General features: G+C 65.2%; 66 protein-coding genes and 3 pseudogenes (2 of these 69 cut by a window edge). 32 read left to right on the forward strand and 37 right to left on the reverse strand.

From position 1 onward, the window contains the following. Positions 1-417 carry the 5' portion of a L,D-transpeptidase gene (locus XI09_RS35025; RefSeq protein ID WP_271570942.1) on the reverse strand. Its footprint begins 237 nt before the window's first position, so only the first 417 of its 654 coding nucleotides appear in the window; it begins with the start codon at positions 415-417; the stop codon falls past the left edge of the window. Between the two features lie 272 nt (positions 418-689). Between XI09_RS35025 and XI09_RS35030 the strand changes: the two genes are divergently transcribed. Continuing rightward, on the forward strand, positions 690-1,706 hold the full coding sequence (locus XI09_RS35030) for a hypothetical protein (protein ID WP_271570943.1): 1,017 nt from the start codon (positions 690-692) through the stop codon (positions 1,704-1,706). A 425-nt stretch (positions 1,707-2,131) separates the two neighbouring features. Continuing rightward, complete coding sequence (locus XI09_RS35035) at positions 2,132-2,362, forward strand: DUF6894 family protein (protein ID WP_027542526.1); 231 nt, start codon at positions 2,132-2,134, stop codon at positions 2,360-2,362. 1 nt (position 2,363) lies between these two features. Here XI09_RS35035 and XI09_RS35040 read toward each other — a convergent pair whose 3' ends face one another. Continuing rightward, a complete protein-coding gene (locus tag XI09_RS35040) occupies positions 2,364-3,146 on the reverse strand; it encodes an SDR family NAD(P)-dependent oxidoreductase (RefSeq protein ID WP_271570944.1) in 783 nt (260 codons plus the stop codon). Between the two features lie 129 nt (positions 3,147-3,275). Here XI09_RS35040 and XI09_RS35045 point away from each other — a divergent pair, with 129 nt between their 5' ends. Beyond that, a complete protein-coding gene (locus XI09_RS35045; protein ID WP_271570945.1) occupies positions 3,276-3,665 on the forward strand; it encodes a hypothetical protein in 390 nt (129 codons plus the stop codon). Between the two features lie 111 nt (positions 3,666-3,776). After that, the gene (locus tag XI09_RS35050; RefSeq protein WP_271570946.1) at positions 3,777-4,022 is read left to right on the forward strand and encodes a hypothetical protein; all 246 of its coding nucleotides are present in this window, start codon (positions 3,777-3,779) and stop codon (positions 4,020-4,022) included. Positions 4,023-4,041: 19 nt separating this feature from the next. On the opposite strand, the gene XI09_RS35055 is transcribed toward XI09_RS35050, so the two are convergent. The 5 genes from XI09_RS35055 to XI09_RS35075 form a co-directional block, all read right to left on the reverse strand. Then, a complete protein-coding gene (locus tag XI09_RS35055; protein ID WP_271570947.1) occupies positions 4,042-4,227 on the reverse strand; it encodes a hypothetical protein in 186 nt (61 codons plus the stop codon). 177 nt (positions 4,228-4,404) lie between these two features. Further along, positions 4,405-4,686 carry a cell division topological specificity factor MinE gene (minE, locus tag XI09_RS35060; protein ID WP_025575378.1) on the reverse strand — a complete coding sequence of 94 codons (282 nt, stop codon included), beginning with the start codon at positions 4,684-4,686 and terminating at the stop codon, positions 4,405-4,407. Continuing rightward, positions 4,683-5,498 carry a septum site-determining protein MinD gene (gene minD, locus XI09_RS35065; protein ID WP_025575380.1) on the reverse strand — a complete coding sequence of 272 codons (816 nt, stop codon included), beginning with the start codon at positions 5,496-5,498 and terminating at the stop codon, positions 4,683-4,685. Before minD ends, minE begins: the two co-directional genes overlap by 4 nt. A 21-nt stretch (positions 5,499-5,519) precedes the next feature. Beyond that, positions 5,520-6,218 carry a septum site-determining protein MinC gene (gene minC, locus XI09_RS35070; protein ID WP_025575382.1) on the reverse strand — a complete coding sequence of 233 codons (699 nt, stop codon included), beginning with the start codon at positions 6,216-6,218 and terminating at the stop codon, positions 5,520-5,522. A 242-nt stretch (positions 6,219-6,460) separates the two neighbouring features. Next, a complete protein-coding gene (locus tag XI09_RS35075; protein WP_027542520.1) occupies positions 6,461-7,465 on the reverse strand; it encodes an ABC transporter substrate-binding protein in 1,005 nt (334 codons plus the stop codon). Between the two features lie 100 nt (positions 7,466-7,565). On the opposite strand from XI09_RS35075, the gene XI09_RS35080 reads away from it, so the two are divergent. The 6 genes from XI09_RS35080 (at position 7,566) to XI09_RS35105 (ending at position 12,760) form a co-directional block, all read left to right on the forward strand. Then, positions 7,566-8,213: a TetR/AcrR family transcriptional regulator gene (locus tag XI09_RS35080; RefSeq protein ID WP_027542519.1), complete on the forward strand. Its 648-nt coding sequence runs from the start codon at positions 7,566-7,568 to the stop codon at positions 8,211-8,213. A gap of 83 nt (positions 8,214-8,296) precedes the next feature. Continuing rightward, complete coding sequence (locus XI09_RS35085; RefSeq protein ID WP_271570948.1) at positions 8,297-9,067, forward strand: ABC transporter permease; 771 nt, start codon at positions 8,297-8,299, stop codon at positions 9,065-9,067. A 15-nt stretch (positions 9,068-9,082) separates the two neighbouring features. Next, positions 9,083-10,120, forward strand: a complete 1,038-nt coding sequence (locus tag XI09_RS35090; protein WP_271570949.1) for an NAD-dependent epimerase/dehydratase family protein — start codon at positions 9,083-9,085, stop codon at positions 10,118-10,120. After that, positions 10,107-10,928, forward strand: a complete 822-nt coding sequence (locus XI09_RS35095; RefSeq protein WP_271570950.1) for a GNAT family N-acetyltransferase — start codon at positions 10,107-10,109, stop codon at positions 10,926-10,928. Before XI09_RS35090 ends, XI09_RS35095 begins: the two co-directional genes overlap by 14 nt. Before the next feature lie 6 nt (positions 10,929-10,934). After that, complete coding sequence (locus XI09_RS35100; RefSeq protein WP_271570951.1) at positions 10,935-11,990, forward strand: dihydrodipicolinate synthase family protein; 1,056 nt, start codon at positions 10,935-10,937, stop codon at positions 11,988-11,990. After that, positions 11,978-12,760: an ABC transporter ATP-binding protein gene (locus tag XI09_RS35105; RefSeq protein WP_271570952.1), complete on the forward strand. Its 783-nt coding sequence runs from the start codon at positions 11,978-11,980 to the stop codon at positions 12,758-12,760. The genes XI09_RS35100 and XI09_RS35105 overlap by 13 nt, the downstream gene beginning before the upstream one ends. 124 nt (positions 12,761-12,884) lie before the next feature. Here XI09_RS35105 and XI09_RS35110 read toward each other — a convergent pair whose 3' ends face one another. The 3 genes from XI09_RS35110 to XI09_RS35120 all read right to left on the reverse strand — a co-directional run bounded on the left by XI09_RS35110 (position 12,885) and on the right by XI09_RS35120 (position 15,380). After that, positions 12,885-13,973 (reverse strand): TRAP transporter substrate-binding protein, encoded by a 1,089-nt coding sequence (locus XI09_RS35110; protein WP_271570953.1) that lies wholly within the window; start codon positions 13,971-13,973, stop codon positions 12,885-12,887. Positions 13,974-14,105: 132 nt separating this feature from the next. Next, the gene (locus XI09_RS35115; protein ID WP_025575395.1) at positions 14,106-14,363 is read right to left on the reverse strand and encodes a hypothetical protein; all 258 of its coding nucleotides are present in this window, start codon (positions 14,361-14,363) and stop codon (positions 14,106-14,108) included. A gap of 66 nt (positions 14,364-14,429) precedes the next feature. After that, positions 14,430-15,380, reverse strand: coding sequence for a DUF2778 domain-containing protein (locus tag XI09_RS35120; RefSeq protein ID WP_271571005.1), 951 nt, complete (start codon positions 15,378-15,380; stop codon positions 14,430-14,432). 191 nt (positions 15,381-15,571) lie between these two features. Here XI09_RS35120 and XI09_RS35125 point away from each other — a divergent pair, with 191 nt between their 5' ends. Next, positions 15,572-16,009, forward strand: coding sequence for a DUF1810 domain-containing protein (locus tag XI09_RS35125; protein WP_271570954.1), 438 nt, complete (start codon positions 15,572-15,574; stop codon positions 16,007-16,009). Positions 16,010-16,012: 3 nt separating this feature from the next. On the opposite strand, the gene XI09_RS35130 is transcribed toward XI09_RS35125, so the two are convergent. Then, positions 16,013-16,534 (reverse strand): enoyl-CoA hydratase-related protein, encoded by a 522-nt coding sequence (locus tag XI09_RS35130; protein WP_271570955.1) that lies wholly within the window; start codon positions 16,532-16,534, stop codon positions 16,013-16,015. Between the two features lie 6 nt (positions 16,535-16,540). Here XI09_RS35130 and XI09_RS35135 point away from each other — a divergent pair, with 6 nt between their 5' ends. Then, positions 16,541-16,708, forward strand: a complete 168-nt coding sequence (locus XI09_RS35135) for a hypothetical protein (RefSeq protein ID WP_271570956.1) — start codon at positions 16,541-16,543, stop codon at positions 16,706-16,708. Positions 16,709-16,830: 122 nt separating this feature from the next. After that, entirely contained in the window at positions 16,831-18,912 is a 2,082-nt protein-coding gene (locus tag XI09_RS35140) for a methyl-accepting chemotaxis protein (RefSeq protein WP_271570957.1), read from the forward strand. A gap of 13 nt (positions 18,913-18,925) precedes the next feature. On the opposite strand, the gene XI09_RS35145 is transcribed toward XI09_RS35140, so the two are convergent. Further along, a complete protein-coding gene (locus XI09_RS35145; RefSeq protein WP_271570958.1) occupies positions 18,926-19,516 on the reverse strand; it encodes an NADPH-dependent FMN reductase in 591 nt (196 codons plus the stop codon). A 48-nt stretch (positions 19,517-19,564) separates the two neighbouring features. Beyond that, positions 19,565-20,512, reverse strand: coding sequence for a helix-turn-helix domain-containing protein (locus tag XI09_RS35150; RefSeq protein ID WP_271570959.1), 948 nt, complete (start codon positions 20,510-20,512; stop codon positions 19,565-19,567). 303 nt (positions 20,513-20,815) lie between these two features. On the opposite strand from XI09_RS35150, the gene XI09_RS35155 reads away from it, so the two are divergent. From XI09_RS35155 to XI09_RS35165, 3 genes are read left to right on the forward strand one after another with little or no spacing between them, the layout of a single operon-like run. Next, complete coding sequence (locus tag XI09_RS35155) at positions 20,816-21,928, forward strand: DUF2336 domain-containing protein (protein ID WP_271570960.1); 1,113 nt, start codon at positions 20,816-20,818, stop codon at positions 21,926-21,928. Continuing rightward, positions 21,925-22,257, forward strand: a complete 333-nt coding sequence (locus XI09_RS35160) for a PilZ domain-containing protein (protein ID WP_271570961.1) — start codon at positions 21,925-21,927, stop codon at positions 22,255-22,257. The genes XI09_RS35155 and XI09_RS35160 overlap by 4 nt, the downstream gene beginning before the upstream one ends. 50 nt (positions 22,258-22,307) lie before the next feature. Further along, positions 22,308-23,429, forward strand: a complete 1,122-nt coding sequence (locus XI09_RS35165) for an HD-GYP domain-containing protein (protein ID WP_271570962.1) — start codon at positions 22,308-22,310, stop codon at positions 23,427-23,429. Positions 23,430-23,488: 59 nt separating this feature from the next. Here the strand turns inward: XI09_RS35165 and XI09_RS35170 are convergent, their stop codons facing one another. Beyond that, entirely contained in the window at positions 23,489-23,692 is a 204-nt protein-coding gene (locus XI09_RS35170; protein WP_271570963.1) for a hypothetical protein, read from the reverse strand. Positions 23,693-23,821: 129 nt separating this feature from the next. Next, positions 23,822-24,499: a nitroreductase gene (locus XI09_RS35175; protein ID WP_271570964.1), complete on the reverse strand. Its 678-nt coding sequence runs from the start codon at positions 24,497-24,499 to the stop codon at positions 23,822-23,824. 120 nt (positions 24,500-24,619) lie between these two features. Here XI09_RS35175 and XI09_RS35180 point away from each other — a divergent pair, with 120 nt between their 5' ends. From XI09_RS35180 to XI09_RS35190, 3 genes are all read left to right on the forward strand, one after another. Further along, complete coding sequence (locus XI09_RS35180) at positions 24,620-25,582, forward strand: alpha/beta hydrolase (RefSeq protein WP_271570965.1); 963 nt, start codon at positions 24,620-24,622, stop codon at positions 25,580-25,582. Between the two features lie 26 nt (positions 25,583-25,608). Then, on the forward strand, positions 25,609-26,484 hold the full coding sequence (locus XI09_RS35185) for a dienelactone hydrolase family protein (protein WP_271570966.1): 876 nt from the start codon (positions 25,609-25,611) through the stop codon (positions 26,482-26,484). 93 nt (positions 26,485-26,577) lie between these two features. Further along, positions 26,578-26,826 (forward strand): hypothetical protein, encoded by a 249-nt coding sequence (locus XI09_RS35190; RefSeq protein ID WP_271570967.1) that lies wholly within the window; start codon positions 26,578-26,580, stop codon positions 26,824-26,826. Between the two features lie 192 nt (positions 26,827-27,018). On the opposite strand, the pseudogene XI09_RS45845 reads toward XI09_RS35190, so the two are convergent. Beyond that, positions 27,019-27,135: pseudogene (locus XI09_RS45845) on the reverse strand (MBL fold metallo-hydrolase); the annotation flags it as partial. 92 nt (positions 27,136-27,227) lie between these two features. Between XI09_RS45845 and XI09_RS35195 the strand changes: the two are divergent. Continuing rightward, positions 27,228-28,201: pseudogene (locus XI09_RS35195) on the forward strand (glycerophosphodiester phosphodiesterase family protein). Here the strand turns inward: XI09_RS35195 and XI09_RS35200 are convergent. Then, on the reverse strand, positions 28,198-29,820 hold the full coding sequence (locus tag XI09_RS35200) for an ABC-F family ATP-binding cassette domain-containing protein (protein ID WP_271570968.1): 1,623 nt from the start codon (positions 29,818-29,820) through the stop codon (positions 28,198-28,200). The pseudogene XI09_RS35195 and the gene XI09_RS35200 sit on opposite strands and share 4 nt — an antisense overlap. A 620-nt stretch (positions 29,821-30,440) precedes the next feature. Between XI09_RS35200 and XI09_RS35205 the strand changes: the two genes are divergently transcribed. Beyond that, positions 30,441-30,716, forward strand: a complete 276-nt coding sequence (locus XI09_RS35205; protein ID WP_271570969.1) for a hypothetical protein — start codon at positions 30,441-30,443, stop codon at positions 30,714-30,716. A gap of 146 nt (positions 30,717-30,862) precedes the next feature. On the opposite strand, the gene XI09_RS35210 is transcribed toward XI09_RS35205, so the two are convergent. Next, on the reverse strand, positions 30,863-31,567 hold the full coding sequence (locus XI09_RS35210) for a hypothetical protein (RefSeq protein ID WP_271570970.1): 705 nt from the start codon (positions 31,565-31,567) through the stop codon (positions 30,863-30,865). Positions 31,568-31,834: 267 nt separating this feature from the next. Beyond that, positions 31,835-31,984, reverse strand: coding sequence for a hypothetical protein (locus tag XI09_RS35215; RefSeq protein WP_007609497.1), 150 nt, complete (start codon positions 31,982-31,984; stop codon positions 31,835-31,837). A 106-nt stretch (positions 31,985-32,090) separates the two neighbouring features. Between XI09_RS35215 and XI09_RS35220 the strand changes: the two genes are divergently transcribed. Continuing rightward, a complete protein-coding gene (locus XI09_RS35220) occupies positions 32,091-32,549 on the forward strand; it encodes a hypothetical protein (RefSeq protein ID WP_271570971.1) in 459 nt (152 codons plus the stop codon). 70 nt (positions 32,550-32,619) lie between these two features. Here XI09_RS35220 and XI09_RS35225 read toward each other — a convergent pair whose 3' ends face one another. From XI09_RS35225 to XI09_RS35240, 4 genes are all read right to left on the reverse strand, one after another. Further along, positions 32,620-33,441 (reverse strand): tetratricopeptide repeat protein, encoded by an 822-nt coding sequence (locus tag XI09_RS35225; RefSeq protein ID WP_271570972.1) that lies wholly within the window; start codon positions 33,439-33,441, stop codon positions 32,620-32,622. A 32-nt stretch (positions 33,442-33,473) separates the two neighbouring features. Next, a complete protein-coding gene (locus tag XI09_RS35230; RefSeq protein WP_271570973.1) occupies positions 33,474-34,160 on the reverse strand; it encodes a substrate-binding domain-containing protein in 687 nt (228 codons plus the stop codon). An 18-nt stretch (positions 34,161-34,178) separates the two neighbouring features. After that, positions 34,179-34,880 carry a GrlR family regulatory protein gene (locus XI09_RS35235; RefSeq protein WP_271570974.1) on the reverse strand — a complete coding sequence of 234 codons (702 nt, stop codon included), beginning with the start codon at positions 34,878-34,880 and terminating at the stop codon, positions 34,179-34,181. A gap of 196 nt (positions 34,881-35,076) precedes the next feature. Continuing rightward, positions 35,077-36,111 (reverse strand): glutamine synthetase beta-grasp domain-containing protein, encoded by a 1,035-nt coding sequence (locus XI09_RS35240; protein ID WP_271570975.1) that lies wholly within the window; start codon positions 36,109-36,111, stop codon positions 35,077-35,079. A 97-nt stretch (positions 36,112-36,208) separates the two neighbouring features. On the opposite strand from XI09_RS35240, the gene XI09_RS35245 reads away from it, so the two are divergent. Further along, complete coding sequence (locus XI09_RS35245) at positions 36,209-36,673, forward strand: hypothetical protein (RefSeq protein ID WP_271570976.1); 465 nt, start codon at positions 36,209-36,211, stop codon at positions 36,671-36,673. Continuing rightward, a complete protein-coding gene (locus XI09_RS35250; RefSeq protein ID WP_011086940.1) occupies positions 36,651-36,854 on the forward strand; it encodes a DUF2735 domain-containing protein in 204 nt (67 codons plus the stop codon). The genes XI09_RS35245 and XI09_RS35250 overlap by 23 nt, the downstream gene beginning before the upstream one ends. Positions 36,855-36,968: 114 nt before the next feature. On the opposite strand, the gene XI09_RS35255 is transcribed toward XI09_RS35250, so the two are convergent. Continuing rightward, positions 36,969-37,277, reverse strand: a complete 309-nt coding sequence (locus tag XI09_RS35255) for an MliC family protein (RefSeq protein WP_271570977.1) — start codon at positions 37,275-37,277, stop codon at positions 36,969-36,971. A 48-nt stretch (positions 37,278-37,325) separates the two neighbouring features. Between XI09_RS35255 and XI09_RS35260 the strand changes: the two genes are divergently transcribed. Further along, positions 37,326-38,069: a tyrosine-protein phosphatase gene (locus XI09_RS35260; protein WP_271570978.1), complete on the forward strand. Its 744-nt coding sequence runs from the start codon at positions 37,326-37,328 to the stop codon at positions 38,067-38,069. Positions 38,070-38,084: 15 nt separating this feature from the next. Here the strand turns inward: XI09_RS35260 and XI09_RS35265 are convergent, their stop codons facing one another. Further along, on the reverse strand, positions 38,085-38,792 hold the full coding sequence (locus tag XI09_RS35265) for an SGNH/GDSL hydrolase family protein (protein WP_271570979.1): 708 nt from the start codon (positions 38,790-38,792) through the stop codon (positions 38,085-38,087). A 131-nt stretch (positions 38,793-38,923) separates the two neighbouring features. On the opposite strand from XI09_RS35265, the gene XI09_RS35270 reads away from it, so the two are divergent. After that, the gene (locus tag XI09_RS35270; protein ID WP_271570980.1) at positions 38,924-39,604 is read left to right on the forward strand and encodes an SDR family oxidoreductase; all 681 of its coding nucleotides are present in this window, start codon (positions 38,924-38,926) and stop codon (positions 39,602-39,604) included. On the opposite strand, the gene XI09_RS35275 is transcribed toward XI09_RS35270, so the two are convergent. Then, positions 39,605-39,952, reverse strand: coding sequence for a GrlR family regulatory protein (locus XI09_RS35275; RefSeq protein ID WP_130372036.1), 348 nt, complete (start codon positions 39,950-39,952; stop codon positions 39,605-39,607). 127 nt (positions 39,953-40,079) lie between these two features. Here XI09_RS35275 and XI09_RS35280 point away from each other — a divergent pair, with 127 nt between their 5' ends. Further along, positions 40,080-40,766 carry a DUF2161 domain-containing phosphodiesterase gene (locus tag XI09_RS35280; protein ID WP_271570981.1) on the forward strand — a complete coding sequence of 229 codons (687 nt, stop codon included), beginning with the start codon at positions 40,080-40,082 and terminating at the stop codon, positions 40,764-40,766. Between the two features lie 105 nt (positions 40,767-40,871). Then, complete coding sequence (locus XI09_RS35285; protein ID WP_271570982.1) at positions 40,872-41,171, forward strand: hypothetical protein; 300 nt, start codon at positions 40,872-40,874, stop codon at positions 41,169-41,171. A 60-nt stretch (positions 41,172-41,231) separates the two neighbouring features. Here XI09_RS35285 and XI09_RS35290 read toward each other — a convergent pair whose 3' ends face one another. Continuing rightward, a complete protein-coding gene (locus XI09_RS35290; RefSeq protein WP_271570983.1) occupies positions 41,232-41,837 on the reverse strand; it encodes a GNAT family N-acetyltransferase in 606 nt (201 codons plus the stop codon). A gap of 150 nt (positions 41,838-41,987) precedes the next feature. Continuing rightward, positions 41,988-42,389 carry a PaaI family thioesterase gene (locus XI09_RS35295; RefSeq protein ID WP_271570984.1) on the reverse strand — a complete coding sequence of 134 codons (402 nt, stop codon included), beginning with the start codon at positions 42,387-42,389 and terminating at the stop codon, positions 41,988-41,990. A gap of 119 nt (positions 42,390-42,508) precedes the next feature. On the opposite strand from XI09_RS35295, the gene XI09_RS35300 reads away from it, so the two are divergent. After that, positions 42,509-43,297, forward strand: coding sequence for a cobalamin-binding protein (locus tag XI09_RS35300; protein WP_271570985.1), 789 nt, complete (start codon positions 42,509-42,511; stop codon positions 43,295-43,297). A gap of 115 nt (positions 43,298-43,412) precedes the next feature. On the opposite strand, the gene kynU is transcribed toward XI09_RS35300, so the two are convergent. The 5 genes and pseudogenes from kynU to XI09_RS35325 form a co-directional block, all read right to left on the reverse strand. Next, a complete protein-coding gene (gene kynU / locus XI09_RS35305) occupies positions 43,413-44,627 on the reverse strand; it encodes a kynureninase (protein WP_271570986.1) in 1,215 nt (404 codons plus the stop codon). A 2-nt stretch (positions 44,628-44,629) separates the two neighbouring features. After that, positions 44,630-45,469: a tryptophan 2,3-dioxygenase gene (gene kynA, locus XI09_RS35310; protein WP_271570987.1), complete on the reverse strand. Its 840-nt coding sequence runs from the start codon at positions 45,467-45,469 to the stop codon at positions 44,630-44,632. Between the two features lie 35 nt (positions 45,470-45,504). Further along, positions 45,505-46,314, reverse strand: coding sequence for an alpha/beta hydrolase (locus XI09_RS35315; RefSeq protein WP_271570988.1), 810 nt, complete (start codon positions 46,312-46,314; stop codon positions 45,505-45,507). 338 nt (positions 46,315-46,652) lie between these two features. Next, positions 46,653-47,929: pseudogene (locus XI09_RS35320) on the reverse strand (ArgE/DapE family deacylase). Positions 47,930-47,982: 53 nt separating this feature from the next. Beyond that, positions 47,983-48,717, reverse strand: coding sequence for a pyridoxamine 5'-phosphate oxidase family protein (locus XI09_RS35325; RefSeq protein ID WP_271570989.1), 735 nt, complete (start codon positions 48,715-48,717; stop codon positions 47,983-47,985). A 75-nt stretch (positions 48,718-48,792) separates the two neighbouring features. Between XI09_RS35325 and pdxR the strand changes: the two genes are divergently transcribed. Together pdxR and XI09_RS35335 are read left to right on the forward strand one after the other, a co-directional pair. Next, a complete protein-coding gene (pdxR, locus tag XI09_RS35330; protein WP_271570990.1) occupies positions 48,793-50,262 on the forward strand; it encodes a MocR-like pyridoxine biosynthesis transcription factor PdxR in 1,470 nt (489 codons plus the stop codon). A gap of 67 nt (positions 50,263-50,329) precedes the next feature. After that, entirely contained in the window at positions 50,330-50,575 is a 246-nt protein-coding gene (locus tag XI09_RS35335; RefSeq protein ID WP_271570991.1) for a DUF6719 family protein, read from the forward strand. A 12-nt stretch (positions 50,576-50,587) separates the two neighbouring features. Here XI09_RS35335 and XI09_RS35340 read toward each other — a convergent pair whose 3' ends face one another. From XI09_RS35340 to XI09_RS35355, 4 genes are all read right to left on the reverse strand, one after another. Next, positions 50,588-50,950 (reverse strand): hypothetical protein, encoded by a 363-nt coding sequence (locus XI09_RS35340; protein ID WP_271570992.1) that lies wholly within the window; start codon positions 50,948-50,950, stop codon positions 50,588-50,590. A 34-nt stretch (positions 50,951-50,984) separates the two neighbouring features. Further along, positions 50,985-51,149: a hypothetical protein gene (locus tag XI09_RS35345; RefSeq protein WP_271570993.1), complete on the reverse strand. Its 165-nt coding sequence runs from the start codon at positions 51,147-51,149 to the stop codon at positions 50,985-50,987. An 11-nt stretch (positions 51,150-51,160) separates the two neighbouring features. Then, complete coding sequence (locus XI09_RS35350) at positions 51,161-51,403, reverse strand: hypothetical protein (RefSeq protein WP_271570994.1); 243 nt, start codon at positions 51,401-51,403, stop codon at positions 51,161-51,163. Positions 51,404-51,833: 430 nt separating this feature from the next. Then, positions 51,834-52,382: a CreA family protein gene (locus XI09_RS35355; RefSeq protein WP_271570995.1), complete on the reverse strand. Its 549-nt coding sequence runs from the start codon at positions 52,380-52,382 to the stop codon at positions 51,834-51,836. A gap of 208 nt (positions 52,383-52,590) precedes the next feature. Here XI09_RS35355 and XI09_RS35360 point away from each other — a divergent pair, with 208 nt between their 5' ends. Beyond that, a protein-coding gene (locus tag XI09_RS35360) for a L,D-transpeptidase (RefSeq protein WP_271570996.1) crosses the window boundary here: on the forward strand, positions 52,591-53,653 show its 5' portion. 629 nt of this gene lie beyond the right edge of the window; the window shows 1,063 of its 1,692 coding nt (coding positions 1-1,063); its start codon is at positions 52,591-52,593; its stop codon lies beyond the right edge, outside the window.

A 53,653-nucleotide genomic window follows, 5' to 3' on the forward strand; every position in this document is an offset into this window, starting at 1 on the left:
GGCGGGACCACCGGCGACGCGCGCCGGATACGGTCCAAGCCGCGCCTGGATGTCCGCAGTCGGAACCCAATCGGGCCATTCCGCCAAGCGGCCGACGCGCGCGACGCCCGAAAAGGCCATGGCTTCCTCGCCGACCGCGACGCCGTAGCGGATCGCCTTGCCCTCGGGCAGCACGAAATAAAGGTAGCGCGCATTGGTATCGACCAGGATCGTGCCCGGCTGCTCCTTGCGCGGGTAATCGACGATATGACGGAGATATTGCTCGGGCACGTTCGCCTGCGCGTATGGCGTATGTGCGAGCAACTGACGGTCGCGCGGCGTCATGCTCGCATCCGTCGATGGCGAAAGCGTCGTCTGCATGCAGCCGCCGAGCGGCAGCAGGGCAACAACGAAAAGAGCGAGAACAGATCTTGGCACCGCCGGCCCCCCCGATAGCGATCGCAGCACCCCCAGCAGCGTCAGATATTGCCAAAATCGTGCTGAAAACAAGGCAATGCGGAACACATCCGAGTGTTTTTCCGGAGGAGTTCCATCACCACAAACGGCGGAATACCGTCGCAGCATCTCCATCCCCTCGCCTTGCTTTGGTCAAACCCGGCTGGACTCGTGCGTTATCAGACTTGGGTGGGGCTCACCTCAACAGATCGGCTCGCGCCAATGCGGACGACGAAGGCTTCAAAGGAGCTGCGATGCTCGCGATGCTGAACAGCAAGCAAATCGTCGATGAGATCGTGAAGGACACGGTCAAGGACAATGATCCGCACGACGCGGTTCAGATCTCGCCGGACATCGTGCTGGCTTCGCGCCCCATCAGCGTTGCCCCAGCGCTGGCGCCTGACGTCACGCCCCGTCCGGAGCCGAAATTCGCGCCAGGGCTCAGGAGCAATCCGGAGCCAAAGTTCATTCCTGTCGTGGAGCCGCAGCCGGCGGCGCCCTCGGTCGACACCGCGGTGCGCATAACGGCAAGCGATGGTCACGGCCGGCGGAAGCGATCCTCCGTCGGCAAGTGGCTGCGCGGCGCGTTCGTCACGTTTCTGTTCGCGGGCGGCAGCGCGGCTGCTACCATCGCCTGGGAGAAACACGGCGACGTGGCGAGGCAGATGCTCGCCGATTGGAAACCCGTATTGGCGTCGCTGATGCCTTCGTCGCTGATGCCTTCGACGTCACAACAGACGGCGCCGGTCGCCGCCGCGCAGGCCGCCCCGCCCGCGGCGGAAGCGACAACCGATCAAACAGCCGACCGGGCCCCGACGCCGGCTGCGGCTCAGTCTGCGGCCGTGCCCGCAGCAGCGCCGCCCGAAGCAGCTCAGTCGGTGCAATCGATGACGCGCGATCTCGCCGCGATGGCGCAGCAGATCGAGCAGCTCAAGGCCAACATCGCCGAGTTGAAGGCCGGACAGGAGCAGATGGCGCGCGAGATGGCGAAGCCGACCGCACCGAAGCCGATGGCTGAGACGAGGCCGATCGATCCGCGCGTCGATCCGCGCGCGCGCGTTTCCGCGCTACCGCCGCGGCCTCAGGCTCCGCCGGTTCGCAAGCCGAAGCCGGCCGTGTCACAGACCTACATGCCGGCGTATTCGTCCGCACCGGTCGCATCACCGCCGCCGCCTTCGCAGGCTGCTGCGGTCCCACCGCCGGTCGCCACGACACAAGCCGTTGCCGATGACGACGGTCCTGTCGTGCGTCCGCCAATGCCGCTGCGCTAGACGAACGCCAGTCGATGCACGGCATCGGCAACGCAGCCGTCACTGCAAGCTGTCCGACTCGATGTGATGCGTTGAGTCCGGGCGACTACGGAGATCGATGTTTCGATCGTCTTCCGACAAGCGAATCCACCAAGAGAAAAGGCCGCCGGGATCTACGCCGACGGCCTTCTCTTGCAACTGCCGGTTCCCGGAGCCCGGTTCTGTTGCAATTCCATGCCTCATGATCACGCTGACATATTTAATAAAATCTTAACGCGCCTGCGCGGTGCGCATCATTTCTGCGCCATACGCACAGAGATTGCGCGCTTCATTCATTCGATAAAGATCGACTCAGTGGTACCATCCGAGATGTGTTGAGACTTCCGTTGAAGACTTGTTTTCCAGACTTGTCGTCGAGACTTGGGTCGTCACAGCGGGGAATTCGGATGCCTTACTACTACTTCGATCTCGTGGTTGGTGAAGAGTTCAAGAACCAGGGCGGAATCATCCTCGAAGACATCGAGGTCGCCTCGGATCGCGCCCAGCAACTGGCCAACGAGCTGTCGCAGGTGAAGCCGGAGCTTCAGCAAAAGGGTTGCGCGGTGCGCGTCACCGACCGCGATCACAACGAGCTCTATCGCACGCCGCTCGATCCCGTGCCGGCCTGGCAACGCTAGGCTACTCCAGCACCGGCGCTTCGAACCAGTTCGTCAGCGACAATCCGCCGTCGACGACGAAGGCTGCGCCGGTGACGTAAGCTGACAGCCTGTTCGACAACACGGTCAGCGCCATCGGCGCAAGGTCTTTTGCCTCGCCGAGACGCCCGAGCGGGATGTGCCGCGCCAGCGAGGCATCCGCGACGAAACCGCCGGCGGCGATCGCACCGGGCACCAGCGCGTTGACGCGGATGTCGTGGCGCCCGAACGTCTTGGCGAGCTCCTTCACCAACATCGCCATCCCCGCCTTCGCCGTCGAGTAATGCGGCAGGTTGCGCGGCGTGCCCGCATGCAGCGAGGTGAGGAACAGGAACGAGCCGGGCCGCTTCGCCGCGATCAGCCGCTTGGCGATCTCGCGCGCCAGGTGGAAACCTGCATCGAGATTGACGGCGTGCATCTCCTGCCAGGTCCGGCGATCGACCGCGAGCGCATGATCGGCCTCGCGCCGCGGCGGCGAGGCGCTGTGCACGAAATGCGTCACCTGGCCCAGCGCGGCATGTGAAGCGGCAAGCAGCGCATCGCAGGCATCCAGCTCGGCGAGATCACCGACCCAGGGCACCGCGTGTTCAGGCCGCTCGCTCGCACTGATTGCGGCACTGACCCGTTCTGCACTCAAATCGGCAAACACGGTCCGGACGCCCTCGCCGACCAGGGCCTGCGCGATCGCGCGGCCGATGCCGTTGCCCGCGCCGGTGACGAGCGCCGTGTCGGTTGCGGGATCGAACGGCGCGCTGAACAGGCTCATGTCGTTCTCCGGGGGCCGGGGTACCCGCACGATAGCGCACCGCGCCACGGAGCGACAATTGCGTCCCGGCGCCATTGCGGAGCGGCGCGCCGGACGCTAGCCTCCCAAAAAATCGAGGAGGTACCAAGGATGCGCTATGGTTTTCTGATGGCAGGCCTGTTGCTGATCGTCGCGCCGGCCCGGGCGGAGGATCATCCACGCTCGGCCTATGTGACGATGGTCTTGCAGGCCTTCGCCGCCAAGGTCGAGTGCCCCAACACGGATCTCGTCTATCAGGACCTCGTGCAGAAGGCGCAGCAGATGCAGCTGCCCGACGGCACCACCGAGAAGGTGCGCAAGGCGATCGCCTGGATGCATACCGGCGGCAAGATGGGCGAGAAGCAGGACGACGACCTGATGGCCGAGGTCGCGGTCGCGACGCAGGCAACCGATATGGACCAGCGCCGCCTCGGCATGCCCGGCTGGTGCGAGGCCCAGAAGACCAACCTCGCCGGCCTGATCCGCAGCAAGGGCGGCTAACCGGCTTTTCCAGGCGTTAAGCACGGCGCGGCGGAACCGCCGCCGCGGCCAATATTCGTCACAATCCTCGCCAGCATGCGGGCCTCTTCGAATTCGAACAGGGAACCCCTCATGCGGATGATCCATTTCGTCTTCGCCGGCACGCTCGCGGCCGTCACGGCGCTGACCGCCCCCGTGCTGGCGAAGAATTCAGACACCCAGAAAGCCGAGGGCAAATCGCCCTCCTCCACCTGCAGCGCGTATCAGCAGGCACCGGATGGTACCTGGGAGCAGCTTCCCTGCAAGGAGACCGGCGATCGCAGTCAGCCGCAAACCCAACGGTCCCAGCCTCAGGGAACGGAGCGCGAGGACCGCTGAGGCGTTTCCTGTCCGGCGATCAGCTCTGGTGCGGCCCACGCATGATCTTCATGGCATCGGCGATGTGACGCCACTCCTTGGCCTCGTCGGCCTCGCCGCGGCCCTCGCAGGCCTGGGCCTGCTCGGCGGCCTTCGCAATCGCAGCGAAGCCGTGCCGTTCGAGCATCTGGCGTGCGACGGTGTGGACCTGGACCTCGGACATCATGGGCGCTCTCCCGTTTGATGAAACCGCGTGCACCCCTGGTGGATCCGCGGATTTCCGACAACGATCAGGTCGCGGGTCTCGTTCCGATCACCCGCAACGACGACAAAAGGCGGCCCGCCATGCCCGGCGGACCGCCTTCTCACCCACCCCAAAACCTGAAATCGTCGGCCGCGTCCCCTACGCGACCGCCACGCGCTTGCGCTCGAAATCGTTGGGCACCTCGATATCGACCTCCAGGGTCGACACCTCGTCGCCGCGCTCGAGCCGCACGATGACCTTGGTCGGATCCAGCGTGACGTGTCTGGACACGACAGCGAGGATCTCCTCACGCAGCACACCGAGCAGATCGGGCTGGCCGCGCATTCCGCGTTCATGGGCAAGCAGGATCTGCAGCCGTTCGCGAGCGACGGGTGCGGAGGCCTTCTTGCCGCGGAGAAGTCGAAGCAGACCCATGCTCATGCAGCCCTCCGTCGCAGCAGACGATCCATCAGACCTCTGCGCTCGGCCGGAACGTGCATCGTCACGTTCTCGCCGCAGAGGCGCTTGGCCGCGTCCATATAGGCCCGCGCCGGCGCGCCGTCCGCGTTCGACAGAGTCACCGGCGTGCCGACGTTGGAGGCCTTCAACACGTCCTGGCTCTCGGGAATGATGCCGAGCAAGGGCGTAGCGAGGATCTCGAGGATGTCGTCGATGGTCAGCATCTCGCCGCGCGCCGCGCGGGAGGCATCATAGCGGGTGATGAGAATGTGCTTCTCGACCCGCTCACCCTTCTCGGCCCGCACCGTCTTGGAGTCGAGCATGCCGATGATGCGGTCGGAATCGCGCACCGAGGAGACTTCCGGATTGGTGACGATCACGGCCTCGTCGGCAAAGCGCATCGCCATGGAGGCGCCACGCTCGATGCCGGCCGGGCTGTCGCAGATCACCCAGTCGAAACGGCCGCGCAGATCGTCGATGACCTTGCCCACGCCCTCTTCCGTCAGCGCGTCCTTGTCGCGGGTTTGCGAAGCCGGCAGCAGCCACAGATTCTCCAGCCGCTTGTCGCGGATCAGCGCCTGCGGCAGCTTTGCCACGCCCTGCACCACGTTGATGAGGTCGAACACCACTCGGCGTTCTGCGCCCATCACGAGATCGAGGTTGCGTAAGCCGACGTCGAAATCGACGACGACGACCTTGTCGCCGCGCTGCGCGAGCGCAGCTCCCAGCGCGGCGGTGGTCGTCGTCTTGCCGACGCCGCCCTTGCCTGATGTCACGACCAGTACCTTACTCATCTGAAGTGTCTCCTTTGCTGGTCAGTTCAGCGCTGTAATTCGCATGGTATTCCCCTGCAGCCAGGCCTGCGCCGGCTTGCCGCGCAAGGCGGCGTCGATGTCGTCCGCAGTCTGGTAAAACCCATCGATCGCAAGCAGTTCGGCCTCGATCTTCTGGCAATAGATGCGCGCGCTCGTGTGACCGTTCACACCCGCCATGGCGCGGCCACGCAGCGCGCCGTAGATGTGGATGGAGCCGCCGGCGACGACCTCAGCGCCGGAGCCGACCGAGCCCAGGATGGTGACGTCGCCTTCGGGGAAGATCACGGTCTGGCCCGAGCGCACGGGGGCCTCGAGCAGCAGCGAGGTTGGCTTGGCCTCGGCCTTCGCTTCGGCCTTCTTCGGCGCGCTCGGCTCGACCACGCAGCTGCGCCCGCCCGAGAGCAGCGGCGGCATCATCGGGGTCAGCCGGCCCTCCTCCACGCCCTCGATCCCGAGCACGCGGATGTTGCGGTCCTGAAGGCTGGTGAGCAGGTGATTGATGCCGGACTGGCTGAGATCGACCGAGGACAGGTCGATCACCACGGGCCGGCCGGCGAAGAAGCCCGGCGAGCGGGCGATGGTGGTGTCGATCTCCTGGAGCCAGTCCTGGATCGGAACCGTCGGCACGAACACGAAGGCCACGTAGGAGCGCCCGCGCAAGCGCACCATTTGGCGTTGGACTTTTGCTGCAGCCTCCATATCGGCCGACTCGTTCCCTGTTATTGAATGGTTAACGATGCGGCGGATATGGTTAACAGCCGGTTAATTTCTCCGTGGGGGGGACGTGAGTTGGGCGGGCGGCCGGCCCTTGAGCGGCCGGGCGTTCGGCAGGCGCTCTCACCCAGCACATAGCTGTCATCGCCCGCGCAGGCGGGCGATCCAGTACTCCGAGACGGGAGTGGGTCAGTCGATAGGCTGCGGCGTACTGGATGCCCCGCCCCCTACTTCTTCACCTTGCTCGCATCCATCTTGATGGCGGGATCCAGCATCCTGGTCGTGAACGCGGTCGTCACGTCGAACGGCTTCTCCATGCCGAGATAGGTCTGGACCAACTCGTAATCCTTCTTCATGCGCTCGCCGTCGATCCAGCCGAGGCTCTTCGTCGTCGTGAACTCGTCCGTCATCAGGAACTTGATGCGCTCCCACTGACGCTCCTGGTTCTCCTTGTCGAGGCCGGAGACCTGGTCGAGCAGCGCCTTCAGGCACGGGGTGACGTCGGCGACGCAGGCCGCGAAGGCCTTCTGCGTGACGCGCACGAACTCCTCGACCAGCTTCGGGTTCTTCTGCAGATAGGCGCCATTGACGATCAGCGAATTGCCGTAGGGGTTGAGGCCGATGTCCTTCCAGTTGACGTAGCCGAGATCGGGGCCGAACTCGATCACCTTGAGATCGTGCTCGTTGTAGAAGTCGCTGATGATATCGACGGTATGGCTCTTCAGCGCTGCGATCTTCGCCGTCGGCCCGACATTGACGAAGCCGACCGCATCAGGCGCAAGCCCTGCGGCCTTGGCGAAAGCCGGCCACATCACGCGCGAGGCGTCACCGGGCGGATTGCCGATCTTGTGGCCGGCGAAATCCTTGACGCCGTTCACGCCGTAGCTCTTCAGCCAGTAGAAGGTCTGGCCGGTGTTGGCGTAGACGCTCATCACCGCGACGGTGTCGGCGCCCTTGCTCTTGGCCACCAGCATGGTGGCGAGATCGGCGACGCCGAACGGCGAGCCGCCCGAGCCGACCTTGGCGGCGGAGACGCCGGAGCCCTTGCCGGTCTCGATGGTGAGGTCGATGCCGGCCTTCTCGTACCAGCCCTGCGCCTTCGCGTAATAATAGGGCGAATGGTCGGCCGTCGGCGTCCAGTTCAGGATCATGTTGACCGCCTCGCCCGCGTTCGCGGGCACACCCGGCAAACCGAGCATCAGGGTCACAACCGCCGCCTGCAAACGCTTCATCGCATGTCTCCTCAATGCCGCGACCCGGCTTGTCGCTCTCCCCTTGTGAGGATACCAATGCAACAAGTCCGCCCTCCGCTTGTCAACTGTTTGGTTGGAAATGCCCGCAAAACGATCTGGCGACACCGTGCCGCAGCGGCGCGACCCCGTCGCCACCCGCAAGAAGCTGCTCACCGCGGCGCGCCTGGAGTTCGCCCGGCACGGCCTTGCGGGCGCCCGCGTCGACGAGATCGCCGAGCGCGCCGGCGTCAACAAGCAGCTCGTCTACCACTACTTCGGCGACAAGGACGCGCTCTACCTCGCCGTGCTCGAATGGGTCTATGAGGACATCCGCGAGCAGGAGCGCAGGCTCAATCTGGAGGGCCTGCCGCCCGACAAGGCGATCCGCCGGCTAATCGAAGCCTCGTTCGATCACCTTGCGGCACACCCTGATTTCATCGTGCTTCTGAACGACGAGAACCGCGGCGGCGCCCGCCATGTCCGCGGTTCCACACGGCTGGAGGCGATGCATTCCCCGCTGGTGAAGAGCGTCTCCCACATCCTCCAGGAGGGCGTGCGCAGCGGGCTCTTCCGCAAAGGGATCGACCCCGTCCAGCTCTACATCTCCATTGCGGGTCTCAGCTATTTCTTCTTCTCCAACACGCCGACGCTGTCGGCGATCTTCGGCAAGGACCTGTCGAGCCGCGCCCAGCGCCGCGCCCGCCGCAGGCATGTCGTCGACCTGGTGCTCCAGTCGCTCCGCCCCTAATCAACCAACTGGTTGAAACTTCCCCCGGGGACGGTTAGGCTTGCCGTCGCGGCGGAGAGTCCGCGAGCAACGGGGAGCAACAGGTGGCAGGTGACGGAGCAGGCCCGGCCCGCAACTTTACGATCATCCTGATCGTGCACCTCGCCGTGCTCGTGCTGTGGCAGGTCGCGGTCGACGCCTTCCACGTGCCGAAATTCATCCTGCCCTCTCCGCTTGCGACCGTGCAGACGCTGGGAACCGCGAGCTATGCCTGGGGCGCCAATACGCTGGTGACGGCGATCGAGATCCTCGGCGGCTTCGCGCTCGGCGCATTCGTCGGCGTCACCCTCGCGGTGATCTTCAGCTGGGCGCCGCTGGTGAGCCTCGTGCTGCTGCCGCTGTTCGTGACGCTGAACATGATCCCGAAGGTCGCGCTCGGCCCGCTTCTGATCGTCTGGTTCTCCTACGGCATCGTGCCGAACATCCTGATCGCCTTCAGCATCTGCTTCTTCCCGATCCTGCTCACCACCGCGCGCGGCCTGCGCGAGGTCGAGCCTGACCTGCTCGACCTCGTCAAATCGCTGCGCGGCTCGCGCTGGACGCTGTTCCGCAAGATCCAGCTGCCGGGATCGCTGCCTTACGTGTTCTCCGGCATGAAGGTCGGCGCCATCCTCGCCGTCGCCGGCGCCATCGTCGGCGAGTTCATCGCCTCCGAGCGCGGGCTCGGCTACCTCATGATCCAGGTGCAGTCCTCGCTCGACACGCCCGCGATGGTGATGGCCGTCGTGCTGCTGACGCTGCTCGGCGTCGCTCTCTACGGCCTCGTGCTCGCCCTCGAACGCATGTTCGTCGTGGGCGACGCCAGGCAGACTTAGCTAAGGGAACGATCCATGCTCCTCACCCGCCAGACGCTGCCGAAGACCATTCCGGATATCGCGGCGCTCGACGATCTCCTGTGCCGGCCGACCCAGGCGCTGATCGACGACCTCGCCAAGGTCGAGGGCGACATCATGGTCCTCGGCGTCGCCGGCAAGATGGGCCCGACGCTGGCGGGGCTCGCCAAAGCGGCCGCACCCGATCGCCGCGTCATCGGCGTGGCGCGCTTCAGCGACGCGGGCGTCAAGGACTGGCTGCATGGGCGCGGCGTCGAGACGATCAATTGCGACCTGCTCGATGAGGCCGCGATCAAGGCGCTGCCGAAGGCGCCCAACATCGTCTTCATGGCCGGCCGCAAGTTCGGCGCCGAGGGCGATCTGTCGCTGACCTGGGCGATGAACGCGCACGTGCCGGCGCTGGTCGCGCAGGCCTTCCCGTCGTCGCGGATCGTCGCGTTCTCGACCGGCTGCGTCTATCCCTTCGTGCCGGTCGACGGCCAAGGCGCGACCGAGGACATGGCGCCGAATCCGCCCGGCGAATACGCCCAGTCCTGCGTCGGCCGCGAGCGCATGTTCGAGTATTTTTCGCGCAAATTCTCGACGCCGGGCCGGCTGTTCCGGCTCAATTACGCGATCGACATGCGCTACGGCGTGCTGCACGACATCGCCACCAAGGTCCTCACCGGCACGCCGATCGACGTCAGCCTTGGCCATGTCAATTTCATCTGGCAGGGCGATGCGTCCGCGCAGGCGCTGCGCTGCCTCGCCCATTGCACGGCGCCGACCTCGCCGATCAATGTCAGCGGCCACGAGATCCTGGCGGTGCGCGATCTCGCGGCGAAATTCGGCGCGAGATTCGGCCGCGCACCGGTGCTGACCGGCAAGGAGGAGCCGACGGCGTGGCTCACCGATACCTCGCAGGCGGTCGGGCTGTTCGGCCTGCCGGTCGTCGACACCGAGCAGCTGATCGCCTGGACCGCCGACTGGGTATCCCGCGCCATGCCGAGCCTCGGCAAGCCCACCAAATACGAGGTGCGCGATGGCCGCTACTGACGCCCCGTCCATCATCAAGCTCGGCGCCGACGATGCCATCGCCGGGCTCGTGCTGTCGACCGAAGCGCACTGGAACCAGACCGACGAGGACTGGCGCATCTTCCTGCGCGACGGCGTCGTGTTCGGCATTCGCGACGGCATGCGACTGGTCGCGACCGCCGCCCTGCTGCCCTACTCCGGCAACAACGCCTGGATCAGCATGGTGCTGGTGTCGGCGACGCATCGCCGCCGCGGCCTCGCAACGCGCCTCGTCGATGCCTGCCTGGAAACGGCACGCAAGAACGGCCTGACGAGCTGGCTTGACGCAACGCCCGACGGTGCTGCCGTTTACGGGCCGCTCGGCTTCACGCCGACACTGCAATTGCGCCGGCTGAAGCTGGCGAGATCCGCGCGGGCCGAAGCGCCGCCGTCTTCTTCCGCGACCATCGAGGCGCTTCGCTCGCGGGATCGGCGGGCCACCGGTTTCGACCGGAGCGCCCTCCTCTCCGCCTTCGCACAACGCTCCGGCTCGCGCATCGTCTCCGCGAACGGCGCCATCACGCTGGTTCGCGACGGCAGAACCGCCCGCCATATCGGCCCGTTGTTTGCGAATGACGCCGCGGAAGCATTGGCCCTGGTCGGTGCAATCGCCCGATCCGAGACCGCCCCTCTGCTGATCGACGCCGTCGCCTCGCAAGGCGCGTTCCTGGAAGGATTGACCGCTTCGGGCTGGACCGTCGAACGGCCGTTCCAGCGCATGCGCTTCGGCCCCGCCACCACTGCGAGCGAGGAAACGCCATTCGCCGTCGCCGGCCCCGAATTCGGATAGGACATCATGCACCACAGCCAGATCAACAGCGACATCCGCAAGCTGATCGCCGACGGCACCGTGCTGCCGGCGCATCCCCTCGCGCTCACCGCCGGGCGCCAGCTCGACACAACGCATCAGCGCGCCCTGACGCGCTACTACATCGACGCCGGCGCCGGCGGCCTTGCGGTCGGCGTGCACACGACGCAATTCGCGATCCGCGACGTCGGCCTCTACCGCCCCGTGCTGGAGCTCGCCGCCGAGACCGCAGCGAGCTGGACCGGGCGTCCGCTGGCGATGGTCGCGGGACTTGCCGGTCCGACCCGGCAGGCAACCGCCGAGGCGCGCACCGCGCGCGACATCGGCTATCACGCCGGCCTGCTCAGCCTCGCCGCGATGAAGAACGCCTCCGAGGACGAGATCATCGCGCATTGCACGGCGGTCGCCGCCGAGATCCCGCTGGTCGGCTTCTATCTCCAGCCGGCCGTGGGCGGCGTCATCCTGTCGAGCCGGTTCTGGCAGCGCTTTGCCTCGATCGACAACGTCATCGCCATCAAGATCGCGCCGTTCAACCGCTACCGCACGCTCGACGTGCTGCGCGGAGTCGCGGCCGCGGGCGCGCTGGACCGTGTCGCGCTCTACACCGGCAATGACGATCACATCCTGCTGGACTTGATGCTGCCGTTCGACCTCCGCGACAACGGCGTCACCACGCGGACCTACTTCAAAGGCGGCCTGCTCGGCCACTGGTCGGTGTGGACGGCGAGCGCGATCAAGCAGTTCGAGCGCTGCAAGGCGGCGCGGCACAAGGAAACGGTGCCCGCCGACCTCCTCGCGCTCGATGCCCGCGTCACCGATTGCAACAGCGCCTTCTTCGACGTCGCCAACAATTTCCATGGCTGCATCGCCGGCTGCCACGAGATCTTGCGGCGCCAGGGCCTGATGCAGGGGCTGTGGTGCCTCGATCCAGCCGAGGGCCTGAGCCCCGGCCAGAAGGAGGAGATCGACCGCGTCTGCCGCGAGCACGCCGATCTCAGCGACGATGCCTTCGTGACCACCAACCTCGGCAAATGGCTGGCATGACGGAAGAGCCCTTCATCAGCCTGCGCGGCGTCAGGAAAGTCTACCGCAGCGGCGGCGCGGAGTTTCTCGCCGTCTCCGACGTCACGATGGACGTGCAGGAAGGTGAGCTCGTCTCGCTGGTCGGCCCGTCCGGCTGCGGCAAGACCACGGTGATGAAGATTCTGGCCGGCCTGCACGGCGCCGACGGCGGCACCGTGAAGATCGGGAATGCCACAAGCCCGTTCGATCCGACTCGCGACATCGGCATGGTGTTCCAGCAGGCCTTGCTGCTGAAATGGCGCACCATTCTGGACAACGTGCTGCTGCCGGCCGAGATCGTCGGCCTGCCAATGAAGGCCGCGCGCGAGCGGGCGCGCGATCTGCTCAATCTGGTCGGGCTCGCCGGCTACGAGCAGAAATATCCGCAGCAGCTGTCCGGCGGCATGCAGCAGCGCACCGCGATCGCGCGTGCCTTCATCCACGATCCAAAACTGATCCTGATGGACGAGCCGTTCGGCGCGCTGGACGCCTTGACGCGCGAGCAGATGAATCTGGAGATGCTGCGGATCTGGCGCGAGAGCGGCAAGACCATCATCTTCGTCACGCATTCGATCCAGGAAGCGGTTTTCCTGTCCTCGCACTGCGCCGTGCTGACCGCGGGCCCGGCGAAGATGGCCGATTACTTCGCGATTGACCTGCCCTTCCCGCGCGACCTTCCGCTGAAGACCACGGATGCGTTCGGTGCCTACGCACGGCGCATCTATGCGAAGCTGGGCCTGGGCGCGGCGTAATCACCACGCTGAGAACCTGTAGGGTGGGCAAAGCGAAAGCGTGCCCACCACTTCTGCCACGCTCTTGGAGAGATGGTGGGCACGGCGCAAGAGCGCCTTTGCCCACCCTACAAATGCAGCGAGCTCAGCCCTTGCGCATCTTGCTGAGCAGGTAGTTGTCGTAGAAGTTTTCCGCGATCTGCGTGTAGAACAGCAGCTCCTTCAAATACGCGTCGTGGCTCTCCTTGGTCCGCTTGAACAGGTCGCTCTTGGCGGCGAGCTCGTTCAGATGGTCCTGGGTTGCGTTGTAGCAGGCCTCCAGCACCGGCTGCGGGAACGCCTTCAGCTCGGCGCCATTGGCGATCAGCCGCTTCAGCGCCGCCGGATTCACGCTGTCGTACTTCTCGAGCATCCAGGCGCCGGCCGCCGAGGCGGCCTGGTTGACGATGGCCTGATACTGTTTCGGCAAGCTTGCCCACTTCTCGTCATTGACGATCATGTGCAGCATGGCGCCGCCTTCCCACCAGCCCGGGAAGTAATAGTATTTGGCGACCTTCTGGAAGCCGAGCTTCTCGTCGTCATAGGGACCGACGAACTCGGCGGCATCGATCGTCCCCTTCTCAAGCGCCGGATAGACATCGCCGCCGGCGATCTGCTGCGGTACGACGCCGAGACGCGCCAGCACATGGCCGCCCATGCCGGCGATGCGGAATTTGAGGCCCTTGAGATCGTCGACGGTCTTGATCTCCTTGCGGAACCAGCCGCCCATCTGGGTGCCGGAGTTGCCGCAGAGAAGCGCATGCGCCTTGAACGGCTTCAGCGCCTCGTTGGCGAGATCGGCGCCGCCGCCGAAATGCCACCAGGACTCCTGATGGCGATGGTTCATGCCGAACGGCGCGCCGGTGGCATAGGCCAGCGCCGGCTCCTTGCCGATATAGAAATAGAGCGGCGTCTGCGCCATCTCGACGGAGGCCGCGCTGACGGCGTCGAGCGCCTGCAAACCCGGGACGAGCTCGCCGGCCGCAAAGGTCTGGATCTGGAATTTGTTGTCGGTGGCCTCAGCGACGTATTTCGCGAAGGTCTGCGCCGTGCCGTAGATGGTGTCGAGCGATTTCGGGAAGCTCGAGGTCAGGCGCCATTTGATCTCGGGCGCGCCTTGCGCAATCGCGGGTGCGGCAACCAGCGTCGTCGCGCCGGCGACCGCGCCACCCTTGAGGAATGCACGGCGTTTCATGATGGGGGCTCTCCCGAAAGCAAGGCTTCAAATGGATGATTTAGGCGACGGTCTTCGCCGACCGTTTGCCCGTTCCCGCCGCCGAGTTCAAGTCGTGAGGGGAACGCCTGTAGCTCGAATGCAGCGCCCTTCTCAGAGCAGCTTCGCGCTGACGAACAGCGCGCGCACGGCGTTGGTCGCCTGCACCGCGAGCATGGCGTTGCCGGCGGCGCCTTCCAGGGCCGCGATGGCTTCCTCATGCAGCGAGCGAAATTCCATCCACTCGACCGACTTGAAGTTGGTGAGGAATTGATAGGCCTGGCCGACGGTCGCGATCGCCAGCGTGTCGCCGTTCAGCTTGATCTTGAACGTCGTACGCAGCGGGGTCTCGGAATTCTGGGGATCACTCATGGGCTGCTTCTGGACGAGGACGGCTTAACGAAGGGGAAATGGCAGCCCCGCCGCGGCAGGCAAATATCAGGAGTCGGTGCTGGCGCGCTGCGAGGCGGTCGCCGATCCTCTCAGGCTCGGCACCACGACCAGGCGGTTGAACTCGCCATTGTCGTAGGCCTTGAGGAAGCGCTCATAGTCCTTGATCGAGACGCAACCGTTCGAATCGCCGCGCGGCCCAAGCATGTAGTTGTGGGTGAGAAGGCCGACGCGGCCGAGCGCGCTGGTGCCCTCAGTCGGAGTCAGGCGGAGCGCCCGGACACCATGGAACAGTTTTTCGCGCGGCTTCAGATCGTAGGTCGCCGGCGGGGTCGCGCCCACCATGCGCTGGTCGACATGCTGTGGATCGTCCATCAGCGGGCCCATGCCCGAATGCGCTTCCAGCGCGACGCCGCTCGGCAGGTAAAGCGCCTTGGCCGAGATGTCGTAGACCGCCGTGCGCGAATCGTAACCGAGGGCGCCAAGATCCGGCGCCCTGCCGAGCAGGCCGCTGTCCGGCGTCAGCGAGGCCAGCTTGATCTTGTCGGTGAATTTTTCGAAGAAGTTGCGGTTGTCGACCTTGGGGGTGGTGTCGGCATAGGCCTGGCTGGACGCGATCTGGGCCGAGAAGTCCGCCTGCACCGGCCGCGAACGCGGCATCGGGACCGCATCGGCGCGCTGCGAGGGCTGCCGCTCGTCAACCGGCGGCCGGTCATCATCGGTCAGGATCGAGCGCCAGTCGTCGCCCTGGAGTCTCTGGGCCAGCATCGCCTTGGCATCGCGCAGCTTGATCTGAACCGCATTCAGGGCAGAGCGCTCCAGCGTCCGCAGGCCGAGCTCGCGGGCGGCCGGGCTGCCAGATGCCGAAGCAAAACGGTCCTCGAACGAAGGGGCGTTGGCCGGCGGCAGTGCGGCGGAAACCAGCGGGGTCGAATCGCCCATGTCGGCAACCCAGGCTGCAGCACCGAGCGACAGCGCAACGGCGGCCAGAGACAGCAATAGCGTCTCGGCCCGCCCGATACGGCGGCGCGACAACAGCCTCTCGGCTCTTGCGGTGTCGGAAACCATCAGATCCCCAAATCGACCCCCGGGGGACCCACCCCCACCCGGAGACTCTATACCAGCTACCACATTGGGAGCCAAAAGTTAGGCATAATCACGGCCGGCGAGGCGCCCCTGAAAGGTATCCAATGACCTCTCCTTTCGATCTGGACCGGTTCGTTCAGGCCCAAAACCCGGTCTATCCCACCGTGACCGGGGAGCTGTCCCGGGGCCGGAAGCAGAGCCACTGGATGTGGTTCGTCTTCCCGCAGGTCGCCGGCCTCGGCTTCAGCGCCATGGCGCAGCGCTACGCCATCGGCTCGCGCGCGGAGGCCGAAGCCTACCTCGCCCACCCCGTCCTTGGCCCGCGCCTGATCGAGTGCACCAGGCTCGTGCTCGCCGTTCAGGGACGGACCATCAACGCGATCCTCGGCGCGCCTGATGACGCCAAATTCCGCTCCTCGATGACGCTGTTCGGCGCGGTGTCAGATGATCCCATTTTCGGCGAGGCGCTCGCCCGGTACTTCGCAGGCGAGCGCGACGGCGCGACGCTGGAGATCCTGTCGAAGCTCGATCCGCCGGCGTAGCGATCAGCGGCCCTGGAAGACGGCGGCGCGACGCTCGATGAAGGACTGAATGCCCTCCTTGGCGTCCGCGCTGCCGAGCACGCGGTCGCGGATTTTCGGGATGTAGGCGATCGCAGCCGCCTCGCCGCCTTCGACATATTTGGCGGCGGCTTCCTTGGTGACCTGGATGCCGAGCGGCGCATTGCGCGCGATGATGGCGGCGAGCGCCATCGCCCGCTCGATCTGCTCTCCCGGTGGAACGACCTCCTGGACGAGGCCGATCGCGTGGGCGCGCTCGGCTGAAAACTCGTCGCACAGAAACAGGTGGTACATCGCATCGCCCCAGCCGGCGCGCGACAGAAAGCGGAAATGCGCACCGCCCAGCGGCGCGATGCCGCGCTTGGCCTCCATTTGGCAGAAGCGTGCATCATCCGCTGCAACGACGATGTCGCCGGCGAGCATCAGCTCGATGCCGATGGTGAAGACGATGCCCTGCACGGCGGTCACGAAAGGCGCCGCGGCAGCGCTGCGGAGGCGATCGACCATCCGCTGATGCCGCTCACCTGGCTCGCCAACGAGCTGTCACGGACCGGCATCGGTCTCAAGGCCGGCCAAACCATCAGCACGGGCACGCTGACGGGCATGCTGCGGCCGAAGGCGGGCGAGACTTACGTCGCCGATTTCGGTCCTCTGGGAACTGTCAGCGCGACCTACGCCTAGGAGCGTCGACGACCGGACGCGGCCGCGTGAAGCGTGCCGGCCGGCAGCGTAAACCCGGGATTAACACCGGCTGCCTATCTTCCGTGCAAAATTATTCTCCCGCGCCAATTGCCGGACAGATCATGAAAATCGGTACGCTCCTGACCACCGCCATCGTCTCGCTCTCGACCGTGGGCGGCGGCCTCGCCGTCTACGTCGCCGTGACGAAATACCAGACGATGGAGCGGATCACCGAAGCACAGGGGCGGCTCGCGATCGTCCGCGCCGTCAGCGACATCCCGCGCTATCTCAACCCCGAGCGCGGCTTTTCTACCAACATCCTCTATGGACCGGCGACGGTGGACCCGGCGCTGCTTGCCGAGCAGGACAAGCTGCGCAAGCAGACCGACGGCGCCCGCGACCGGATGAATACGCTGCGCAAGGAGCTGCCCGGCCCGTTCGACGACGGCGCCACCACCGGCAACAACATCGACGGCATCAATTCGAGATTCACCGCGCTGCGCGAAGCCATCGACAAGGCGCTCGCGGGACCGGCGGAGGCGCGCAAGGACGCCGCCAAGAAGATCGTCGCCGACAACGCCGTGCTCAACGGCGCCGTGACCGCGCTGCTCAACGAGCAGGTCCGCCGCATGGCGATCCTCAACGGCGACGCCTACCGGCAGGCCAGCTACGCCAACATCGCGATGACGCTGCGCGACGTGGGCGGCTTCAACTCCAGCCTGCACAAGAACCTCGTCGGGGGCAAGAAACCGGCGACGGACACGGAGAAGGCCGAGATCAGCCGCTCGCAGGGCCGCAACGACCAGATCGTGATGGCGCTGCTGGAACTGCGCGGCAACCCGGCAACTCCGGCGAACGTCGCCGCTGCGCTGGAGAAGTTCAACGCGGTCTATATCGAGGAGTTCGGCCGCGAGCTCAAGCTGGTGAAGGACGGTGCGGTCAGCGGCAAGTACGAGCACGACATGGATACCTATTACGCCGCCACGCAGCGCGGCCTCGGCACCATCATCGAGGTCCGCGACGCGTTCTATGACAATGCCGAGCAGATCCTCGCCGGTGCCTCTTCGGCCGCGCGCACCAGCTTCACAATCGCGCTCGCGGGCCTCGTTGCCGTGCTGATCGCGAGTGTCGGGCTCGTGGTGACCGTGCGCCGCCGCGTCTGCGCACCGATCGTCGACCTCACCACGCGGATGTCGCGGCTGGCCGATGGCGACGTTGCCGAGCAGATCCCGGGCGCCGAGCGCTCCGACGAGATCGGGGCGATGGCCGCGGCCGTGCAGGTGTTCAAGGACAACATGATCCGGGCCGACCGGCTCGCGGCCGAGAAGCAGGCCGAGAACGACGGCAAGATGCGCCGCGCCCACGCGCTCGACGAGCTCACCCGCGCCTTCGAGGCCAAGATCACCGAGCTCGTCGGCGGCCTGTCCCGGGCCTCCTCCACCATGGAAAGCACGGCGCAGTCGATGACCTCGACGGCGGCCCAGACCAACAGCCAGGCCGCGGTCGTCGCCGCCGCCTCCGAGCAGACCTCGACCAACGTGCAGACGGTCGCCAGCGCCACCGAAGAGCTGACCTCCTCGATCGCGGAGATCGGCCGTCAGGTGGCACAAAGCACCGAGATCGCGGCCCGCGCCGTCGACAATGCCCGCCGCACCGGCGACACGGCACGTGCGCTCGCCGAGGGCGCGCAGAAGATCGGCGACGTCGTCACCCTGATCCAGAGCATCGCCGAGCAGACCAATCTCTTGGCGCTGAACGCGACCATCGAAGCCGCCCGCGCCGGCGACGCCGGCCGCGGCTTTGCCGTGGTCGCGTCTGAAGTGAAATCGCTGGCCGGCCAGACCGCCAAGGCCACGACCGAAATCTCCGAGCAGATCACGGCGATCCAGTCTGCGAGCGACGAGACCGTGGCCGCGATCCGCAACGTCGCCGACGTCATCGGCGAGATCGACCAGATCGGCACCGCGATTGCCGCGGCGATCGAGGAACAGGGCTCGGCGACCAAGGAGATCGCCCGCAGCGTCCAGGAGGCCGCCCGCGGCACCCAGGAGGTCAACACCAACATATCAGGCGTGCAGCGCGCCGCCGACGACACTGGAGCCGCCGCCAGGGAGGTGCTGGGCGCGGCCGAGCAGCTCTCGACCCAGTCGCGCGATCTCGCCGGACAGTTCGACCGATTCCTCGGCGAGGTCAGGGCCGCCTGACGCTGCCGCTCGCTCAGTAAGGCGGCGCCTTGCGCGCTCGCTGCGCCTTGGCCGCCTCGATCCACCATGCAAGGTCGTCGGCAAAGCGCGGGAACGAACGCTCCAGCGCCTTGCCGCCCTCGCCGATCGGCTCGGCGTCAGCCGACAGCGTCTGCGCGATCGGGCCGACGCCGATGGTGCTCGACACCACGACCATGCCCATTTCCGACAGCGTGCCGTGCCAGGCGGTCGAGGCGCGCGCGCCGGATAGGCGGCCGGCCGAGTAGCTGACGATCGCGGCCGGACGCCAGAACCATTCTTCGAGGAAATGGTCGGTCAGGTTCTTCAATCCGGGCTGAATGCCCCAATTGTATTCCCCGGTGACGAAGACAAAACCGTCCGCGCCGCGGATCTGCCCGGCCAGCTTCTCCAGCGCCTCGGGCGCGGCACCCTCAGGATATTCCTTGTACATGCGGTCGAGCATCGGCAGGCCGATCGCCTTGGCGTCGATGAACTCGACATCCTCGCCGCGCGCGCGCAGGCGATTGATGACAAAATTCGCAAGGCGGATGCCCATGCGGTCGGAACGGTAGGATCCGTAGAGGACGAGGATGCGATTGCTCATGGACGGCAGGCTAGCACAAAACCGGAGTCCGGTCGCAGTCCATTCGTGCTACCGCCTGCGTCCGCGCTCCAGCGTTTCCGACGGCGCCTCGCCGAACTGGTCGCGATAGCTTCTGGAGAAATCGCTGAGATGCCAGAAGCCGAACGCCAGCGCCACGGCCTTGACGCTCTCGGCGCCCGCCAATAGCCGCTGTCGGACCAACCACAGCCGCCGCAGGCGCAGGTAACGGTGCAGGCTCATGCCGCGATAACGGCGGACGACATCGTGCAAGGCGCGCACGGAGAGGCCGAGCTTACGCGCCATCTCCTCGCTGTAGATGGGCTGGGCGAGATCGCCGGACAGTAGCGCGCGGATGTCCTGAAAGATCTTGAACTGCCGCTCGTCATTCGGCCGCACCGTCCATCGCGCCGAAACCAGGTTGTCGAAGACGGCGTCGACCGCTCCGAACAGGGATTCCTTCATCGCCGCTGCCTTCAATGGTACTTCGGCAGGATCAATGGGCTCGGACGCGGCGGCTACCACCTCCCTGACCACGTTCCGCAACCCATTCAGCGTCCATGGGCTGGCCTCAAAGATCTTGAAATTGGAATGCGTTTCGGGCCAGCCGCGGTCCTTCACCTCCGGCCGGAACACGACCGAGGCGATCTGCCGCTGCACTTCCTCGATGGCGTTGTAGGCCGCGCCGCTGCTGCCGATGACGACGACCGCGCGGTCGCGCTGCGCACCGTTGAAGCGAATGGGAACGTCAAGGTCGTCCATCGCAAAACCCACGGCGGTGCAATCTGCGACAAGTTGCGCATCCACCACGCGCGGAAATGCCCGCGTCACGTTCACGTCGCAGCCGGGCAGTTGCAGAATAGTCTGCTCGGCCGCAATCTTGCGCACGAACGGCGTGAACTCGAAATTCAGCCCGCGGATCGCGTTGCGAAATTCGTCGACATCGGAAAAGCGAAATGTCTTTGGCGCCAGCGTTGGCGCATCATCGTTGCAGGTCATGGCAAAATGAAAATCGCGTCAGGAAAAGACGCGTGCCCGGCGAAAGCGCCGTTCTGAATTCCCCCTTTCGGTTGCCCCTTTTGACCGAAAGAATCATGCTGGTCTTCTTCGATCAGTTGGCGAGGGTCCAGTTCAAAGGACAAGCAACGGTTCGCGTCCTGCCAAATTTCGATAACGTTTCCTGTGAATCCGGCGGTGCGCCGATACCAGATGGATCCAAGTGCAGGATCCAAAATTTAACGACTCTAAGGTGCAATGAAGCCCGTTGGATCGTAAAATTTATTTGAGTTCAGGCTCCCTGCCATGATGGCAAATTCGCCTGTAGATATTCTGGTTGAATTGGAGGACGCGATCGCAGCGTGTCCGCCGGAACGCTGCGCGCGCATCCTCGCGGGCATCGTCCGCCTGCTCGTGGCGGGCCGCGACCGGCCCCAGGAAATACTTGTCAACGTGGTCGATGGCGTCCTGCTGCGCCTGACCGAACGCGTCGCTCCCAACGCGCTGGTCCAGCTCAGCAACGCGCTCGCCGCGCTGAACGTGGCTCCGCAGGAGACACTCCGTCGCCTGGCTTCGCACGAGGATCCAGACATCGCCTGTCCACTCCTGCTCAAATCGCAGGCACTGTCCACGATCGATCTCGCGATGATTGCGACCTCGAGCGGCGGGCGACAGAAGCTCGCGATCTGCGCCCGCGACAGGATCGAGCCTGATGTGACCGAGGCGCTGATCAAGCACGGTGATCGCGCCCATTACCTTCCGCTGATCAAGAACCCGGGAACCAAGTTCTCCGACACCGCCTATGCCGCACTGATCGCGGCCGGGCATGATGACGAGATTACGAAGGCGCTGGCACTACGGCCTGACACCCCCGAGCTCGTCGTAAGGACGTTGCTGTCCGCCTCCCCCGGCAAGAAACCGCCGGCCAAGCCTGACGCCTCCGGCGTGCCCGCGGCGCACGGCGCGGCATCCGCTCCGGCAACACCCATGCTGCCCTCCCCGGCGGACTATGCGAGCGCAAGGCCGGAGATCGTCGCCCTCAATCGCGTCGGCAAGCTCAACGACTCCACCGTGAACCGCTTCGCGATCCGCGGGGAGATCGCCAATCTGTTCACCGCCGTGTCGGTGCTTTCGGGGGCGCCGATCGAGATCGTCGAGCATGTCATGACCGATGACGATTTCGAGGGCCTGGTCATGGCCTGCCGGGCGTCGCGGCTGAACTGGGCAACCACGCTCGCGATCCTGAGCAATCGCAGCGGCACGCGGCTCTCCTTCGCCGAGCGCGAACGCGCGCGGCAGATCTTCGAGACACTTCTTCTGTCGACCAGCCAATGGACGGTGCGCTGGGGGGAGATATCAGCAGGTGCCAACACGAGCGTTCGGGGAAATCGCGGGACAAAAATGGGGGTTAACCGATGAAGTTCGACGGTCGCAAAGCGCTTCGCGTACGGATGGATCACAAGCAGCCCGTCAACCTCATGGGCTCCGACGGCATGTGGCGACGCAGCTGCGTCCTGCTCGACGTGTCGCAGACGGGCGCCAAGCTCGAGGTCGAGGGCACGCTCGACGTTCTCCAGGCCAAGGAATTCTTCATGCTGCTGTCGTCGACGGGACTAGCCTACCGTCGCTGCGAGCTGGTCTGGATCGACGGCACGACGGTCGGCGTCCACTTTCTCGCCGCGGACAGCAAGAGGAAGCCGCCCAGCGCACCGGCGACCGCCGCGCAGGCTTCCGCTCAAAGCAAATAGGCTCGGGAATTCATCAAGCTCATTGAACTCCAGCAAAGTCCAGGTCCAACGTGCAGAACCCGCGCATCATATCCCGCCCTGTCAAAGGCGACGACGGCATTCGAGAGGCGGAAGCGATGCGCCCGTTCGTGCATGTGCTGGCCGATTCCTCCGATAAATTGTCGGGTGTCTGCTCGATCCTCGAACGGCAATTTGCCGTCGCCGGCGAACGGCTCGATGCGCATCCCAAGCTGTCGCAAGTGCCATTCGCCATCGTCGTCCGTGCCGAGTTGCGCGACGTCGACAACATCGCGGCTATCAAAAAGCGGGCGGCCAAGCTGGCGAAGGCCACGAAGCGGATCTTCCTCGTCGAGCACTCCTCTCACGCAAGTGTATCGCAAGCCTACGCGCTCGGCGCCACGCTCGTTCTTCCCGGGACGATCAACCGGTTCAAGCTGCTGGCAGCGCTGGCTGATCCGGCCGAGCCTGCGTCTGCTTCCTCAAGCGGCGCCGCGCAGCCCGACAACGCCGTCGAAACCGCGGCGACCGCCATCGCATCGATGTTCACGGCCGTCACCCTTGGCCAGTCCCTGGATGTCGACGGCACCAGGGAGGCCGGTCGCCAGATTGCCGATCGCATTACCCAGCACGGGCTGTCGGAATGGCTCACGACGGTGCGGCGCCACCATGAGGGCACCTATCAGCACTGCCTGCTCGTGACCGGCGTCGCCATCGACTTCGGCCTCAGCCTCGGCGTCGGCAGGGCCGATCTGGAACGCCTCTACTCGGCCGCCATGTTCCACGACATCGGTAAGGCCCAGATCCCGCTCGCCATCCTCGACAAGCCGAGCCGCCTCGACGCCGAGGAGCGCGCTCTGGTCGAAACGCATCCGGTCGCGGGCTATGAGTTCCTGAAAGGGCACGAGGGGATTTCGTCTGAAATCCTCGATGCCGTGCGTCATCATCACGAATATCTCGACGGCAGCGGGTATCCGGATGCGCTCTGCGCCGAGAGCATCGGCGATATTGTCCGGATCCTCACGATCTCGGACATCTTCGCAGCGTTGATTGAGCATCGCCACTACAAGCCGACGATGCCGCGGGCGGAAGCCTACAATACTCTCTGTGGGATGACTGGAAGGCTGGAGAAGGCACTGGTCGCCTCGTTCAAGCAGGTCGCGCTGACGCGGTAGCCGGAAAACCGGCGAGCGCCTACCTGCGACAATGGCAGCCCGACAATTGCAGCCAAACGCTAGTGCGTGGCGCGGTATTTGGCGAGGCGGGGGATGGACCGGCAGGCCAGGCCCTCGGCCAGCAACTTCATGTCCTCGCGTTTGCCGCTGCGGATCAGCCGGCCGAACTCGTCGGATGTGAAAGGAAGACTTGGATCATCATCGACGGGGCGCCGCACCCGCGGGCCGAAGAACCGCCGAACCAGGCTAGCCAGCCGCCGCATGCCTATTCCCTCGCGCCAGCAACAAACCTCTCAGTCCGCATATTGTTCCTCCCGCACGAACGAGATTGCAAGAGGCGAAGCGCTCCGCACTAAAAATTTCGGTGAGAGAACCACCCTCCACTGCATGCACTAATCGGCGAACCCGACGTAGCGTACGAACTCCTCGTTGTGCTCGCGATCCGAGCGCACCGCGTTGGCGGCAAAGCCGTTGTCGGGATAACCCATCGCGACGCAGGTCATGATCACCTCGTCCTCGGGGATTGCGGCAACCTCGCGCACGATGTCGGAGCCCATGATGCCCTGCCCGTTGATCACCGAACCGAGGCCGCGGTCCCAGGCGGCGAGCACGATGCCGTAGCAGAGCGCGCCGAGATCGAAATGGCAGACCGCGCCGGGATCGAGCACGCGGTCATAGGTCAGGACCAGCGAGACCGGCGCGTCGAACTGGCGGAAGCCGCGCAGCACCCAGTCCTGGCGCATCGGCTTGTCGTCGCGCGCGATCCCCATCGCGCTAAACAGCTTCTTGGCGATGTCGACCTGCCGGGTGCGATGGACGCCCTGGTATTCGCCATGGCTGATGATGTCGCGTCTGACCTTGGCGCCGGCAACCATCTCTTCCATGTTGCGGCGGCGCACCTCTTCCAGCGGGCTGCCCGTCAGCACATGGACGTGCCAGGGCTGCGTGTTCATCGACGACGGCGCGCGCTTGGCACTCTCGATGATCGCTTCGATCACCGCGCGCTTCACCGGCTTGTTCTTGAAGCCGCGCACGCTGCGGCGCGACTGGACCAACGCTTCGAATTCCAACTCAAGGCCTCCCTGCCCGTTCATCCCGCGGCATTGCCGTTGCCGATGCGGCGCGCGAAATCTATGCTAACCCGCAAGCAAGACCAAGAACCCTGGCAAGACCCCCGTGAGGACCCGCAAATGGCCGCACCGCTCGATCCCGTCATCGCCCAGATCATTCCGCTGCTGCCGCTGCGCGATCCCACCACGATGACGCCACAGAGCGCCCGCGATTCCTTGCGCGCACTGGCTGCCGCGCGCGCGGCCGTACCGCCGCCGCCGGTCGAGACCGTGCAGGATATCAAGGTGAAAGGCGGCGCCAGCCCGCTCGATGCACGCGTTTACCGGATCGGCACCAATCCCGCGCCGACCGTGGTGTTTTTTCACGGCGGCGGCTGGGTCGCGGGCGACATCGAGACCCATGACCGGCAGGCGCGCAACCTTGCGATCGAGACCGGTGCGGTCGTCGTCTCCGTCGATTATCGTCGCCCGCCGGAGACGCGTTTTCCCGGCGCCTTCGAGGATGCCTTCGCCGCGGCGAGTGACATCTTCAACCGCGTCGCGGAATTTGGCGGCGACGCAAAACGCCTCGGCGTTGCCGGCGACAGCGCCGGCGGCAATCTCGCCGCCGCCACCGCGATCGCCTGCCGTGACGCCGGCATCAAGCTCGCCGCGCAGCTCCTGGCCTATCCCGTGACCGACGTCGGCGGCGCTTACGCCGATGCGCGCGAGAACGCGCGCTTTCCCTCGCGCGCCGAGAATGCCGACGGCTATTTCCTCACGCGCGCCACGATGGAATGGTTTTGCGGCCATTACCTCGCCGCACCCGGCCATGCCAAGGACTGGCGGGTCTCACCGCTGCGCGCTGCGTCCCTTGCAGGTGTCGCACCTGCGGTCGTTGCCACCGCCTGGTTCGATCCCCTGCGCGACGAGGGCGCGGTCTACGCGCGGGCGCTGGAGGCCGCCGGCGTGCGGGTCAAGCATCATGAGGGTCCCGGCCTGATCCACGGCTATTTCGGCATGGGCGACGCCTCGGACGTCGCCAGGGCCGAGGCGCAGCGCGCGCGGGCCGACTTCAAGGCGCTGCTCGTGCGGGGCGTGTGATCACGTTGCGATCAGGCCCGACCGATTTGCCAGCTCATCTCGTCCGTCTCTTCATCGGCCTCGTCGCCTCGCTGGTGCCGGTCGCGGCCGTCTCCGCCGCACCGCAGACGGTCTATTTTCGCAGCGCCGACAACCGCACCGCGCTCGTCGGCTACCTGTTCCAGCCGACGACGCCGGGCCCCTGGCCTGCCGTCGTCATGCTGCATGGCCGCGGCGGCCCCTACTCCAGCAACAACAATTCCGGCTGCACGTCCGTCGGCGCCGGTATCGCCTCGCCCTGCGACGCCACCACCTTGTCCAAGCGCCACAGGATGTGGGGCGAATATTGGTCGGCGCACGGTTACCTTGCCTTGCTCCCGGACAGTTTCGGCCCACGCGGCAAGGCGCACGGCTTCGGCCGCTTCACCCACGACGATCCTGACCGTGCCGACGTCAACGAACTGACCGTGCGCCCGCTCGATGCCGAGGGGGCGCTCGCTTATCTGCGCGGACGCAGCGACGTGATCGGCAGGCAGGTCTTCCTCCAGGGCTGGTCCAATGGCGGCAGCACCGCACTGAACGTGATGATCCGGCAGGGCGACAAGACAGCCGGTTATCGCGGCGCGCTCGTGTTCTATCCGGGCTGCGGACGGAAGGCACTGGTCGCGCCGACCATCTCCAGCGCCGCTCCAATCGCGATGTTTCTCGGCGCCGACGACGAAGAGGTCTCGCCGCAGACCTGCCAGCAATTCGCCGACCGCTCGCGGCAGGCCGGAAGCCCGATCGACGTCACGGCCTATCGCGGCGCAACCCACGATTTCGACGAGCCCTCGTCCCGGCGGCAGTCGACGCCCGGGAATCAGGGGGCGATGAACGACGCGCGCGTCAAGGCCATTGCCGCGCTCGACCGCTGGAAAAATTGAACAGCGCGAAGACGCGTCGGCGCCGATCCTGCTTGATTGCGCCACGATTCCCGGCTCCAATCCGCTCGCCATTTCTGGTTTAGGGAGACACCCATGATGAAGCGGATTTTCCTGGCTGCGATCGTCGCGACCTTTGCAGCGGGATCGGCCTTCGCGCAAGAAACCTGCGAGAGCAAGGCGGTCGGCAAGGACGGCAAGCCGCTCGCAGGCGCAGCCAAGACCTCGTTCCTGAAGAAGTGCAAGGCGGACGCCTGCACGCCCAAGGCCGTCGGCTCCGACGGCAAGCCGCTCGCCGGCGCCGCCAAGAACAGTTTTATGAAGAAGTGCGAGGTCAGCGCGTAAGGCGCTGCCACGACTGAGAGCACTCTCGTGCCCCGGACGCAGCGCAGCGCTTCTTCAGCGATGCGCTGCTGAGCCGGGGCCCATGCTTCCACGCATCGTCCAAGAAGTGGGTCCCGGCTCAGCGGCGCGTCACTGCGTGCCGCACCGCGTCCGGGACACGAGACTCGTCAGGCGGCTAATCGTTCACCCCGATCACTCCCGCTTGAACCTATCATCAAACGTCCCATCCAGCGGCTTGATCCATCCGACCGTCGGCGCCGGAAAATGGATCGGCAGGATCAGCGTGTCGGTGTCCGCGACGGCGGCGAAGCTGCGAGGCCCATGGGAGCTGCCGTGCACGGCAGTTGCCGCAAATCAACCTCAAACGCCACCGACGATCATCGCGGAACGGGGAATATCTGGTGGGCCGGAAACTCAGATTCGCCACGGCAGCCGTGCTCGCCGTTGCTGCGGGCGTCTACATCAACAACACGAGCCTTCTGGCGCCGCATCGGGACGGCAAGCCGGTATTGCTCGCCCATCGCGGCATGGCGCAACGCTTCGACGAGCGTGACGTGAAGAACGATACCTGCACCGCTGCGCGGATGTTGCCGCCGACGCACGACTATCTCGAAAACACCCTTCGCTCGATGCGGGCAAGCTTCGAGGCCGGCGCCGACGTGGTCGAGCTCGACGTGCACCCGACGACCGACGGCGAGTTCGCCGTGTTCCACGACTGGACGCTCGACTGCCGCACCGACGGGCATGGCGTCACCCGCGAGCAGGCCATGGCAAAGCTGAAAACGCTCGACATCGGCTATGGCTACACCGCCGACGGCGGCAAGACCTTCCCGTTTCGCGGCAAGGGCATCGGGATGATGCCGACGCTCTCGGAGGTGCTTGCCGCCTTCCCAAAACGGCGCCTCCTCGTCAACGTGAAGAGCCGCGACACCAGCGAGGGCGAGAAGCTCGCCGCCGTGCTGAACGCATTGCCGGCCGAGCGGCGGCGGATGATCATGGTCTATGGTGGTGACGAGCCGATCGAGGCGATCCGTCGCCTCACTCCGGAGGTCCGCACGATATCGCGCGGGACGATCCGGCGCTGCCTGCTCGGCTATATCGGCTATGGCTGGACCGGCCTGATGCCGGCCGCCTGCCGAAATGCGATGGTGCTGGTCCCGATCAATATCGCGCCCTGGCTCTGGGGGTGGCCCGATCGCCTCTCGCTCGGATGAACGGCGCCAACAGCGCGGTCTTCGTGCTCGGCCCGTACACCGGCGGCGAGTTCTCCTCCGGCATCGATACGCCGGAGTTGTTCGCCCGGCTCCCGCAAGGCTATTCCGGCGGAATCTGGACCAACGAGATCGAGGCAATCGCAAGCAAGAGCAAAGACTAGCTCCGCAGCCCCGGCGCTTCCTGCCCCGTGCGCGCGACATACTCCGTGTAGCCGCCACCAAACTGGTGGATGCCTTCGGGCGTCAGCTCGAGCACGCGGTTCGACAGCGTCGCCAGAAAATGCCGGTCGTGCGAGACGAACAGCATGGTGCCCTCGAAATCCGACAGCGCCGTGATCAGCATCTCCTTGGTGGCAAGGTCGAGATGGTTGGTCGGCTCGTCCAGCACCAGGAAGTTCGGCGGATCGAACAGCATTTTTGCCATCACGAGGCGCGCCTTCTCGCCGCCCGAGAGCACGCGGCAGCGCTTCTCGACGTCGTCGCCGGAGAAGCCGAAGCAGCCGGCGAGCGCGCGCAACGACCCCTGCCCCGCGGTCGGAAACGCGTCCTCCAGCGATTGGAACACGGTGCGCTCGCCGTCGTGCAGGTCCATCGCGTGCTGGGCGAAATAGCCCATCTTGACGCTGCCGCCGACTGCCACCGTGCCCTCGTCCGGCTCGCTGGCGCCCGCGACGAGCTTGAGCAGCGTCGACTTGCCGGCGCCGTTGACGCCCATCACGCACCAGCGCTCCCTACGGCGGATCATGAAATCGAGGCCGTCATAGATGCGCTTGCTGCCATAGCCCTTGTGGACGCTCTTGAGCGCCACGACGTCCTCGCCCGAGCGCGGTGCGGGCGGAAAGTCGAACGCCACCGTCTGGCGGCGGCGCGGCGGCTCGACCCGCTCGATCTTGTCGAGCTTCTTCACACGGCTCTGCACCTGCGCCGCATGAGACGCGCGCGCCTTGAAGCGCTCGATGAACTTGATCTCCTTGGCGAGCATCGCCTGCTGGCGCTCGAACTGCGCCTGCTGCTGCTTCTCGTTCAGCGCGCGCTGCTGCTCGTAGAACTCGTAATCGCCGGTGTAGGTCGTCAGCGAGCCGCTATCGATCTCGATCACCTTGGAGATCACGCGGTTGATGAACTCGCGGTCATGCGAGGTCATCAAGAGCGTGCCCTCATAGTCGTGCAGGAATTTTTCCAGCCAGATCAGGCTTTCCAGATCGAGATGGTTGCTCGGCTCGTCGAGCAGCATGACGTCGGGACGCATCAAAAGAATCCGCGCGAGCGCCACGCGCATCTTCCAGCCGCCCGAGAGCTTGCCGACATCGCCGTCCATCATCTCCTGGCTGAAGCCGAGACCCGAGAGCGCCTCGCGCGCGCGGCCGTCGAGGGCGTAGCCGTCGAGTTCCTCGAAGGCGTGCTGGACCTCGCCATAGCGCGCGATGATCTCGTCCATCTGGTCGGCCTTGTCAGGATCGGCCATGTCAGCCTCGAGCTGGCGCAGCTCGGCCGCGACCTCGCTGACGGGACCGGCGCCGTTCATGACCTCGGCCACGGCGCTGCGGCCGCTCATCTCGCCGACGTCCTGATTGAAATATCCGATGGTGATGCCGCGATCGGTCGAGACCTGTCCCTCGTCCGGCAGCTCCTCACCGGCGATCATCCGGAACAGGGTGGTTTTGCCCGCGCCGTTCGGGCCGACGAGCCCGATCTTCTCGCCCTTGTTGAGGGCGGCGGAGGCTTCGATGAACAGGATCTGGTGGCCGGCTTGCTTGCTGACGTTGTCGAGGCGGATCATGGGGGCTTTTTGGGGGAATTTTGCGTTGCAGCGTCATAGGCCATGCAGGCCGCCAGGGGAAGCCCGGCCGGGCCCGGATTCCGCCCTCGCCGGACACGCCAGCTTGCTGGAATTCGCCCCGAAACGGCGCTTCGTGCCCGCTGGCTGCCAGTTCGCTGTCCGCTTCCGGCCCGAAGCGCGCCGTCCGAGCCGCAAACCGTGACGTCCGTTGATGCCCCATCCGATGGCGACATCATGCGCGGCATTGCGCCCCGCGCGGCTGCCAACACATTTGCAGCGCGCCTACGTCAGAGCTTTACCTAACGAATACCGTCGCAGGCGGCGGTGGGCGCGATGCGCCACATTGAATGATTTCACTTCCGACGCAGTCGCGAGACGTCGGCCTGCTTAGGGAGCAGCAAGCCGAGTTCGCGCGCCTTCTTTCTGACTGAAGTGACATGGCGATCAAGCTCACGGGCTATGTCGCCGGCGCAGGTTTTCTGACGCGCGAGAGTCGTCAATCGCTGCGCCTCGTGCCTGGACCATTCGCGCGGTTTTGAAAACATCACGGACCCTCATTCGTCTGAAGCGATAGAAGGTGCGGTGACCTCCCCATCCGGGATGGGCGATATGAAGTCCCTGTGCAGGCAAGTTGGTCTTCCGGCGCCATCGAACAGCACGGTGATGCCCGTGGTACGACGGCTCACGTCAATGACGATGCCACTCCGGTCGGCAAGCTCTGGGCATCGAACGGCACCAAGCTCGCTCATCTTGAAACGCATACCGACAACAATTCTGTCGACGTTCTGGTAAATCATTACCGATATCCGGTAAGTAAATTGACAGGCAAAAAAAGCAAAAACTCAAAATCAATTCAAAACTATATCAGAATCATCATCCGTGCAACCAGCGGATGAAATTGCGCCACAAACGCTCGCAAACAGGCGTGACTTGGCGACAGCCCACCCGAGCATCCGCAGTTGGCCCGAGGACGCCGTTGATCCAGAACACCTTCGATGTCCGCATTTTAGGGCAGCGGACGTAGTTTCTATGAGTACCCGTCCTACGCCCGCCGCATCAGCTTGAGCGAGGCGGCAAGGCGCAGGCTGCGCTTGCCGGCGAGCGCGATGCCTTCGAGCTCGCCGCTGTCCGCGGTGCAGGCCCCGGAGAATCCGATCCCGACCTCATAGCCGCCGAAGACCGGATTTTCGCCTTTCGCCGGCGTGTGCTCCTGATTGAGCATCTCGCCCTTCCAGCGGCCGTCCGCCGAAGAGTACGAGCCGAGATAGTAGAAGAACGCATCGCCGCCGAGGATGCGGCCGTCGATCAGGAGCATCACGCCGGAGAGCCCGGCCTCGACGCCGTCAAGTGCGCGCAGGCTCATCCCATAGAGTCCGTTGGCGATCCCGCCCGGACCGACCTCCCCGCTCGGAGGCAGCGCCTCGTCATCGAGCCGGGTGAGATTGGCCCAGAATCTTGCGCCCGGCATGGTGTCCGCGCCGCCCTCGAGACGGATCTGGTTGCCGTGCAGCCGCCCGCGTGCGCCGATCGAGGCTACATCGGCTCCCATCAGCGGCTTGTAGTTCGGATCCAGATTATGCCGTTCGGTGATGACCTCGGCGATGATCTCGCCGTCGCGCTCGACATAGGTGCCAAGATGCGCGAAGCCCGAATTGCCGCCCAGCATCTTGCCGTCGTGCAGGCACATGATGCTGCGGCCGAACGCGTCGTTGACGCCGTATTCAACCTTGTAGAGTCCGTCCAGCAACGCAATTAACCCGCAAAATCGGAAAGGAATCGCGAGGCTACCTAGCACTGCCGCCGCACCAAGGCCATCCGGCTTTTTCGCGCAGGGCTGCTCGCGGACCCGTTCGTGCCATGATGCCACCATACCCCTGTTTTGCCCGACGGGTCAAACGAATTTCGTAAAATCAGCAGCACGGGATTCCGCTGCGATTTCAGTGGGCCGGCTACTGTGCATGGGGTTGTTTTTCGACTTTTTTGTCTTGCGGGGTCGCGGCCCCCTCGCCACGCGCTAGTGACGCTTGAAATACTGCACCTCGCGCTCGTGCTTCTCGGCCGCCGCGCGGCTCTTGAAGGTGCCGAGGTTGCGACGCTTGCCGGTCTTCGGATTCACCTTGCGTGAGTAAAGGCGATACTCGCCGGATGCCAGTTTGCGGATCATGATCGGGCCTCCCGCTTGCTGTGATCTCAACCGCGCTTGCCGGAGCTGGTTCCTTCCCTCTGACAGCTGCTTCGAACCCGCCGGCGCAAGCGCGCGACAAAGCGGCATGAACCGGACCGAACCATCCGCCGAAGCGCAGATCGAAGCCTTCATCGCCAGCGCGGCGAAGCAGCCGCTGCTCGATGCCGCGTTCGAACTCTGGCGCTGGCGCTACCGACTGGATTCGATCGAAGGGCGCCCGACCGCCGAAGAGGTCCGCATCAATCGCACCCTCACGCCGGAGCAGTTCAGGGCGAAATACCGCTACGAGCGCGACCATGCCGATGAAGGGCCGATGTTCGGTTACCTGAAGCGCGCCCATCCGCGCGCCGATGACGACGCGATCAGGCAGGCCATCATCACCGCCGTCAAATTCGAGGGCGCGACTGAAGCGCATTTCAAATGGGACGGCGATTTCTGGGACTGCGTCGTACGCGCCGTGGCGCAGGCGGCCGCAGAATATCCTGATTTTCTCGAGACGACCTATCGCGACGCCCGCAACAATCTCGCCTACTACATGAAGTGAGCGAGCTGGCTCTTCATCGCATCGCTGCCAGCCGGACGCTCGGCGCACCTCTCCCGAAGGGAGAGGTGAATCAGAAGCACAGCGTGGTGACGAGCTTGCCCTGCTTGTCCTTGATCGCGTACGGGCAGCGCAGCCGCTCCAACGCCTTCTTGGCGTCTTCGTCGCCAAGCGCTGCGGCGCGCTCGTAATAGGCTTTCGCGGCATCCTTGTCCTTCGCGCCGCCGCGGCCTTCCTGCGCGAAGGCGCCCATCCGCTCCAGCGCGCCGGGATGGTTTTGCGCGGCCGCCTTCTCGAACAGCGCGCGCGCCGCGACGTCGTCCTGCGCACCGCCCGTGCCTTCGGAGAGCATCAGGCCGAGCTGGTACTGCGCCTCCGCGTTGGTCTCGGCGGCCTTGCCCAGCAGCGCGCGCGCCTGCGCCGGATCGGCCGGCGCGGCACCGCCGGCGCCGCCGAGCGCGGCAAGATTGCTGACGCCGCGGGGATTGCCGGCCTGCGCCGCCTTCTCGAACAACTTGCGCGCCTGCGCTTCATCCTTTGCAACGCCGGCGCCGGTGCCGTAGAGCACGCCGAGCTCGACCATGGCCGCGCTCGATCCCTTGTCGGCCGCCTTGCGCCAGGCGGCGATCGCCTCCGCCGTCTGCCGGTTGGCCGCGTAGGCGCGGCCGAGCGCGAACATCGCGCGCCGCGAGGATGGCGCGGCCTGCTTGCAGAACCTGATGGCGGTCGCGACGTCGGAGGCAGCGACCTCCGCCACGCCCTTCACGTCAGCCGGCTTGTCGGGATCGCTGGGATCGGCCGCAACCCGGTCGCACAGGACGAGGTCGGCCGACTGCGCATGCGCCGCGAGGGGCGCGGCAAGCGCGAGGAGAATGGCAAGAAGATAGATCCGCATGGGCACCACGTTGCGTCCCCGCCCCGGCAAATTCAAGGCTCGAGTCCCGATCGACGCAGAACGGGCACGACCTCCGGCGATGCGAGGTAGCGCAGCAACCGGTCCGCGGCTTCGGCATGTTTCGCGTTCGCCATGCGGCCGGCGGAGAACACGGCCGGTGTCTGCAAATCGTGCGGGACCGGCCCTATCACTTCGATGCCGTCGACCTGCTTCAGCTCGCTGATCTGCTGCACGGCCAGATCCGCCTCGCCGCTGATGAGCCGCTCGGCGGTAAAGCCCTGTTCGACGATGGTGGCCTTGGCGTTGATCTCGGCCGCGATCCCCATCCGCACGATCAGCTGGGCGAAGTACACGCCGCTCGCGCCCAGCCGCGAATAGGCGACGGACCGCGCCGCAAGCAGCGTCTTGCGCAGCGCAGCTTCGGTCGCGATGTCGGGATGCGCCTGCCCTGCCCGCACGGCAACGCCGACGAAGGAGCGCGCGAGATCGGCTGCGCTCTCGGCGATCACACGGCCCTCGCCGATCACTTCATCGAGCCCCTCGCGCGTGAGGATGACGAGATCGGCGGCCTCGCCGTCGCGCAGCCTCTTGAGCAGCGCCAGGGTCGGCGCGAAGTCGGCATCGACGTGGATGCCGCTGGCGGTCTCGAAGGCGGACGACAGGCTGCGCATCGCACCCATCAGGCCGAGCGTCGAGAGCATGCGGATGGTCTTTTCCATGAGTCTTCCCGGATGAGATCAGGCGCGGTGCATCAGCTTGAGCGCGGCGGTCAGGCGCAGGCTGCGCTTGCCGGCAAGCGCCGTTGCCTCCAGCACCGCCTGCTCCGCGTCGTAGCTGCCGGAGAAGCCAATGCCGACCTCGTGGCCGCCGAAGATCGGATCGTCCTTGGCCGGCGTGTGCTCCTGATTGAGGATCTGGCCCTTCCAGCGGCCGTTCGTGGCGGTGTAGCTGCCGAGATAGTAGAACGAGGCATCGCCGCCGAGGATGCGGCCCTGGTTGAGCAGCATCACGCCGGTGAGACCGCCATCGACGCCGTCGAGCATGCGCAGGTGGATCGAATAGAGGCCGTCGGCGATGCCGCCCTCGCCGACGCCGCCGGCGATCGACACCTCGTCCTCCGTGATCGGCGTCATCACCGACTGAAAGGGAACGCCCGGCAGCTCCTTCAGCTCGCCCTTGAAGCGATAGAGATCGCCGTCGGCCCAGCCTTTCGCCAGCAAGGTCGCATCATCGGTGCCGGCCATGGCGCGGTAGTTCGGATCGGGATTGTGGCGGACGGTCTTGATGACGATGTCGACGCCGTCATCGGTCTTCTCGTAGGTGCCGATATGGGCGAAGGCCGAATTGCCGCCAAGCATCTTGCCATTGCCGGCATGCATCACGCTCCGGCCAACGGCGTCGCCGAGCTGAAACCGCACCTTGTAGAAACCCTCAAACACCAGCCGTCCCCGGCCCTGCGCGCATCCAGTGACACTCTATCGCGCTTTCGATGGCGATGGACAAGTTTCACGCCGCCGGGGTCGACAGGCCACAGGAACGGCCGTCATCAAAATGCAAAAAATCCGCCGGAGCCTTTCAGCTCCGGCGGATTGAAAGCCAACCCGGGCCAGCCCCCCAGCCCGGGCCGGGAGGATCTTAGGCCACCGCCTTCTTCTCGGTCGGCACGGACGCGATCGTCTTCAGGATCTGCGAAGCGATCTGGTATGGGTCGCCCTGCGAGTTCGGGCGACGGTCTTCCAGATAGCCCTTGTAGCCGTTGTTGACGAAGGAGTGCGGCACGCGGATCGAAGCGCCGCGGTCGGCAACGCCGTAGCTGAACTTGTTCCACGGCGCGGTCTCGTGCTTGCCGGTCAGACGCTTGTCGTTGTCCGGGCCGTAGACGGCGATGTGGTCCATCAGGTTCTTGTCGAAGGCGGCCATCAGGGCCTCGAAGTACTCCTTGCCGCCGACCGTGCGCATGTATTCGGTCGAGAAGTTGGCGTGCATGCCGGAGCCGTTCCAGTCGGTGTCGCCGAGCGGCTTGCAGTGGAACTCGATGTCGATGCCGTACTTCTCGGTCAGGCGCAGCATCAGGTAGCGGGCCATCCACATTTCGTCAGCGGCCTTCTTGGAGCCCTTGCCGAAGATCTGGAATTCCCACTGGCCCTTCGCGACTTCCGCGTTGATGCCTTCATGGTTGATGCCGGCCGCGAGGCAGAGGTCGAGATGCTCTTCGACGATCTTGCGGGCGACGTCGCCGACGTTCGAGAAGCCGACGCCGGTGTAGTACGGGCCCTGCGGCGCCGGATAACCCGAAGCCGGGAAGCCGAGCGGACGGCCGTCCTTGTAGAAGAAGTATTCCTGCTCGAAGCCGAACCAGGCGCCGGCATCGTCGAGGATGGTGGCGCGCTTGTTGGAGGCGTGCGGGGTCTTGCCATCGGGCATCATGACTTCGCACATCACGAGCACGCCGTTGGTGCGGGCAGCGTCCGGGAAGACGGCGACCGGCTTCAGCACGCAATCGGAGCTGTGGCCCTCGGCCTGCTGGGTGGAGGAGCCATCGAAGCCCCAGAGCGGAAGCTGCTCGAGCGTCGGGAACGACGCGAATTCCTTGATCTGAGTTTTGCCGCGCAAGTTCGGAGTCGGCGTATATCCGTCGAGCCAGATGTACTCGAGCTTGTACTTGGTCATTGAGCCTCTCTGTAGATGATGCGAAAGGTTGGGGGCCCTGGGGCCCCCGCACGTTTGTACCCGGCCACCATCGGCCGACCGTTTACAAGCATTTAACGTGCCAAAAGGCCGCACTACGGAAGGTTTTCCCCTGCCGCCGGCCTCTCCCCGCCGCCGGCTGGCCGTCCACAGCGGCGTGCGTCATAGCGGCGCACCTTTGCGTGAAGCTGCACCGCAAAAATCCCGCGGAAAACGCCTGATTCTGGAGCAGCCCGGCCTGCGCCGGAGGTTGCCGATGAAACGCGCATCAACGTCCGGCAATATTCGCAAAATCTTCGCACCGTCGCCAGCAACCTTCGCAATGGCCCAAGCGTTAGTCACCAAGCTGATGCCTTGGAGGATGCAGAAAGCACGATGCCTAGAAAATGGGCCGAAACTGATTTCCTTTTCAGCACTTTGTATTTCGGGGCGCGCGGCCGATATGGGGATTCCAGTAACCACAATCGAACGAGTCGGGCGCACCATGGAGGCCAAGCGCTTCGACCCGAGGAGATACCGCAATGATGAACAATGGTCTGAGTGAGGGATCTGCAAAGATCTACCAATTCCCCGCCGGGGGCCGCGCGGCTCTCGGAGGTCGCCGCTACGGTGAGGCCCGCCTTCCTGCCGACCGTCTCTCGCTTCCCGTGAACGAGACCATCTGCAGCGGAAGCTGGTACCATCAAGAGGCCGTCGACGAGGCCAAGCCGAAATGGGATCGCTGATGCCTGTGGCTGGTTTGATACCGCCGCGCCCTCGCATGCGCCCGGCGGCAGTTTGAAAAAGGGTCGAAACAACGTTGTTTCGGCCCTTTTTGATTCCAGCGGGACAGGCGCCGTTCAGATCACCGCGCACGCCGTCGCCGGCCGCTTCAGATGCTTGATCGTCGTTCCGGTCTTGCCGACCGTCAGCGTGATCCCCGCCCCCGAATAGCGCGCGCCAGAGACAGCCAGCCGCTTGGCGAGCGTGACGGGTTCGCCGTCGATCTGGAGGAAGGCGCGCTTGTCCTCGTCATAAAACCCGACGATGAACTGCGTACCATCGGCGCAGCGGTAGGTCTGGAACGTCTGCGCAGCGGCCTGCCGCATGCCGAAGATTCCGCCCGCCAGCATGGTGATCGCCAAAACAATGGCCTTGTGCCGGTTCATGATCGCCCCCTGTAATGATCCGCCGGCAACATAACAAAAGCATATCCGATGTCAGACTCCCCTACCCGCCACCTCGCCTTGCAAGGCGCCAGCAATTTCCGCGATCTCGGCGGCTATCCGACCACTGACGGCCGCACCACGCGCTGGCGGCACATCTTCCGCTCCAACCATCTCGGTCAGCTCACCGCCGATGACATCGAAATCGTCCGCGCGCTCGGCGTCAGAAGCGCGTTCGATTTTCGCGGGCTGGAGGAGCGCGCGGCCGGCGTCTGCGTCGTGAACGAGATCACCGTGCACTCGCTGCCGATCGAGCCGACGGTTGTCGCCGCGCTGCGCGCCGAGCTCGCCCGGGGCACGTTGACCGCGCCGGTCGCGCTCGAGCTCATGCGCGAGTCCTACCGCAACTATGTCCGCCACAACACGCACAGCTTTCGCGCGCTGTTCGGCCATCTGCTGGAAGACCGCGCCCCGCTCGTGATCCACTGCACCGCCGGCAAGGACCGCACCGGCTTTGCCAGCGCGCTGATCCTGCATGCGCTCGGCGTGGCCGATGACGTCATTGCCGAGGACTACCTCCTGACCAACCGGCACTACAGGCGCGACGCGTCAAACGCCTCCGATCTTCCCGGCGACGTGCTCGACGCGATCGGCTCCGTCGAGGCCTCGTATCTTGCGGCGGCTTTCGAAGCCGTCGGCCGCGACTATGGCGACCTCGAAACCTACTTGCGCGACGGGCTCAAGCTCGGCACAGCAGAGCGGACCGCACTGAAGGCGCGCTATCTGCAAGCGTGATCCGCAGTAGCCGCCTCACGCCGTCGGCGTTGCCGCCTTGATGATGGCATTCTTGAGGGCGAGCGATACCTGCATGGTGCTCCAGTCGCTCTGGTGCAGCTGGTCCGGATCGCTCGTATCCAGCAATTGCTCGAACGACACGTTGTTCTGGACGTGCCAATGCCGCATCAGCGCCCAACGCTGAAACAGACTGACCTCGGCATCCTCAGCGGCATCGCGGATCAGCCGAACCATCTTGTCCGAGAGCTCGGCACGGTCATCCCAGAGCATCTTCGTCACATACTGCGGATCAATCACGAGAACCTCGAAACCGCGGGCACGCAATTGCGCCAGCCCCTTCCTGATATTCCCGGCAACCACATCCAAGTCGTATTTGTCGTTGTGAAAGACCGCGTTCGTCCCAACCTGCCAGATGACCAGCGCCGGATCATCCTGAAAAATATCCGCCTCGAAGCGCCCGAGCTCTTCGTTGGCCTCTTCTCCGCCCTTGCCCCGGTTGAGGACGTCGATCCGGATGTTCGGATGAGGATCCTCATCCCTGTAGTGCTGCCGCAGATACATTTCGAGCCTGTAGGGATAGGGAACCACGTCGGCTCGTCCGGCCGTCGAGGATGAGCCCATCGCCACGATCCGCACCGGGCCCTTTCCGTCCAGCGCCTGCCGGAGACGCATCAGCGGGTATTTCAGGTCAACGATCGCAGCGGGAAACTCGACGATCGGCAAATGGTCGGACATGAAACAACCTCCTCCACGATCTAAAGTTGCACCTATAACCCAGCCTTGAAGCCGCCTCCATTGCAAGTCCAATTCGCAAGCGGCAATAGTCGACGCGAATTGATACGACGGAGGGTATCGTGCAGGGAAAAATCATTGTCGTGACCGGCGCGCTCGGCGCACTTGGCAAGGTGGTCGCGGAGTTCGCGCGGTCACGCGGCGCGCGGGTTGCCGGCATCGATCACGCGCCCTCTCAAACGCCGGCGACGGCCGAGCGCATCGAGATCGGCAGCGTCGATCTGTCCGACGCCGCGCAGGCGAAGACGGCGATCGAGGCTGCGGCAAAACATTTCGGCAGGCTTGATGCCCTGATCAACATCGCCGGCGGCTTTGCCTTCGAGACCGTCGGCGACGGCGACATTACGACGTGGCAGCGCATGTACGCACTCAACGTGCTGACCGCGCTCAACGCCTCGCGCGCGGCGCTGCCGCATCTCGCCGCGTCCAGCGCCGGCCGCATCGTCAACATCGGCGCCATGGGCGCGCTCCAGGCCGGCAATGGCATGGGCCCCTATGCGGCGTCGAAAGCCGGCGTGCATCGCCTCACCGAGGCGCTGGCCAGCGAGTGGAAGGGCAAGGTCACCGTGAACGCGGTGCTGCCGTCGATCATCGACACCAGGGCCAACCGCGCCGACATGCCGAAGGCGGACTTCGCCAAATGGGTGACGCCGCAGGAGCTTGCTGAAGTCATCCTGTTCCTCGCCAGCGACGCGGCGAGCGGCATCACCGGCGCGCTGATCCCGGTCAGCGGGCGGGTGTGATCAATCCGGCACCAGGAGCCGCAGATCGCCCTTGAAGCGGATGCTCTGCTTGCCGGCGAGCGCGATGCCCTCGCCATAGGCGGTCTCGTCAGTATAGGTGCCGCTGAATCCGATGGTCACGACCTTACGGCCCCACACGGGGCGCTCGTCGAACGAGGGCGAGTGCTCCTCGTTGGTCAGCTCGCCCTTCCACTTGCCGTCGGCGGAGGTGTAGCTGCCATAGGCGAAGAAGAATGAATCGCCGCCCCGCATGGTGCCGTCGCGCAGCACCATGACGCCCTGGTTGCCGCCCTGGACACCATCCAGCATCTGGATGCGGATGTGATAGAGCCCGTTCCTGATTGTCATCGTCGTCAAGCGCCCGACTGTCCCGCCTGCAGGATAGCCGGACCATCTGTTCCCGAGCAAATGGCAGAGAGCCCCGAGTCCGATCCGGGCTAAACTGCCTGGAATTGATTCTCCGATCGGAACACCTGTGGAAACCGCGCTCTACCTGCCCGTCAAACGCTTCCTCGAAGAGCTCGGCTTCACGGTCAAGGGCGAGATCGGCGGCTGCGATCTCGTGGGCCTCAGCGCCGGTGAGCCGCCGGTGGTGGTGATCGGCGAGCTCAAACTCGCCTTCAATCTCGAGCTGATCCTCCAGGCGGTCGACCGCGCCCCGGCCGGCGACGAGGTCTGGATTGCCGCCAAGATGTCGGTCCGCGGCAAGGGGCGCGAGAGCGATGCGCGCTATCGCAATCTCTGTCGCCGCCTCGGCTTCGGTATGCTGGGGGTTACCGACCGCGGCCAGGTCGAGGTGCTGGTGAAGCCGCCGACCGCGGCGCCGCGACGCGAGCCGAAAAAGCGCTCGCGGCTCGTTGCCGAGCATCAGCGCCGCCAGGGCGATCCGGTGCTCGGCGGCAGCACCCGCGCGCCGATCATGACGGCCTACCGACAGCAGGCGCTGGCCTGCGCCTCGGCGCTCGCCGAGGGGCCACGGCGCGTGCGCGATCTGCGTATGCGGTGTCCCGATGCCGGCAAGATCTTGCTTAACAATGTGTATGGCTGGTTCGAACGCACTGAGCGGGGAATCTACGGGCTGACCGGGGCTGGACACGCCGCGCTGAAGCGCTGGCCACAGCAAAGGATCGAGGTGGACGCAGGTGCTCCGTCACCGGCATGACACACAGGATCGATGCAAGTCGTGAATAGCTGAGATGCCACACCAAATTCATATTGCAATGCAACATAGGCGGCACTAGGTATCCCGGATCGAAACGAGGCCCCCATGAGCGCAGACTGGAATACCAAGTACGGCACGCGGCGCGTGCGTCACGATCCGCCCACCCTGGACGAGGCGATCTTCGCCGCCGTCGGCATCACCGACGACCAGGAGCAGCAGGCCGAGATCGCCGCAGCTCTGATGGGGATGCCGCTCGACGTCGTCCAGGCCGAGGTGAAGAAGCAGGCCCGCACCAACAGCCGCATCACCGCCACGCGCGTGATCGCCGGCGAACAGGGCGCACAGCGCTCCGTCGTGGTCGAACGCCGGGTCGTCCGCCGCTTCGGCGCCCGCACCGGCACCTGAGCGCCTCATCCACGACCCCCAATACAAGAGCGGACCGGTTTTGCCGGTCCGCTTTTTGATTCAGGCGGCGCGATTGCCGTACATGCTGGAAATGATCTTCCAGCAGGTCGAGTTGAAGCTGAGAAGCGCGCGCCCGGCCGTGAACGGCGCGGCTGCGAGGTCGGCAAGCTCGGCTTCCGGCGTCTTGGCGAGATCGATCGTTCCGGTCGATTCGCCGTGGCGGAACGCGAGATGGGCGCCGAACTTCCTGGCGAGCGCCCGCATCGCGTGATTCTCCGCGCCGGTGGTGATGCGCAGGCGCTTGTAGCCTTTCCAGCGCGCTTCCGCGATCAGGCGGCGGAACAGCACGGTGCCGACGCCCTGGCGTCGTGCGGAGGCCTCCACGCTGAAGGCGACTTCGGGCAGCGAATCGTGCTCAGGCGGATGCAGCTCGGCCGCACCGCGGACCACCCCGTCGACGATATAGGCGACGATCACGGTGCCGTCCTCGGCACAGCGCGCGGCGTAACGCTCGATGAAGCTGTCGTCGAGAAAACCGTTGAAACGATCATGCCGGCTTTCGGCATCGAGCCTCAGCAGGTGATCGCGCAGCAGCGGCAATTCTTCCTGCTGGATCAGGGTCCGCACATAGCTCGGGGCGGTGCGGAGCGTCTCTTCAAGTACCACGTCAAAACTCCTCTTGGTGTCCCTCGAGGAGGCGTTCGAATCCCTAGGCTCCCTATGTTGTGCATCGCACCATAATTTTCAAGACGGAAACCTGCCCAAGTTTCGGGCATCGGGAGCGGCTATTTCGTTAACAAAATCAAAGGCCCGTAGTTATACGAGGACCAGCTGCGTCTGGGTCACCACCGCCACCAGCTTGCCGTCCTCGGTTTCGAGCCGGGTGGTCCAGACCTGGGTGCGTCGGCCCCGGTGAACCGGGGTGGCGGTGGCGATGACCGTGGTTCCCTCCTTGGCGCCGCCGATGAAATTGGTCTTGCTCTCGAGAGTCGTCGTGCCCTTGGCATCCTCGGGCAGGTTGATCACGGTCGCCGCCGCGCCGACCGAATCGGCCAGCGCCATCACCGCGCCGCCGTGGAGGGTGTTGTGGAGGGTGCAGAGATCTGGCCTGACGGTCATCCGTGCCACCACGCGGTCCTTCTCGGCCTCGACGAATTCGACGCCCTTGAGCTCGGCGAACGGCATCTTCATCGCTTTGAGTTTCTCGAGCGGCGTCATCGGATATCCTCCCAATTCGTTGTTGTCTCAGCGTGAATTGCTTCGCGCGGCAAAGCAATGACGTCCGAGGTAATGGCCGTGCTGACATCGATTCCCGCATTTGTGCATATGTTGCTCCCATGCGTCATTTCCCTCCCCGCCGCATCGTCTGCCTGACCGAAGAGACGGTCGAAACGCTCTATCTGCTCGGCGAGCAGGACCGCATCGTCGGCGTCTCCGGCTACGCCGTGCGCCCGCCCCAGGTGCGGCGCGAGAAGCCACGGGTATCGGCCTTCGTCTCCGCAGACATTCCAAAGATCCTGGCGCTGGAACCGGACCTGGTGCTCGCCTTCTCCGATCTCCAGGCCGGTATCGTCGCCGATCTCGTGCGTGCCGGCATCGACGTCCACGTCTTCAACCAGCGCGACGTTGCGGGAATCCTGGCGATGATCCGGACGCTGGGCGCGCTGGTCGGCGCCGCCAAGCGCGCCGAGGACCTCGCCCAAGGATTCGAACAGCGTCTCGCCGCGATCGCAGCAACGCCCCGCCCCTCGCCGCGGCCAAAGGTCTATTTCGAGGAGTGGGACGATCCGTTGATCTCCGGCATCGGCTGGGTGTCCGAGCTGATCGAGATCGCCGGGGCTGAGGATGTCTTTCCGGAGCTGCGGCATCGGCAGGCGGCGAAGGATCGTATCGTCTCGGCGGACGCCGTGCGTGAGGCAGCCCCCGACGTGATCCTCGCATCATGGTGCGGCAAGAAAGTCGTTCCCGCCCGCATCCGCGCGCGCGTCGGCTGGAGCGAGATTCCGGCCGTGCGCGACAACCGCATCGTCGAGATCAAGTCGCCGATCATCCTCCAGCCGGGACCGGCCGCGCTGACGGATGGGCTGGATGCGATCGTGCAGGCGCTGTGGGGAGAACGCTCCTGATCTTTCCTCCGTCATTGCGAGCTAAGCGAAGCAATCCAGAGCGTCTCCGCGGAGGGATTCTGGATTGCTTCGTCGCAAGGGCTCCTCGCAATGACGTCGAGCCAGACGCCCTTTCTCACGTCACCGCATTCACGACCTGATATTCCGGCCTGCGCCACACCTCGCCTGCGATCACCTCCTCGATGATCTCAGCCGCCCTCATCACTTCGCTCTCGCCGATATACAGCGGCGTGAGGCCGAAGCGCATGATGTCGGGCGCGCGGAAATCGCCGATGACGCCGCGGGCGATCAGGGCCTGCATGGCGGCGTAGCCGCAATCGAAAGCGAAGGAAACCTGCGAGCCGCGGCGCTCGTGCGCACGCGGGGTCACCAGCTTCAAGGACGGGCAGCGGCGCTCGACTTCGGCGATCAGGAGATCGCCGAGCGCCAGCGAGCGCGCGCGGACCTCGGCGATATCGACGCGGTCCCAGATGTCGAGCGAAGCCTCCAGCGCCGCCATCGCCAGCACCGGCGGGGTGCCGACGCGCATGCGCTCGATGCCGCCGGCCGCGACATAGGCAAGTTCAAACGCAAACGGCTTTGCGTGGCCCATCCAGCCCGACAGCGCGGCGCGCGCACTGTCGGCGTGGCGCGGCGCAACGTAGAGGAAGGCTGGCGCGCCGGGACCGGCGTTGATGTATTTGTAGGTGCATCCCGCGGCGAAATCGGCACCTGAGCCGGCGAGATCGACCGGCAGCGCGCCGGCCGAATGGGCGAGATCCCAGACCGTGACGATGCCGAGCGCATGGGCTTTCGCCGTCAGCTTCGCCATGTCGTGGCGGCGGCCGGTGCGGTAATCGACCTCGGTGATATAGAGGACCGCGATCTCCTCCGACAACGCAGCCTCGATCTCTTCCGGCGCGACCAGGCGCAATTGATGCCCGCGCCCGAGCGTCGCGATCAGGCCTTCGGCCATGTAGAGATCGGTCGGGAAATTGCCGGTGTCTGACAGGACGATCTTGCGCGATGCGTTCATGTCGAGCGCAGCCGCGAGCGCCTGGTAGACCTTCAGCGACAGCGTGTCGCCGACCATCACGGAGCCGGCTTCCGCGCCGATCAGCCGGGCGATGCGGTCGCCGACATGGCGCGGCTGGGCATACCAGCCCGCGCTGTTCCAGGCACGGATCAGTTCGTTGCCCCACTCGGAGGTGATGACGCGGTTGACGCGCTCGGCAACGCCCAGCGGCAGCGCGCCGAGTGAATTGCCGTCGAGATAGATGACGCCGTCAGGCAGATGGAACAGCGCCCTGGTGTCGTCATAGACGCGAAGCTTCGACTTGGTCATGGACATCTCTAGAGAATGGTGCGGACGCGCCAGAGTTCGGGAAACAGCTCGATCTCCAGCATGCGCTTGAGATAGCTGACGCCGCCGGTGCCGCCGGTGCCGCGCTTGAAGCCGATGACCCGCTCGACCGTCGTCACGTGGTTAAAGCGCCAGCGCCGGAAATAGTCCTCGAAATCGACCAGCTTCTCGGCGAGCTCGTAGAGCATCCAGTGCGTCTCAGGCGCCTGGTAGACGATACGCCAGGCCTGGAGCACGCCTTCGTTGAAGCTGTGGGTCTCGCGGACATCGCGCGACAGCACCGCGGCCGGCATCTTGAGTCCGTTGCGGTCGGCGAGCCGCAGCACCTCGTCATAGAGGCTCGGCGTCGCGAGCTCGGCTTCGAGCAGCTTCGTCGTCTCGACATCGTGCGCGTGCGGCTTCAGCATGGCGTGGTTGCGATTGCCGAGCAGGTATTCGATCAGCCGGTACTGGCGCGACTGGAAGCCCGAGGACTGCCCGAGCTGCGAGCGGAAGCGGGTATACTCGCTCGGCGTCATGGTGCGCAGCACGTCCCAGGCGTTGTTGAGCTGCTCGAAGATGCGCGACATCCGCGCCAGCATCTTCATCGCGGGCTGCACCTCGTCCCGGGCGATGGCACGGCGCGCGGCACTGAGCTCGTGGATGGCGAGCCGCATCCACAGCTCGGTGGTCTGATGCTGGATGATGAACAGCATCTCGTCATGCGCCTCCGACAGCGGATGCTGCGCGCCGAGGATCGCGTCCAGCGCCAGATAATCGCCATAGGACATGCGCCGGGAGAAGTCGGTCTCGGCGCCTTCGTTTGCAGGATCGTAATCGCTGGACGTCATGGCTGGCCCTCTCGATCGATCATACCCGGCTCTGCTCAGTCGAGCCCGATCAGGCGCGCGGTGATCTGCGACGACGGATCCTTGAGGCCGTCGATCACGGTGAAATGGTTCAGCGCCGGCTCGACGACGAGGCGCGTCGGCACGTCGAAGCCGGTCCAGACATTGGCCATCAGATCGGACTGGCGAATGAATTCCGGCCGCTCGCCGCCGCCGACCCAGGCGGTCACGGGCGAATGCCCACGCGGCAAATGCAGCGCCGCGCTTTCGAGCGTCGCTTCCTCCATGGTCATGCGCAGCGTCTCGTTCATTTTCGTCTTGAGCAGCGGACGCAGGTCGTGCAGGCCGCTGATCGAGAGCGTGCCGGCAATGCGGCTGTAGACGGCGGGCTCCAGCCGGCTGTCATCGCACAGCATGCGCGTGACGAGATGCCCGCCGGCCGAGTGGCCGGCGAGGTGGATCGGACCCGTGACAAGCGAGGCCGCTTTTGCAATCGCGGCGGTGATTTCGGCGGTGATGTCGGAGATGCGCGCGGCGGGCGCCAGCGTGTAGCTCGGCAGCGCCACGGTCCAGCCATGGTGCCGCGCGCCTTCGGCAAGATCGGTCCAGGTCGACTTGTCGAAGCGCATCCAGTAGCCGCCATGGACGAAGACGACGAGCCCCTTGCTGTCGCCGTCGGGCAGGACCAGGTCGAAGCGCTGGCGTTCACCGGTGCCGTAGGCGATGTCGGCGCGAAGATCCTTCAGTCCGGTTCGGTAGGCCGCCGCCCGCTCCGCCCACTGCGCCGGCATCTTGTCCGAGCCCGGGATATGGGCCGAATTGGCGTAAGCATCATCCCAATCGCGCATCGTTACTCCCTCGGCGGACACAAGGCCTTGCGATCCGCCTTCGCCCTTCGGGTGCGGCGGACAAATCAGGCGCCAGTCTGCCACCAGGAACGGCCGCATCCTAGTCTTTATTTTAAGCTTAAAGTATTTGGGAGAGCCGGTGGATTGGGCAAACTTGTTCACCTCTCCCCGCTTGCGGACCGCTTGCGGGGAGAGGTCGAAATTCGAGCATCGCTCGAATTTCGGGTGAGGGGGAGCCTCCGCAAATCCAACTGCCACCGCCCTCGCGGAGACTCCCCCTCACCCCAACCCTCTCCCCGCAAGCGGGGCGAGGGAGTGCATCTCGCGTACGGCTTGAGCTACGCCTTCTCCACCCCGCACCACTCCGCGATGAACAGCGCCATCGCCTTGGTCGTCTTCTTCAGCGAGTCCAGATCGACATATTCGTTGAAGCCGTGCATCTCGCCGCCGTTGGCGCCGAAGCAGAGGCTCGGGATACCGTGGTTGAGGCCGTAGAAGCGGGTGTCGGTGAGCGCGGTGAAGATGAGGTCCTCGACCGCGCCGCCATGGACCTTGTTGAAGGCCTTGCCGAATGCGGCCTCGGGCGCGGCCGCGTCGGTGAGCTCATAGCCCTCCGACAGGAAGCCGGACCATTCGACCTCCGGCGGGTTGTTGGCCAGGAAGCGGTGATTGCGCGAGGCAGCAGTGACGCAGGCCATGATCTCCTTCTGGTGATCGGCCACCGACCAGCCCGGCAGGATCGCGATGCGGCAGTCGACGTCGCACCAGGCCGGCACGCTGGAGGCCCAATCGCCGCCCTTGATGATGCCGGGGTTGAAGTTGATGGGATGGTTGATCGTCCCAAAATGGCGATCGGCCTTCGCCCTGTCGTTCCATTCGATCTCGAGCTTTTGCAGGGCATGGACGAGATGATAGGCCGCCATGATCGCGTTGGAGCCGGAGCCAGCGAACGCGACATGGGTCGGATGACCCTTCACGCGCAGGCGAAACCAGATCACGCCGACCTGCGAGCGCACCATCTTGCCGCCGGTCGGCTCCGGGATGAAGCAGGCGTCCGCGCGATAGCCGCGCTGGAGCGTCGAGAGCGCGCCGACGCCGGTGCTCTCCTCCTCGATCACGGACTGGAAGTGAATCCGCCCCGTCGGCTTGAGGCCCGCGGCCTTGATCGCATCCAGCGCATAGAGCGCGCCGATCGTGCCCGACTTCATGTCGCAGGCACCGCGGCCGAACATCTTGCCGTCCTTGATGACGGGCGAGAATGGCGGCGTGTCCCACAATTCCAGCGGCCCCGCCGGCACCACGTCGCAGTGGCCCTGGAGGATCAGCATTTGCCGCCATTGGTTTGCGGACGGTAGGTGCCCACCACCGAGCGCGCCCTGGAAAAATCATGCTCGATCGGACCGAAGCCGCGCAGATCCTTCAAATCGTCGACATTGATGTGCCAGTCGTCGACCTCGTAGCCGCGCGCGCGCAGGAGGTCGCCGATCATGTCCTGGCACGGCCCCTCGGCCCCGCGGGTCGAGGGGATCGCGACGAAATCGCGGGTGGTCGCAAGCTGGGCTTCGAAGCCGGCATCGACGGCGTCAAGAATCCTCTGCTGCGTTTCGGCATTCATCAGGCAACTCCAGGCATTCGAATGGTCCCAAGGAGCGCGCAAGCTAGCCGATTTCAGCCGTTCGGGTACTCCACAAAATAAGCATCCCGCAATGCATCTTCGAGCAGTCGGCCTTCCGAATAGCCATTGAGCGCGGCAGGGCGCGTCACGCCGTCGAGCAGGCGCGGGCACGGCTCCGGCGCGCCGAGCACGGTGCGCACGGTGCGCACGGGGATACGCTCGGCGTAGATCGGCAACGCATAATCCTCGTCGTCATCGGCAACGCCCTTGGCACGGATCTTGGCCGAGGCCTCCTCGATCTCCATGGCGATGAAGGAGGTCGCCTTGATCTCCTGAGTATTGCTCGCCCGCAGGCTCGCGGTGCGGTCCGGGAAGAAGCGGTCGACCATGGCGATCACCGCCCGCTCCTTCTCCTCGGGGTCGGTGACGAGATAGGCCGTGCCGAACGCCATCACCGCGCGATAGTCGGCGGAGTGGTTGAAGCCGCAGCGCGCCAGCACAAGGCTGTCGAGATGGGCGACCGTGAGGCAGACGCGCTCGCCCCTGGTCTGGTTACGCAGCATGCGGCTGGCGCTCGAGCCGTGCCAGTAGAGCTTCGTCCCCTCGCGCCAGAAGAAGGTCGGCGTGCAATAGGGCTGCCCGTCGATCACGTAGGAGACGTGGCAGAGCATCGAGGAATCCAGAATGCGATGAACCGTGTCGTGATCGTAGAAGCCGCGGTCGTGACGGCGCTTCACCTGGTTGCGCGCTGACGTCGGATAGGCATTTGAAGTCTCGGTCTGGCTCACGGCCGCTCCTGTCGGGATTGGAACAATTCCAGGGCAGTTGTAGCGGCCGATTTGGTCTGCGATAGTGCCAATTCCATGCAAAAAATTCCGACCAATTCCCCATCGCCCGCCAAGGCCGAACTGCCGCTCGACCTCACCGGGGCGCACATCACGGCCGGCGCGTCCGCGGCGCACCGGCTGTACCAGGCACTGTGCGAGATGATCGTCTCAGGCCTCGTCAAGCCCGGCGAGCCGCTGCCGCCCTCGCGGACGCTGGCGCGGCAAACGGGCTTCCGCCGCAACGCGGTCGTCACCGCCTATGAACGCCTGATTGCCGACGGCTTTGCGGAAGCCACCGTCGGCTCCGGCACCTTCGTCGCCGCACGCATCCCATCACGCGCGGCCGAGCCGAAGAAGCCGAAGGTAACAGTCGAAACACCCAGGCAAGGCGCGTTCTCGCTCGGCTGCACCCATATCGACGAGCGCGCCGTGCAGCGCTTCCGCGCCTTTGTCGGCCGGCGCATGCGCGCGTTCGGGGCCGAGCATCTGCATTATGGCGATCCGCGCGGCAGCCGCGAGCTGCGTGCGGCGATCGCCGATCATCTGTTGTCGGCGCGCGGCCTGCGCTGCGACCCCGACCAGATCATGCTGACGTCAGGCACGCTACATGCGCTGCGCATCGTGCTGAGTGCAATCCTGAAGGCGGGCGACCAGGTCTGGTGCGAGGACCCAGGCTACCCCGCCGCGCGCAAGACCATCGCGCATTGCGGCTATCGCGCCGTGGCCGTCCCCGTCGACGAGCACGGGATGCGTATCGCCAGGGGCCGCACGGCGGCGCCGTCCGCGCGCGCGGCCTATGTGACGCCGTCGCACCAGTTTCCACTGGGCGTGCAGATGTCGATGCCGCGGCGGCTCGAGCTGCTCGACTGGGCCAGGCAGGCCGGCGCCTTCGTGCTGGAGGACGATTACGACAGCGAGTTCCGCTATGACGGCGCGCCGCTGATGTCGCTTGCCGGCATCGATCATCTCCAGCGCGTGATCTACATGGGCACGTTCGCCAAGACGCTGTTTCCGGGCCTGCGCATCGGTTATTGCGCCCTGCCCGAGCGCCTGATCGCCGACGTGACGGCCGCGCGTGCCGCGCTCGACCGCTTTCCCGGCACTCTGATGGAAGGCGCGGTGGCCGACATGCTCAACTCCGGCGCCTTTGCCGCGAACCTGAAGCGGGTGCGAAAGCTCTATCGCGAGGCACGCGATGCGCTGGCCGAGACGCTGGAAGCCAGATCCGACGGTGTGCTGTCCGTGCCGGTGCCGTCGCAGGGCCTGCATCTTGTCGCAAGGTTCGATCCGTCGGTCGATCTGTCGGTCGCGGCAGAGGCGAAGCTGGCAGCCGGCGCGGAAGGCTGGCTGTTGGCCGACACCTATTCGCGCACACGTCCCCTGCCCGGCTTCGTGCTCGGATTTTCGGGGCACGCAGTTCCGAAGCTCGTGGCGTCCGCGGAACGGCTCGCGCGGGAATCGCGTGCGGCGTTGCGCGTGAACGGCAGATCGGCGCGGCGAGCGTGACGAAGCTTCGCTATCAGAATCGCCGACCGATCCCTACATTGCGGCATCGATTCCGGGAGCCCTCATCATGTCACTCCGCCGCGCAGCCTGCCTCTCGCTTCTGATCGCCATCGTGCTCGCCTCGACGGCACGCGCAGGCACCGTCGGGCGCGAGCAGGACATCGTGGATCTCAAACTTGGCCAGCGTGTGCTGGTGGATGACGGAACCTGCCCGGCCGGACAGGTCAAGGAAGTGCGCGGCGCGAAGATGACCGACAAGGGGATCTCGCGCACGAGTTCCTGCGTGCCGCGGCACGGTCCGAAATCGAAATGATGATCTGAGAGGCTACTTCGCCGGATCGAACATGCACTGCAAGGTGGGCTTGGCGATCTTGGTGAAGGTCGGGCCGATCTCGCCCTGCTTGGACGTCGGCACCCAATCGGTCTCGATCGTCGGCACGCCGGTCTCGCTGATGCCGCGCAGCAGCGCCTCGCGCAGATCGCGGTCCTCGACGACGGCGGCGGCATGGTCATGCAGACAGCCGCAAACTTCCTCCGGATGCTCCCAGCGCCCAAGCATGCGCGGCGCGCACTGACGTACGAATTCGCTGCGTGGGTCGGGGATCCTGGAGGGCGCGCGCACCTGCGCCTGCACGGACGTGATGGTCACAAGGGAGATGAGCGCTGCGGCGCAAAAACGAAGGAACATGATGGCCTTTGCCGGCTGATTTTCTTGTTGTCGATCAGAAGCGCGCGGCGATCACGATCGGCTGCGGTGCCGGGGTGATGACCGGCGAGCCGCTGTAATGGAAGGTGCCGATACCGGGCAGATTGCCGTCGGGCGCGCCCGCGAACGAGGAACCGGCGAGGACGAAACCGAAAGCAAGGATAAAGCTGAGTGTGCGCATGGTCTTGTCCCTCAATTCCGTCGCCGGCGGTGCGCCGTCGTCGTTGTGAAGCTGATAACCATGGGTGGTTTCGCGCGTGATGCGCCAAAGACGGAAAATGGTTTCATCTCCGTGAGAATTGTTTCGTCCGGTCCGATGCGACGAAACAATTCTCGGAAAATGCCAATCATTTCAGTCAGGTTGCACCGCAGCTCAAAGTAACCCGGCAAGTCCTTGTTCCAGCTCGGACATGCGCCGGGCACGGCCGCCGTCATGCACGCGCCTTGCGCGCTTCACACGCGTTTTACGTTTTTCTGCTGAAGAGAAGCCAAACGAAGGTTGGGCCCTGTCGAACCGGGGGCGCTTCGGCTGCGACCCAAGCCATCGAAACCGAGACGCCCGGATCACCGGGCGCGATCACGTGAGGGATGGCCATCATGATGGCGCAAGATCGCGCAACGAGGCGCGAGGCGGACCAAGGGACGGACCGCGGAGATCAACGAGCTGGTCGCAGCCCCGCCACTCCGCCGGGCGAAATGGCGCTGCAATCGAGTCGCGGCTTTGAAGCCGCGCCACAGATGTTCGTGCGGCTGACCGGCTCGCATCTCGCAAAACCGCGCGTCAGCCGCACTGCCGTCACCGAGTGAACGCACACGGCGTCACTGAGTGAACGCAAACGGCGTCACTCGGTGAACGCACGCGGAGTCACTGAGTGAAGAACTCGCCGCACTTCTGGACGTTGGCGTCCGCCGGTCCCCACGGCATGATCGGCACGGTCGAGGTCGAGTTCTTCGGCGACCCCTCGATCAGCTTGTCCGAATAGACCATGTAGACCAGGACGTTGCGCTTGGCGTCACAGCCGCGCACGATCTGCATCTTCTTGAAGAACAGCGAGCGGCGCTGGCGGAACATGTCGTCGCCCTGCTCCATCTTGTTCTTGAACTTGATCGGACCGATCTGGCGGCAGGCGAGCGAGATGTCCGAGACCTCCTCGGCAAGGCCGAGCCAGCCCTTGAAACCACCCTTCTCCGGCACGGTGAAATGACAGGCGACGCCCTCCACCTCGGGATCGTCGAGGCCGTAGGTCGCGAGCTTGTCGTTAGGGCTGACCCATTTGAAGACGGTCGAGCGGCGGAAGATCAGATCCGGCTCGTCGGCAGCCAGGGCGGAAGCCACCGGCACGACCAGAGCCAGGAGGAATAAAGCAAGGCCTTTCAAGCGGATGCCGGAAAGACCGGGGAAACGAGATGACATGAAGTTCTCCGGTAACGAGTGCCCGCAATGTAGGGATGCGACGGCCGGACAGGAAGGCGACGGACAAGCCGCCACGGCCGCCGTTTACCGCTCCGTGAGGCTTTCTTGCTACGTCTTGGACAAATGTAGCTGATGGCAGAACTACCCTGCTGGTGAACGCGTATCCCCTCTGAGAGACTAATGTCTGATTTGGATTATGGATTCGAGGATGAATAGCGTGAACGGGTCCGGTTCTGCTGCAAAGCCGGTGCGGCTGTGGCAGGTCGCCATTTTGACGGCGGCGGGTGCGATCGGTACGGCAAGCCAGGCGGAAGCAGCATTTTACTACTGGACGGATTATTCCGACGGGTCTTACGTCTCCCGGCAGGACCGGCATCCCGAAGTCGCACGCCAGAAGCCGCAGAAGCGCGGTGCGGCCGGCAAGAACGTGGTTGCCGAGAAGGAAGTCGGCACCAAGCCGCAAGGGCCGCTCGTCATCGTCGTCTCGATCGACCGGCAGAAGGTGACGGTCTACGACACCAACGGCATGTTCGCGGAATCCCCGGTGTCGACGGGCATGAAGGGCCACTCGACGCCGATGGGCGTGTTCAGCGTCATCCAGAAGCACAAGTTCCACCACTCCAACATCTATAGCGGCGCGCCGATGCCGTACATGCAGCGGATCACCTGGTCCGGTGTCGCCATGCATGCCGGCGTGCTGCCGGGTTATCCCGCCTCGCATGGCTGCATCCGCATGCCGATGGCGTTCGCGGTGAAGATGTGGAATTGGACCAAGATGGGCGCGCGTGTGATCGTCACGCCCGGCCAGATGTCACCGCAAAACTTCTCGCATCCTCTGCTCGCCTCGGTGCGCGTGCCGCCGCAGCCTGCGGCCAGCGTCGAGCCTCAGACCAACACCGGCGACAAGGCCGACAAGGGCACGGCACAAGCCAAGGTCACTGAAGCCAAACCGCTCGAGACCAGGACCGCCAGCGCCGACAGCGTGCTTGAGCTGCGCTCGTCGGTCGGCCACGCCGTGATGTCGGACATGACGACGGGCAATGCGCCGGCCCGCGAGGAAGCGGCCGCAGCGGCCGACAGGGTTGAAGCGCCTGCCCTGCCCGAGACGAAAACCGCCGAAGCGTCTGACGCGGCCAAGCTGCAACCGAAAGAAGCCGCCAGGCCGGCGAACGCTGATGCGAAGCCGACCGATTCCGCGGAAGCGCCCAAGGCGACCACGGCCACCGACGACAAGCCCGCCGACAAGGTCGGGACCGCCAAGACCGAACCGG

It is taken from the genome of Bradyrhizobium sp. CCBAU 11386 (genome assembly GCF_028128955.1).
GTDB lineage: Bacteria > Pseudomonadota > Alphaproteobacteria > Rhizobiales > Xanthobacteraceae > Bradyrhizobium.

Coding starts and splice junctions, on each gene's coding strand:
- XI09_RS35035 (WP_027542526.1), top strand. CDS start 2,132: ATGCCTTACTACTACTTCGATCTCGTGGTTGGTGAAGAGTTCAAGAAC.
- XI09_RS35135 (WP_271570956.1), top strand. CDS start 16,541: ATGCCGCTCACCTGGCTCGCCAACGAGCTGTCACGGACCGGCATCGGT.
- XI09_RS35130 (WP_271570955.1), bottom strand. CDS start 16,534: ATGGTCGATCGCCTCCGCAGCGCTGCCGCGGCGCCTTTCGTGACCGCC.
- XI09_RS35140 (WP_271570957.1), top strand. CDS start 16,831: ATGAAAATCGGTACGCTCCTGACCACCGCCATCGTCTCGCTCTCGACC.
- XI09_RS35225 (WP_271570972.1), bottom strand. CDS start 33,441: ATGCGGATCTATCTTCTTGCCATTCTCCTCGCGCTTGCCGCGCCCCTC.
- XI09_RS35355 (WP_271570995.1), bottom strand. CDS start 52,382: ATGTCATCTCGTTTCCCCGGTCTTTCCGGCATCCGCTTGAAAGGCCTT.
- XI09_RS35200 (WP_271570968.1), bottom strand. CDS start 29,820: ATGATCCGCCTCGACAACGTCAGCAAGCAAGCCGGCCACCAGATCCTG.
- XI09_RS35250 (WP_011086940.1), top strand. CDS start 36,651: ATGATGAACAATGGTCTGAGTGAGGGATCTGCAAAGATCTACCAATTC.
- minE (WP_025575378.1), bottom strand. CDS start 4,686: ATGAGCATGGGTCTGCTTCGACTTCTCCGCGGCAAGAAGGCCTCCGCA.
- minD (WP_025575380.1), bottom strand. CDS start 5,498: ATGAGTAAGGTACTGGTCGTGACATCAGGCAAGGGCGGCGTCGGCAAG.
- XI09_RS35215 (WP_007609497.1), bottom strand. CDS start 31,984: ATGATCCGCAAACTGGCATCCGGCGAGTATCGCCTTTACTCACGCAAG.
- XI09_RS35080 (WP_027542519.1), top strand. CDS start 7,566: ATGCCCGCAAAACGATCTGGCGACACCGTGCCGCAGCGGCGCGACCCC.
- XI09_RS35230 (WP_271570973.1), bottom strand. CDS start 34,160: ATGGAAAAGACCATCCGCATGCTCTCGACGCTCGGCCTGATGGGTGCG.
- XI09_RS35040 (WP_271570944.1), bottom strand. CDS start 3,146: ATGAGCCTGTTCAGCGCGCCGTTCGATCCCGCAACCGACACGGCGCTC.
- XI09_RS35255 (WP_271570977.1), bottom strand. CDS start 37,277: ATGAACCGGCACAAGGCCATTGTTTTGGCGATCACCATGCTGGCGGGC.
- XI09_RS35340 (WP_271570992.1), bottom strand. CDS start 50,950: ATGTTCCTTCGTTTTTGCGCCGCAGCGCTCATCTCCCTTGTGACCATC.
- kynU (WP_271570986.1), bottom strand. CDS start 44,627: ATGTCCATGACCAAGTCGAAGCTTCGCGTCTATGACGACACCAGGGCG.
- XI09_RS35095 (WP_271570950.1), top strand. CDS start 10,107: ATGGCCGCTACTGACGCCCCGTCCATCATCAAGCTCGGCGCCGACGAT.
- XI09_RS35155 (WP_271570960.1), top strand. CDS start 20,816: ATGATGGCAAATTCGCCTGTAGATATTCTGGTTGAATTGGAGGACGCG.
- XI09_RS35150 (WP_271570959.1), bottom strand. CDS start 20,512: ATGACCTGCAACGATGATGCGCCAACGCTGGCGCCAAAGACATTTCGC.
- XI09_RS35045 (WP_271570945.1), top strand. CDS start 3,276: ATGCGCTATGGTTTTCTGATGGCAGGCCTGTTGCTGATCGTCGCGCCG.
- XI09_RS35145 (WP_271570958.1), bottom strand. CDS start 19,516: ATGAGCAATCGCATCCTCGTCCTCTACGGATCCTACCGTTCCGACCGC.
- XI09_RS35350 (WP_271570994.1), bottom strand. CDS start 51,403: ATGACGGCGGCCGTGCCCGGCGCATGTCCGAGCTGGAACAAGGACTTG.
- XI09_RS35160 (WP_271570961.1), top strand. CDS start 21,925: ATGAAGTTCGACGGTCGCAAAGCGCTTCGCGTACGGATGGATCACAAG.
- XI09_RS35075 (WP_027542520.1), bottom strand. CDS start 7,465: ATGAAGCGTTTGCAGGCGGCGGTTGTGACCCTGATGCTCGGTTTGCCG.
- XI09_RS35260 (WP_271570978.1), top strand. CDS start 37,326: ATGTCAGACTCCCCTACCCGCCACCTCGCCTTGCAAGGCGCCAGCAAT.
- XI09_RS35055 (WP_271570947.1), bottom strand. CDS start 4,227: ATGATGTCCGAGGTCCAGGTCCACACCGTCGCACGCCAGATGCTCGAA.
- XI09_RS35275 (WP_130372036.1), bottom strand. CDS start 39,952: ATGACAATCAGGAACGGGCTCTATCACATCCGCATCCAGATGCTGGAT.
- XI09_RS35125 (WP_271570954.1), top strand. CDS start 15,572: ATGACCTCTCCTTTCGATCTGGACCGGTTCGTTCAGGCCCAAAACCCG.
- XI09_RS35050 (WP_271570946.1), top strand. CDS start 3,777: ATGCGGATGATCCATTTCGTCTTCGCCGGCACGCTCGCGGCCGTCACG.
- XI09_RS35030 (WP_271570943.1), top strand. CDS start 690: ATGCTCGCGATGCTGAACAGCAAGCAAATCGTCGATGAGATCGTGAAG.
- XI09_RS35295 (WP_271570984.1), bottom strand. CDS start 42,389: ATGACGCCGCTCGAGAAACTCAAAGCGATGAAGATGCCGTTCGCCGAG.
- kynA (WP_271570987.1), bottom strand. CDS start 45,469: ATGACGTCCAGCGATTACGATCCTGCAAACGAAGGCGCCGAGACCGAC.
- XI09_RS35300 (WP_271570985.1), top strand. CDS start 42,509: ATGCGTCATTTCCCTCCCCGCCGCATCGTCTGCCTGACCGAAGAGACG.
- XI09_RS35105 (WP_271570952.1), top strand. CDS start 11,978: ATGGCTGGCATGACGGAAGAGCCCTTCATCAGCCTGCGCGGCGTCAGG.
- XI09_RS35100 (WP_271570951.1), top strand. CDS start 10,935: ATGCACCACAGCCAGATCAACAGCGACATCCGCAAGCTGATCGCCGAC.
- XI09_RS35345 (WP_271570993.1), bottom strand. CDS start 51,149: ATGCGCACACTCAGCTTTATCCTTGCTTTCGGTTTCGTCCTCGCCGGT.
- XI09_RS35090 (WP_271570949.1), top strand. CDS start 9,083: ATGCTCCTCACCCGCCAGACGCTGCCGAAGACCATTCCGGATATCGCG.
- XI09_RS35240 (WP_271570975.1), bottom strand. CDS start 36,111: ATGACCAAGTACAAGCTCGAGTACATCTGGCTCGACGGATATACGCCG.
- XI09_RS35180 (WP_271570965.1), top strand. CDS start 24,620: ATGGCCGCACCGCTCGATCCCGTCATCGCCCAGATCATTCCGCTGCTG.
- XI09_RS35315 (WP_271570988.1), bottom strand. CDS start 46,314: ATGCGCGATTGGGATGATGCTTACGCCAATTCGGCCCATATCCCGGGC.
- minC (WP_025575382.1), bottom strand. CDS start 6,218: ATGGAGGCTGCAGCAAAAGTCCAACGCCAAATGGTGCGCTTGCGCGGG.
- XI09_RS35110 (WP_271570953.1), bottom strand. CDS start 13,973: ATGAAACGCCGTGCATTCCTCAAGGGTGGCGCGGTCGCCGGCGCGACG.
- XI09_RS35220 (WP_271570971.1), top strand. CDS start 32,091: ATGAACCGGACCGAACCATCCGCCGAAGCGCAGATCGAAGCCTTCATC.
- pdxR (WP_271570990.1), top strand. CDS start 48,793: ATGCAAAAAATTCCGACCAATTCCCCATCGCCCGCCAAGGCCGAACTG.
- XI09_RS35190 (WP_271570967.1), top strand. CDS start 26,578: ATGATGAAGCGGATTTTCCTGGCTGCGATCGTCGCGACCTTTGCAGCG.
- XI09_RS35335 (WP_271570991.1), top strand. CDS start 50,330: ATGTCACTCCGCCGCGCAGCCTGCCTCTCGCTTCTGATCGCCATCGTG.
- XI09_RS35170 (WP_271570963.1), bottom strand. CDS start 23,692: ATGCGGCGGCTGGCTAGCCTGGTTCGGCGGTTCTTCGGCCCGCGGGTG.
- XI09_RS35285 (WP_271570982.1), top strand. CDS start 40,872: ATGAGCGCAGACTGGAATACCAAGTACGGCACGCGGCGCGTGCGTCAC.
- XI09_RS35115 (WP_025575395.1), bottom strand. CDS start 14,363: ATGAGTGATCCCCAGAATTCCGAGACCCCGCTGCGTACGACGTTCAAG.